General features: G+C 39.0%; 55 protein-coding genes (1 of these 55 only partly in view). 30 read left to right on the forward strand and 25 right to left on the reverse strand.

Annotated elements, in window-relative coordinates:
- Nucleotides 1-117 precede the first annotated feature (117 nt).
- On the forward strand, nucleotides 118-870 hold the full coding sequence (locus E4661_RS09070) for a LytR/AlgR family response regulator transcription factor (protein ID WP_136466517.1): 753 nt from the start codon (nucleotides 118-120) through the stop codon (nucleotides 868-870).
- 2 nt (nucleotides 871-872) lie between these two features.
- Here E4661_RS09070 and E4661_RS09075 read toward each other — a convergent pair whose 3' ends face one another.
- Nucleotides 873-1,874, reverse strand: a complete 1,002-nt coding sequence (locus tag E4661_RS09075; RefSeq protein ID WP_136466518.1) for an NAD(P)H-dependent glycerol-3-phosphate dehydrogenase — start codon at nucleotides 1,872-1,874, stop codon at nucleotides 873-875.
- Between the two features lie 123 nt (nucleotides 1,875-1,997).
- Between E4661_RS09075 and E4661_RS09080 the strand changes: the two genes are divergently transcribed.
- Nucleotides 1,998-2,912 (forward strand): nicotinic acid mononucleotide adenyltransferase, encoded by a 915-nt coding sequence (locus tag E4661_RS09080; RefSeq protein WP_136466519.1) that lies wholly within the window; start codon nucleotides 1,998-2,000, stop codon nucleotides 2,910-2,912.
- A 106-nt stretch (nucleotides 2,913-3,018) separates the two neighbouring features.
- On the opposite strand, the gene E4661_RS09085 is transcribed toward E4661_RS09080, so the two are convergent.
- Nucleotides 3,019-3,882 carry a helix-turn-helix domain-containing protein gene (locus E4661_RS09085; RefSeq protein WP_136466520.1) on the reverse strand — a complete coding sequence of 288 codons (864 nt, stop codon included), beginning with the start codon at nucleotides 3,880-3,882 and terminating at the stop codon, nucleotides 3,019-3,021.
- Between the two features lie 141 nt (nucleotides 3,883-4,023).
- Between E4661_RS09085 and E4661_RS09090 the strand changes: the two genes are divergently transcribed.
- Nucleotides 4,024-4,995: a phytanoyl-CoA dioxygenase family protein gene (locus tag E4661_RS09090; protein WP_136466521.1), complete on the forward strand. Its 972-nt coding sequence runs from the start codon at nucleotides 4,024-4,026 to the stop codon at nucleotides 4,993-4,995.
- 222 nt (nucleotides 4,996-5,217) lie between these two features.
- Nucleotides 5,218-6,798, forward strand: a complete 1,581-nt coding sequence (locus E4661_RS09095) for a SulP family inorganic anion transporter (protein ID WP_136466522.1) — start codon at nucleotides 5,218-5,220, stop codon at nucleotides 6,796-6,798.
- Nucleotides 6,799-6,809: 11 nt separating this feature from the next.
- On the opposite strand, the gene E4661_RS09100 is transcribed toward E4661_RS09095, so the two are convergent.
- The 5 genes from E4661_RS09100 to E4661_RS09120 form a co-directional block, all read right to left on the reverse strand.
- On the reverse strand, nucleotides 6,810-7,400 hold the full coding sequence (locus tag E4661_RS09100) for a DinB family protein (protein WP_136466523.1): 591 nt from the start codon (nucleotides 7,398-7,400) through the stop codon (nucleotides 6,810-6,812).
- 6 nt (nucleotides 7,401-7,406) lie between these two features.
- On the reverse strand, nucleotides 7,407-7,763 hold the full coding sequence (locus E4661_RS09105) for a YciI family protein (protein WP_136466524.1): 357 nt from the start codon (nucleotides 7,761-7,763) through the stop codon (nucleotides 7,407-7,409).
- A gap of 191 nt (nucleotides 7,764-7,954) precedes the next feature.
- On the reverse strand, nucleotides 7,955-8,434 hold the full coding sequence (locus E4661_RS09110; protein WP_136466525.1) for a c-type cytochrome: 480 nt from the start codon (nucleotides 8,432-8,434) through the stop codon (nucleotides 7,955-7,957).
- A gap of 136 nt (nucleotides 8,435-8,570) precedes the next feature.
- Nucleotides 8,571-9,530, reverse strand: a complete 960-nt coding sequence (locus tag E4661_RS09115; RefSeq protein ID WP_136466526.1) for a YheT family hydrolase — start codon at nucleotides 9,528-9,530, stop codon at nucleotides 8,571-8,573.
- A gap of 239 nt (nucleotides 9,531-9,769) precedes the next feature.
- Nucleotides 9,770-10,747: an NAD(P)H-dependent flavin oxidoreductase gene (locus tag E4661_RS09120; protein ID WP_136466527.1), complete on the reverse strand. Its 978-nt coding sequence runs from the start codon at nucleotides 10,745-10,747 to the stop codon at nucleotides 9,770-9,772.
- A 115-nt stretch (nucleotides 10,748-10,862) separates the two neighbouring features.
- Here E4661_RS09120 and E4661_RS09125 point away from each other — a divergent pair, with 115 nt between their 5' ends.
- Complete coding sequence (locus E4661_RS09125) at nucleotides 10,863-11,348, forward strand: acyl-CoA thioesterase (protein WP_136466528.1); 486 nt, start codon at nucleotides 10,863-10,865, stop codon at nucleotides 11,346-11,348.
- Nucleotides 11,349-11,480: 132 nt separating this feature from the next.
- Here the strand turns inward: E4661_RS09125 and E4661_RS09130 are convergent, their stop codons facing one another.
- From E4661_RS09130 to E4661_RS09160, 8 genes are all read right to left on the reverse strand, one after another.
- Nucleotides 11,481-12,032, reverse strand: coding sequence for a hypothetical protein (locus tag E4661_RS09130; RefSeq protein WP_136466529.1), 552 nt, complete (start codon nucleotides 12,030-12,032; stop codon nucleotides 11,481-11,483).
- On the reverse strand, nucleotides 12,022-12,579 hold the full coding sequence (locus E4661_RS09135; protein WP_136466530.1) for a dihydrofolate reductase family protein: 558 nt from the start codon (nucleotides 12,577-12,579) through the stop codon (nucleotides 12,022-12,024). The genes E4661_RS09130 and E4661_RS09135 overlap by 11 nt, the downstream gene beginning before the upstream one ends.
- Nucleotides 12,580-12,768: 189 nt before the next feature.
- Nucleotides 12,769-13,662, reverse strand: a complete 894-nt coding sequence (locus tag E4661_RS09140) for a DMT family transporter (protein ID WP_136466531.1) — start codon at nucleotides 13,660-13,662, stop codon at nucleotides 12,769-12,771.
- A complete protein-coding gene (locus tag E4661_RS09145) occupies nucleotides 13,659-14,012 on the reverse strand; it encodes an arsenate reductase family protein (RefSeq protein ID WP_136466532.1) in 354 nt (117 codons plus the stop codon). The genes E4661_RS09140 and E4661_RS09145 overlap by 4 nt, the downstream gene beginning before the upstream one ends.
- 26 nt (nucleotides 14,013-14,038) lie before the next feature.
- Nucleotides 14,039-14,383 carry an avidin-fold protein gene (locus E4661_RS09150; RefSeq protein ID WP_136466533.1) on the reverse strand — a complete coding sequence of 115 codons (345 nt, stop codon included), beginning with the start codon at nucleotides 14,381-14,383 and terminating at the stop codon, nucleotides 14,039-14,041.
- A gap of 86 nt (nucleotides 14,384-14,469) precedes the next feature.
- Nucleotides 14,470-15,162, reverse strand: coding sequence for an aspartate/glutamate racemase family protein (locus E4661_RS09155; protein ID WP_136466534.1), 693 nt, complete (start codon nucleotides 15,160-15,162; stop codon nucleotides 14,470-14,472).
- Nucleotides 15,163-15,169: 7 nt separating this feature from the next.
- On the reverse strand, nucleotides 15,170-15,310 hold the full coding sequence (locus tag E4661_RS19065; RefSeq protein ID WP_168796352.1) for a hypothetical protein: 141 nt from the start codon (nucleotides 15,308-15,310) through the stop codon (nucleotides 15,170-15,172).
- Between the two features lie 50 nt (nucleotides 15,311-15,360).
- Nucleotides 15,361-15,663 (reverse strand): ArsR/SmtB family transcription factor, encoded by a 303-nt coding sequence (locus E4661_RS09160; protein WP_136466535.1) that lies wholly within the window; start codon nucleotides 15,661-15,663, stop codon nucleotides 15,361-15,363.
- Between the two features lie 153 nt (nucleotides 15,664-15,816).
- Between E4661_RS09160 and E4661_RS09165 the strand changes: the two genes are divergently transcribed.
- A complete protein-coding gene (locus E4661_RS09165) occupies nucleotides 15,817-16,284 on the forward strand; it encodes a DinB family protein (RefSeq protein WP_136466536.1) in 468 nt (155 codons plus the stop codon).
- On the opposite strand, the gene E4661_RS09170 is transcribed toward E4661_RS09165, so the two are convergent.
- Nucleotides 16,281-17,024, reverse strand: a complete 744-nt coding sequence (locus E4661_RS09170; RefSeq protein ID WP_136466537.1) for a DUF3298 and DUF4163 domain-containing protein — start codon at nucleotides 17,022-17,024, stop codon at nucleotides 16,281-16,283. The genes E4661_RS09165 and E4661_RS09170 overlap by 4 nt on opposite strands.
- A gap of 87 nt (nucleotides 17,025-17,111) precedes the next feature.
- Here E4661_RS09170 and E4661_RS09175 point away from each other — a divergent pair, with 87 nt between their 5' ends.
- The 4 genes from E4661_RS09175 to E4661_RS09190 all read left to right on the forward strand — a co-directional run bounded on the left by E4661_RS09175 (nucleotide 17,112) and on the right by E4661_RS09190 (nucleotide 22,982).
- On the forward strand, nucleotides 17,112-18,266 hold the full coding sequence (locus tag E4661_RS09175) for a cystathionine gamma-synthase (RefSeq protein ID WP_136466538.1): 1,155 nt from the start codon (nucleotides 17,112-17,114) through the stop codon (nucleotides 18,264-18,266).
- A gap of 133 nt (nucleotides 18,267-18,399) precedes the next feature.
- The gene (gene gdhA, locus E4661_RS09180; protein WP_136466539.1) at nucleotides 18,400-19,743 is read left to right on the forward strand and encodes an NADP-specific glutamate dehydrogenase; all 1,344 of its coding nucleotides are present in this window, start codon (nucleotides 18,400-18,402) and stop codon (nucleotides 19,741-19,743) included.
- A gap of 103 nt (nucleotides 19,744-19,846) precedes the next feature.
- On the forward strand, nucleotides 19,847-20,566 hold the full coding sequence (gene recO, locus E4661_RS09185) for a DNA repair protein RecO (RefSeq protein WP_136466540.1): 720 nt from the start codon (nucleotides 19,847-19,849) through the stop codon (nucleotides 20,564-20,566).
- A gap of 1 nt (nucleotide 20,567) precedes the next feature.
- Nucleotides 20,568-22,982: a TonB-dependent receptor gene (locus E4661_RS09190; protein ID WP_136466791.1), complete on the forward strand. Its 2,415-nt coding sequence runs from the start codon at nucleotides 20,568-20,570 to the stop codon at nucleotides 22,980-22,982.
- Between the two features lie 57 nt (nucleotides 22,983-23,039).
- On the opposite strand, the gene E4661_RS09195 is transcribed toward E4661_RS09190, so the two are convergent.
- Nucleotides 23,040-23,369, reverse strand: a complete 330-nt coding sequence (locus tag E4661_RS09195; protein WP_136466541.1) for a YtxH domain-containing protein — start codon at nucleotides 23,367-23,369, stop codon at nucleotides 23,040-23,042.
- A gap of 182 nt (nucleotides 23,370-23,551) precedes the next feature.
- Between E4661_RS09195 and ileS the strand changes: the two genes are divergently transcribed.
- The 4 genes from ileS (at nucleotide 23,552) to E4661_RS09215 (ending at nucleotide 28,663) form a co-directional block, all read left to right on the forward strand.
- A complete protein-coding gene (gene ileS / locus E4661_RS09200; RefSeq protein ID WP_136466542.1) occupies nucleotides 23,552-26,953 on the forward strand; it encodes an isoleucine--tRNA ligase in 3,402 nt (1,133 codons plus the stop codon).
- A 3-nt stretch (nucleotides 26,954-26,956) separates the two neighbouring features.
- A complete protein-coding gene (locus E4661_RS09205) occupies nucleotides 26,957-27,340 on the forward strand; it encodes a TraR/DksA family transcriptional regulator (RefSeq protein ID WP_136466544.1) in 384 nt (127 codons plus the stop codon).
- 104 nt (nucleotides 27,341-27,444) lie between these two features.
- Nucleotides 27,445-27,990: a DUF4097 family beta strand repeat-containing protein gene (locus E4661_RS09210; RefSeq protein WP_240751444.1), complete on the forward strand. Its 546-nt coding sequence runs from the start codon at nucleotides 27,445-27,447 to the stop codon at nucleotides 27,988-27,990.
- Nucleotides 27,991-28,024: 34 nt separating this feature from the next.
- Nucleotides 28,025-28,663, forward strand: a complete 639-nt coding sequence (locus E4661_RS09215; RefSeq protein WP_136466548.1) for a lipoprotein signal peptidase — start codon at nucleotides 28,025-28,027, stop codon at nucleotides 28,661-28,663.
- Here E4661_RS09215 and E4661_RS09220 read toward each other — a convergent pair.
- Nucleotides 28,660-29,220 (reverse strand): 5-formyltetrahydrofolate cyclo-ligase, encoded by a 561-nt coding sequence (locus tag E4661_RS09220; RefSeq protein ID WP_136466550.1) that lies wholly within the window; start codon nucleotides 29,218-29,220, stop codon nucleotides 28,660-28,662. The two genes, E4661_RS09215 and E4661_RS09220, sit on opposite strands and share 4 nt — an antisense overlap.
- Nucleotides 29,221-29,604: 384 nt before the next feature.
- Here E4661_RS09220 and uvrC point away from each other — a divergent pair, with 384 nt between their 5' ends.
- The 8 genes from uvrC to E4661_RS09260 all read left to right on the forward strand — a co-directional run bounded on the left by uvrC (nucleotide 29,605) and on the right by E4661_RS09260 (nucleotide 42,176).
- Entirely contained in the window at nucleotides 29,605-31,395 is a 1,791-nt protein-coding gene (gene uvrC, locus E4661_RS09225) for an excinuclease ABC subunit UvrC (RefSeq protein ID WP_136466793.1), read from the forward strand.
- 3 nt (nucleotides 31,396-31,398) lie between these two features.
- Nucleotides 31,399-33,669 (forward strand): patatin-like phospholipase family protein, encoded by a 2,271-nt coding sequence (locus tag E4661_RS09230; protein WP_136466552.1) that lies wholly within the window; start codon nucleotides 31,399-31,401, stop codon nucleotides 33,667-33,669.
- 374 nt (nucleotides 33,670-34,043) lie between these two features.
- Complete coding sequence (locus E4661_RS09235; RefSeq protein WP_136466554.1) at nucleotides 34,044-34,820, forward strand: DUF3108 domain-containing protein; 777 nt, start codon at nucleotides 34,044-34,046, stop codon at nucleotides 34,818-34,820.
- Nucleotides 34,821-34,828: 8 nt separating this feature from the next.
- Nucleotides 34,829-35,794 carry a tryptophan 2,3-dioxygenase family protein gene (locus tag E4661_RS09240; RefSeq protein ID WP_136466556.1) on the forward strand — a complete coding sequence of 322 codons (966 nt, stop codon included), beginning with the start codon at nucleotides 34,829-34,831 and terminating at the stop codon, nucleotides 35,792-35,794.
- 1 nt (nucleotide 35,795) lies between these two features.
- Complete coding sequence (locus E4661_RS09245) at nucleotides 35,796-37,079, forward strand: peptidoglycan DD-metalloendopeptidase family protein (protein WP_136466558.1); 1,284 nt, start codon at nucleotides 35,796-35,798, stop codon at nucleotides 37,077-37,079.
- 1 nt (nucleotide 37,080) lies between these two features.
- Complete coding sequence (gene pgi, locus E4661_RS09250; protein ID WP_136466560.1) at nucleotides 37,081-38,718, forward strand: glucose-6-phosphate isomerase; 1,638 nt, start codon at nucleotides 37,081-37,083, stop codon at nucleotides 38,716-38,718.
- Between the two features lie 166 nt (nucleotides 38,719-38,884).
- On the forward strand, nucleotides 38,885-41,647 hold the full coding sequence (locus E4661_RS09255) for a TonB-dependent receptor (protein WP_136466563.1): 2,763 nt from the start codon (nucleotides 38,885-38,887) through the stop codon (nucleotides 41,645-41,647).
- Between the two features lie 91 nt (nucleotides 41,648-41,738).
- Nucleotides 41,739-42,176, forward strand: a complete 438-nt coding sequence (locus E4661_RS09260; RefSeq protein WP_136466565.1) for a hypothetical protein — start codon at nucleotides 41,739-41,741, stop codon at nucleotides 42,174-42,176.
- Nucleotides 42,177-42,303: 127 nt separating this feature from the next.
- Here E4661_RS09260 and E4661_RS09265 read toward each other — a convergent pair whose 3' ends face one another.
- Entirely contained in the window at nucleotides 42,304-42,708 is a 405-nt protein-coding gene (locus tag E4661_RS09265; RefSeq protein ID WP_136466567.1) for a JAB domain-containing protein, read from the reverse strand.
- A gap of 101 nt (nucleotides 42,709-42,809) precedes the next feature.
- Nucleotides 42,810-43,847 carry an endonuclease/exonuclease/phosphatase family protein gene (locus E4661_RS09270; protein WP_136466569.1) on the reverse strand — a complete coding sequence of 346 codons (1,038 nt, stop codon included), beginning with the start codon at nucleotides 43,845-43,847 and terminating at the stop codon, nucleotides 42,810-42,812.
- A gap of 108 nt (nucleotides 43,848-43,955) precedes the next feature.
- Here E4661_RS09270 and E4661_RS09275 point away from each other — a divergent pair, with 108 nt between their 5' ends.
- The gene (locus E4661_RS09275; protein WP_136466571.1) at nucleotides 43,956-46,691 is read left to right on the forward strand and encodes a TonB-dependent receptor; all 2,736 of its coding nucleotides are present in this window, start codon (nucleotides 43,956-43,958) and stop codon (nucleotides 46,689-46,691) included.
- Between the two features lie 28 nt (nucleotides 46,692-46,719).
- A complete protein-coding gene (locus E4661_RS09280) occupies nucleotides 46,720-48,081 on the forward strand; it encodes a DUF5689 domain-containing protein (RefSeq protein WP_136466573.1) in 1,362 nt (453 codons plus the stop codon).
- Between the two features lie 15 nt (nucleotides 48,082-48,096).
- Here E4661_RS09280 and E4661_RS09285 read toward each other — a convergent pair whose 3' ends face one another.
- Complete coding sequence (locus tag E4661_RS09285) at nucleotides 48,097-48,321, reverse strand: hypothetical protein (protein WP_136466575.1); 225 nt, start codon at nucleotides 48,319-48,321, stop codon at nucleotides 48,097-48,099.
- 219 nt (nucleotides 48,322-48,540) lie between these two features.
- Here E4661_RS09285 and E4661_RS09290 point away from each other — a divergent pair, with 219 nt between their 5' ends.
- Nucleotides 48,541-49,026 carry a hypothetical protein gene (locus E4661_RS09290; protein ID WP_136466577.1) on the forward strand — a complete coding sequence of 162 codons (486 nt, stop codon included), beginning with the start codon at nucleotides 48,541-48,543 and terminating at the stop codon, nucleotides 49,024-49,026.
- A gap of 68 nt (nucleotides 49,027-49,094) precedes the next feature.
- Here the strand turns inward: E4661_RS09290 and E4661_RS09295 are convergent, their stop codons facing one another.
- On the reverse strand, nucleotides 49,095-49,625 hold the full coding sequence (locus E4661_RS09295; RefSeq protein WP_136466579.1) for a lipid-binding SYLF domain-containing protein: 531 nt from the start codon (nucleotides 49,623-49,625) through the stop codon (nucleotides 49,095-49,097).
- Nucleotides 49,626-49,712: 87 nt separating this feature from the next.
- Nucleotides 49,713-50,321 (reverse strand): DinB family protein, encoded by a 609-nt coding sequence (locus E4661_RS09300; protein WP_136466581.1) that lies wholly within the window; start codon nucleotides 50,319-50,321, stop codon nucleotides 49,713-49,715.
- Between the two features lie 307 nt (nucleotides 50,322-50,628).
- Here E4661_RS09300 and katG point away from each other — a divergent pair, with 307 nt between their 5' ends.
- The 4 genes from katG (at nucleotide 50,629) to E4661_RS09320 (ending at nucleotide 54,869) form a co-directional block, all read left to right on the forward strand.
- Entirely contained in the window at nucleotides 50,629-52,848 is a 2,220-nt protein-coding gene (gene katG, locus E4661_RS09305; protein ID WP_136466584.1) for a catalase/peroxidase HPI, read from the forward strand.
- Between the two features lie 83 nt (nucleotides 52,849-52,931).
- Complete coding sequence (locus E4661_RS09310) at nucleotides 52,932-53,411, forward strand: ankyrin repeat domain-containing protein (RefSeq protein WP_136466586.1); 480 nt, start codon at nucleotides 52,932-52,934, stop codon at nucleotides 53,409-53,411.
- 5 nt (nucleotides 53,412-53,416) lie between these two features.
- Nucleotides 53,417-54,040, forward strand: coding sequence for an NUDIX hydrolase (locus tag E4661_RS09315; RefSeq protein WP_136466588.1), 624 nt, complete (start codon nucleotides 53,417-53,419; stop codon nucleotides 54,038-54,040).
- 49 nt (nucleotides 54,041-54,089) lie between these two features.
- Entirely contained in the window at nucleotides 54,090-54,869 is a 780-nt protein-coding gene (locus tag E4661_RS09320; RefSeq protein WP_136466590.1) for an amidohydrolase, read from the forward strand.
- Here E4661_RS09320 and E4661_RS09325 read toward each other — a convergent pair.
- Together E4661_RS09325 and E4661_RS09330 are read right to left on the reverse strand one after the other, a co-directional pair.
- Entirely contained in the window at nucleotides 54,850-56,472 is a 1,623-nt protein-coding gene (locus E4661_RS09325) for an Ig-like domain-containing domain (protein WP_136466592.1), read from the reverse strand. The two genes, E4661_RS09320 and E4661_RS09325, sit on opposite strands and share 20 nt — an antisense overlap.
- 64 nt (nucleotides 56,473-56,536) lie before the next feature.
- On the reverse strand, nucleotides 56,537-57,232 hold the full coding sequence (locus E4661_RS09330) for a ComF family protein (RefSeq protein WP_240751445.1): 696 nt from the start codon (nucleotides 57,230-57,232) through the stop codon (nucleotides 56,537-56,539).
- Nucleotides 57,233-57,278: 46 nt separating this feature from the next.
- Between E4661_RS09330 and E4661_RS09335 the strand changes: the two genes are divergently transcribed.
- Nucleotides 57,279-57,671: the start of a hypothetical protein gene (locus E4661_RS09335; protein WP_136466596.1), read on the forward strand. It continues 504 nt past the right edge of the window; 393 of the gene's 897 nt are visible here — the first part of the coding sequence; its start codon is at nucleotides 57,279-57,281; its stop codon lies beyond the right edge, outside the window.

Below are 57,671 nucleotides of genomic sequence, written 5' to 3' on the forward strand. Positions count from 1 at the left end.
ATGATTTAAGTTTTCCTTAAAATTAGATTGCCTATTTTTAGATGAAGGACAATTTATACGAAGGCAGCCTATTTTTATGTCAATGCAAGCCTTGCCATGATTTGAAATTTGATTTACGTGAAATCAACCAACAATTTTTATCTATTTAACTCCAGAGTAGCGACCCATGCCATTTTCTGGATGCTATATTATGTGCTTTTTGGATTGATATGGGTAGGTGAAGAAGGATATTTGGCTTCGTTTTATTTGGAGTTTATTTTATTGCCCATTCGCATATTGGCGGTTTATTTTACCATTTACTTTCTTCTGCCCCGTTTTTTGTTGAAACGAAAGTTCAAGGAGTTTTTTGCGGGATATGCCATCGCATTGCTTATAGGTGGAATATTGCAGCGAATTTTTATCCATCTATTTTATGAGGAATTATTGTTGAATGATTCAAGTTCGGGACTGTTTAGTATAATGATGTTGGTAAGGGCCATTGTTTTAATAAATACTACCGTTCTATTGGTGTTGGGCGCAAAATTGTTTCAACTGTGGGCCATTGAGCATGATAAAAACGAGAGCTTGGAAACCGAGATTTTGGAGATTCGCTCAAATAGAAAGACCCATCGTGTACCTTTTGAAAGCATACTTTTTGTTGAAGGCCTTGGAAATTATGTGACCTATCACTTGGCCGACAAATCAAAGATTACCAGTTATGGCAGCATAAAATCCGCGTTGCAGGTGCTGCCTGATAATTTTCGAAGGGTTCATAAATCATACATCGTCAACAAATCGCATATAAAATCATACGATGCCATGACCATAGACATTCAGGACAATTCCATTCCTCGAGGGAAAAGCATAAGCGATGAGGTGCTATTGAACTGACTTTAATCCAGTTTTTCAGTTAGCTTTTTAAACACCTTTTTAGGATTTTTCTCTTGGTAGAGAATCTGATAGACCGCATTAATAATGGGGATTTTGGACTTTTTTTCCAACTTTTCCATAAGCAAATGGGCACTTTTAGTGGCGTAGTAACCTTCGGCGACCATATTCATTTCCATCATAGCACTTTTTACCGTATAGCCTCTGCCAATCATATTTCCGAACATACGATTGCGGCTAAATGTGGAATAGCCTGTAACCAATAAATCTCCCAAATAAGCGGAGTTGTTTATGTTGCGTTTCATTTTATACACTTTGCCAATAAAACGCTTCATCTCTCGAATGGCATTGCTCATCAAGACACTTTGGAAATTGTCCCCGTATCGAAGCCCATGGGCAATTCCTGCAGCTATGGCATAAATGTTTTTGAGCATGGCTGCGTATTCGGTGCCAATAATATCATCGGAAATCTTTGTGCGGATATAATGACTCTTAAGGTTGTTAGCTACCATTTCGGCCTTGGCAGCATCGGCACAGGCTATGGTGAGGTAGGACAACCGCTCCAGGGCAACCTCTTCGGCATGGCATGGTCCGGTAATGACACCAATGTTTTCAAAAGGGATTTGGTAAATGTCATGAAAATGTTCTCCGACAATCAATCCACTCTCTGGAACAATTCCTTTAATGGCCGAGAAAATAATTTTGCCTTCTAGCGAACTGGTCAGTTTTTCGAGTTCCCCTTCCAAAAAAGCGGAAGGAATGGCAAAAATGAGCACATCCGAATTTTCAACCACTTCGTTGATTTCATTATTCAGTTGGAGTTTTGAAACATCAAACTCCGCAGAACTAATATAATTAGGGTTATGTCCTTCGTTTTTTAGGTGCTCAATTACATATACACTCCGCATATACCACGCTACATTATCTAAATTTTCGGAGAGCATTTTTACTATGGCAGTTCCCCAACTACCTCCTCCCAAAACACCAAATCGAGGTTTTTCAGTCATCAACAAAAATTATGGCGTAAAGCTAAACAATCTAATTTTTAATATGTAAAACATTGATTATTAATACATTATGACTTTGGCACAATGCTTGGTCCTAACCTATTGAATCAAAAGCCCAGAACTATGAGAATTGGAAAACTACTATTTGGAACATTATTTATAGGATTATTGGTGAGCTCATGCTATACCGAAGTAGTTATTGAGGACGATTTTATTGAAGAATCCCCTATCAATACCGCTCTGGCACTTGAGTCGTTTGACCTTTGGTATGTTGATATAAATGCTACAAAGGGAAATGGAGAGGTGCCTTTTTTGCAACGTGCTTTTACCATATCATTTGATAGAGGAACTGTCTACGCCAACAACAATATGGTAGGAATTGGAAAAACCGGGGGTGGATTAGGGATTGATGTTGGAGTTTATGATACCCTCACAGGAGCTGTGGAAATCGACCATGATGTGGACGGCCTTTGGTTACTGGAAGTATATGCCATCAATGGTAGTACTATAGAATTGCTTGATACCCGTTCCAATACTTCCTATGTGCTTCGCGGATATCAAAAAAGCAACTTTGATTACGACATGGTCTTTTATGACAATATCCATTATTTCTTGCAGGAATATGAGGTCTGGGAAAAAACATATACCAGTGAGGTAGGGGCAGTGAATGAGTTTGATAATGAAAACTACCTTCAGTTTTTCTCTGATGAAAGCTTTAGGTCATCTGTAGATGGAATAGGCACATCGCTTGCCAATTTGGTTTGGGATTACGAGGGCAATTTTGAGGTTTTTGATGTGGCTAACGATGCATCACTCAAAACTTTAACATTGGATTACGACTTTTTGGGCAATGATTATTTTGAGGTTTACGTTATTAATGATAGTACTATTGAATTGTATCATGTGGCCAGTGAAACGGTTTATGAATTCAAGGGAAGGGGATACATTCAATATTTGAAATCTGGAAAAACAACGGGCAAGAAACGTTCAAAAGTTAAAAATTCTATAAAAAACGTGTCCCGACAAAGAAAAATGTAAGTAAAAAATAGAGTAGTCGACTACTTAGACAAGTTTTTTGGTTGGTTATTTAGTTAAAAACCGCTTCAGATACCTCAATCTGCGGCGGTTTTTTTATTTGAAACAATTAGCTTTTCACTTTTTGATATTTCGAATACTGCTTTTTAAAATCTGAAGGATTTTCTCCACTTATCTTTTTGAAGGTCCTATTAAAGTAAGATAGACTTTCAAAACCGCATTCGTAACAGGTTTCCCCTACATTTTTACCTATCAATAAAAGTCTCTTGGCCTGACTGATTCTATATTGGTTCAAAAAGTTGGTAAATGTATTTCCAGTGGTTTTTTTAAAATACCTGCAAAAGGCCTCTTTCCCCAAATTGCACAGTTGTGCCACTTCTTCAACAGCAATTTTTCGTTGGTAATGCTTATCCACAAACTCATGTATATTTCTAAGTCGATCCTGTTCCTTTTTGCTATATCTATTGACAAAAGGTTGATCGTGCAACAAAAAATAATCATTGCTATGGGCCAATTCCTTTAATATTTGAATGTTTTCCATAAACAACTCAAAAGGAGAGAGCCTATATAACTTTTTTAGTCGCTCACCAATCAGCCTTTTGGTTTCCCCGGTAAAAACAATTCCGTGTTTAGACCTTTCAAAAAGTTCACGAATGTTCGCTAGCTCGGGAATATTGAGTAATAAGTTTTCCTTAAAATTGGGTTTTATGTGCAGGACTTCCTTAATGTAATCAGTTTGTACCCCATAGTCGAAATTCAGGTGTGGGATGTTGGACCCGATAAAGACCAAGTCACTCTCTTCATAGTTCGAGATATTATCCCCCACATGTCTGGTAGCACTGGCACCTTCAATGTAGACCAATTCATATTCGGGATGAAAATGCCAATAGAAAAGGTGATTCAATCGAGGAAGGTGCAAAAGCTGGAAAGGGCTCTTGGTATTGGGCGCTATGGTCTCTAACTGAATCTTCAATTTTCACTTGAATATCCAATAAAGTACAAAAAATGACATAATATATCAATATAATTCAAATTTATATCAATATGAAGGTGGAGACCACTACTTTAACGTACTAGTTTTATTCCATAGAATTTAGAATCAAAAAGTATAGTCATGGAGAAAGAAGAAAAACTTGAGATGGCCAACAAGGCACATGAAGAGCTTCCCGGCAATCCATCCACAGCGACCAGCAGTAAACTACGATTGAATGATAGGTCCAACGGTAAGCCACTTCGCGTGCTTTCGGAAGAAGACTGGAATTTCTGGATACACAATGGATACATCATTATAAAAAATGCAGTTCCTCTTGAACAGGCGCGGGCCACAGCAGATTTTCTATGGGAATTTGAAGAGAAAGACCCAGCTAATCCCGAAACTTGGTATGCCCCTCCCAGAGCAGAAATGAAAATGAAGGAGTTGACCGGAACGGGAATGGTTGAAGTCTATAACCATCAACATTTATGGAACAACAGGCAAGAGCAGAGGGTTTATGATGCCTTTGTAGACATTTGGGGGACCGAGAAGTTATGGGCAACTATAGATCGCGCCAATCTTAATTTTCCGAATCGACCAGGTTTTGAACAAAAGGGCTTCATTCACTGGGATTATGACCCTGAAACCCGACCACAAAATGTACAAGGGGTGTTGGCGTTGGCTGATCAGACCGACGAAAATATGGGTGGATTTCAATGCATTCCGTGGCTTTATCGTAATTACGACACCTGGAAATTGACCCAACCTGAAGACCGTGACAGGTTTCAACCTAATACTGATGGCTTGGAAGATAAGATTGTGAAAGTAAAAATGAATGCCGGTGATTTGCTGATTTTCAACAGCACGGAACCCCATGGCATCCGTCCCAATAAATCAAAGGATAAGGTGCGGATTGCGCAGTACATTTCAATGATGCCTGCCGAAGAAGACAATGAAGAACTTAAATCATGGCGAGTAAATTCCTGGAAGAATAGAATCGCTCCAGAGGGTTACGCTTTTCCAGGTGACCCAAGAAACTGGGAACGAGACAAGTACGAAACTGCCAAATTAAGTCCACTAGGAGAACGATTATTAGGGCTAAAGCAGTGGTGAGATTACTAAATCCTTAAAAATTAAGGGAGTTATGGCCTACTAAAGGAATATTGGTATTTTTGCCGGCTTCAAACCAAAAGAGATGAAACGAGCATTAATAAATTTTAGACATTTTTTTATTAAAGGGGATGTTTAAAATTTTTAATGTGAGAGCGTAGCGGTTGCAGACGTTCTCAATTTCATAATTAATTTATTATTAGATAATTATTGAAATTTAAACGGATGAAAAAGTACCTCAATCTTTTTGATTTTTCACAGAAAGTAAATTATCGTACTGAAATATTATCTGGACTTACCGTTGCCCTAGCTTTAGTGCCCGAGGCGATAGCTTTTGCATTGATTCCCGGATTTTCCCCATTAACGGGGTTATACGCTGCTTTTGTATTGGCTTTGGTCACTTCCATTTTGGGAGGTCGACCTGGGATGATCTCCGGAGCCACAGGAGCCGTAGCGGTTATTTTTGTTGGGTTGATTTTGGAGCTTAAACAGACCTTTCCCGGTATAGAACCAACAACGATTCTAAACTATGTTTTTGCTACGGTAATCATTGCTGGTATCATCCAAATTTTGGCAGGGGTGCTTCGATTGGGAAAATTCATCCGTTTGGTTCCCCACCCTGTTATGTTTGGGTTTGTAAACGGATTGGCCATTATTATTTTTATGGCGCAATTCCCCAATTTTTATGAAAAGGGAACGGGAGAATTACTGTCTGGTGCTTCATTGTATACCATGTTAGGCCTTACCCTTTTGACCATGGTCATTATTTGGGGATTTCCAAAAATTACCAAAGCAGTTCCTTCATCTTTATTGGCCATTGTGGTGGTATCGATAATTGTTCTTGGATTTGGAATAGATACCTTGACCGTTGCAGATACTATGCAAGAGGGGGAGAGTATCAAAGGAAGTTTCCCTCCCTTATCAATCCCAACAGTTCCGTTTACTCTGGAGACTTTTATGATAATCATCCCATATGCAGGAATAGTCGCTGGAGTTGGGTTGATTGAAAGCTTACTTACCCTTAATATTATTGATGAAATTACTGAGACAAGGGGTAGTGGAAATAAAGAATGTGTTGCCCAAGGTACAGCAAATATCCTTTCTGGATTTCTTTCGGGAATGGGTGGTTGTGCCATGATCGGGCAAAGTTTGATCAATACCTCATCAGGTGCCCGTGCAAGATTATCTGGAATAACGGCTGCAGTGATGCTGTTGGTTTTTATCATGTTCGGGAGTAACCTTATTGAGCAGTTGCCGATGGCTGCCCTAGTTGGATTAATGTTTATGGTAGCTATTGGAACTTTTGAATGGGCTAGCTTTAAAACTTTCAGAAAAATGCCCAATTCGGATGTGATTGTGATGGTTTTGGTGACCTTGATCACAGCCATCACCCATAATTTGGCTGTTGCTGTTTTGTTAGGGGTCATTATTTCTGCCTTGGCCTATTCTTGGGAAAATGCAAAACGGATTCGCGCCAGAAAACATGTAGATGAAAATGGCGTAAAACATTATGAGATATACGGGCCTTTGTTTTTTGGGTCGACCACATTGTTTGCTGAAAAATTTGATGTCCAAAATGACCCCTCCGAAGTAATCATCGATTTTAAAGAGAGCCGTGTCGCCGATATGTCCGGGATTGAAGCACTAAATAAAATTACCGAACGCTATGCAAAGGCAGGTAAAAAGGTACATTTAAGACATTTGAGCAAAGACTGTATTCGCTTGCTAAAAAACGCTCAGGATATCATCGAGGTCAATGTACTTGAAGACCCAACCTATAAGGTGGTTGTGGATAGCATTAAGTAAGTAGTTAGGGTTTATTCCCTTAATCTACCATTAAACACACTTACTTTAGGATTGATAGGATTGCCTGATGCCCGTCGCATCATGGTGATTTGGCCTGCATGGTAAATACAATCTGAGAGCATGCCGTTGATTATGTTCCAATAGGGATACGCAGTTTGCTTTTCCCCACGCTGAAAAATGACTTTGAAGCCATCAAAATCTTTAGCTTTTTTACTGTTCATTAAACCGCTGGCTTCTTTAAGGTTTTCCAATGTTCTCTTGCGAAGTTGCTCGTAAGAATAATCAGAAAGCCCATCTATGCCTGTATTGGGTGTTGCAGTGGGAGCATTTTTGATCATTTCAGACATTCCGCAGATATGTCGCATGGTTTCAATGATGGTTCTTCCATCCTTTGAGGGTTTGTACTCCAAATCTTTTGGAGTCAATCCTTCCGTCGCCCAGTAATACCGAAACCCAAGCCCATCAATCATTCTCGCAACCACATTACCGGGGCTGAAATCTTCTGGATATTCTGGAATTTGATAATACGGAAGTTCCTCGTTTTGTGCTTGCATACTGAATGTCAAAATGAAAATAAGACCAAAGAATATGTTTTTTCTCATATATAGTTATTCTAAACAACCTTTGTAAAAGGCATTAAAGTGATGGATTTCTACATTAAAAAGTTTTTGTTGCAAAGCAATGTCCTCAAACAGCATACTTTTTGCAGCTTCGAGATTGTCTGCCAATATTATGATCATTCCCGTATCGGCATAACGAGCTCCCATTACAATTTTTTTCTCCTTCCGCAACTTGGATAAAAAACCTGAATGTTCCTTAAAATATTCCTGCTCATGAGGTTGTTTTTCGGAATCCCAATGCTCGCCAATCGTGTATAATGCAATGAATTGTGATTTTTGTTTTGTGTCCTCTTGGGAGAAAACAAAACAAGGAAGTAAAAACAGCAACAAAAGAAACAATCTCATGTCTTTAAATTTAGCAACGGGGCTATAATCTCTTACAAGATAAAAATAGCGGTTGTAAATAAACCTTCCTTGTTCAGAGTTATTTTTTAACATTGTGTTAGGGATCAATGAGTAAGGAGGTGTCAATAAAAAAGTGCTGTCACCTGAACAGGTGACAGCACTGCATGAAACATGTATGCTCTTATTTCTTACTAAAGAGTACGCAAGTACTCAGCGACATCGCGAGCTTCTTCTTCGGTCAGATTTTGGTTGAGCATAATAGCATTATTGTATTCTTTGAGCAATGCTTTGGCAATAGGATCTTCTTTGAGCATTACGTCAGGGTTAAGAATCATGTTCATTACCCAGGCAGGATTACGTCTTTCATAAACACCTTTCATTGCTGGGCCAATCATTTTTTGATCCACCATATGGCAAGCCACACAAATAGAATTGAATGTGGATTCTCCGCGTGCCGCCATTTCAGAATCTATATCATCAGGAAAGGTCAATTCTTTAATTGGACCAACCCCTGTATTGTCCAAATCAACAGGAACCCCTTCTTTTGCCTGAACTTTTTTCTCTTCTTTTTTGGTTCTGTTTACTTCAAAACCATCCTTTTTTTCTTCCTTTTTTCCACCGCAGCTTGCCACAAAGGCGCCAAGGGCGATTAATAAAATCAGTCTTTTCATTTCAATAAATTATCAGTGGTATGGGCAACTAATATAAAGAAATATTGTTTGTAAAAGGACTTATACAGACTTCGAACCGTGCATTTGTGCAGCGAAAACCTTTGCGTTTAACAATTCTGAACAAATGTTTTAGAATTTACCTTCCTGTGAAAAAGGTAAGTGCTCTTTGTTCTGTATAGGTAGTATTATGTTTACCCCAAAATCCGACATGTCCACCATACTTGGGAATTTCCAAAAACAAACGCTTGTTTTTTTCCGCTTCCGCCTTTGGATAGCAATCTTGACCTAGGAAAGAATCATTTTCAGCATTGACAATCAAACTTGGAATGGAAATGTTTGGTAAGAATTGAAGGGAACTGCATTTGGCATAATAGTCTAGGGCATCCCTAAAATTATGGGCCTTACTGGTGTAGATGTCATCAAAATCCTTGAGGGTTTTAATGGCTTTGATATCGGTATCGGAAATCGAATCGGGAAAAAGAAGTTGTTTTTGCCTCAACTTTGTGATTAAATGTCTTTTGAACCGATCAGCATAAAGGATGTTCTCGAAAGAAAGCAATTGGTCACACGAATCTTTTAAACTACAAGGAACCGAAATAGCTACCGCACCTTTGATTTCTTTTGGAATATCATTTCCTTCACCCAAATATTTCAGTAGTAGATTTCCGCCTAAGCTAAATCCTTTAACAAAAACCTCCGAATATTTTTTGGTGGATAAAATATGATTAATAATCTCTTCTAAGTCTTCCGTGACACCAGAGTGGTAAGAGCGATATAAAGTGTTTGGTTCCCCGCTACAACCTCGGTAATTTACCGCACATGCGTCAAAACCATTTTGATTGAACAATTTTGCGCTTCCGGTAATGTATGGTCTTTGCGCATCACCTTCCAAACCGTGTAAAAGCACAACCAATTTTTTAGTTGGGGTGTCAGATTTGCTCCAATCCAAATCCAAGAAATCGCCATCGGAAAGTGTCAAGCGTTCCTTTGCTTGGACCAGACCGTTTACCGTTCTGAACAAACCGCAATAAATTGTGGATAGATGCCCACCTTTAAAAAAAAGTGGCGGCGAATAATTTGAAGGAATCAATGGCATTGGAAAAAGAACAGAACCGCTTATGGTTCATTTTTGATGAAAATTTGTCAATTCGAGTGGTTTTTCGGTGCATCTGTCTGAAAAATTGTATCGAGAATCAGAATTTTCATGGCGCAAACCTTGTTCTCGATACTTTTTCCTTTTGATTTCGACCGCCCCTTCGACAAGTTCAGGGTGACAGCTCAATCTGACAGTTTTTGCTACAATAAAATTCTAAATATACCACGGTTAAAACCAGATTATCCTTTCGGAAAGACTTCCAATAGTTTGCTTTGTTCTTCAATGGCTTCCTTAAATTCAGACTTTAGGGTGTTGACCAATTCGGAAATGGGCATTACATTTTCGATAGTGGTCACCCCTTGTCCGGCCGACCAAATAGTTTTCCATGCTTTGACTTCGGTATCCAGTTCCTTTCCAAAATCTACCTTGTGCTCCTTTTTTAAATCTTCTTCGGTAATTCCGGCCGCTTGCAGGCTTGCGGCTAAGAAATTGGCATGGACGCCAGAAATTGCTGCTGTGTAAACAATATCGTTTGCTCCAGCTTCAATAATCATTTTGCGGTATTCTTCGGGGGCCTTACTTTCCTCAGTATTTATAAAACGTGTTCCCATATAAGCCATGTCAGCTCCCATTTGCATGGCAGCGGCAATATCTCTTCCGGTACTGATACAGCCAGATAGCAAAATGGTCTTATTAAAAATTTTTTTCACTTCGGCAATCAAGCTCATTGGGTTTAGATTTCCTCCGTGTCCTCCTGCGCCTGCCGACACTAAGATAAGTCCGTCAACTCCAGCTTCGGCCGCTTTTTCAGCATGCCTTTTTTTGATGATGTCATGAAAAACCAATCCTCCATAACTATGTATCGCGTCAACTACCATGCTGACAGCCCCCAGAGAAGTTATGACCAACGGAACTTTGTGTTTCATGCAAAGCTTCACATCGGCCTCCAATCTTGGGTTGGTAGGGTGAACAATAAGGTTAACACCAAAAGGAGCAGGTTTTTTTCCGGTCTCTTTTTCAAACTGTTCCAATTCCGTTTTTATTTGGATAAGCCATTCCTCAAAACCTTCACTGGTTCGCTGGTTGAGTGCCGGAAAGGTGCCGACAATTCCATTTTTGCAACATTCGATAACCAATTTGGGTCCGGAAATAAGAAACATTGGAGCAGCAACTGCGGGCAATGCAAGGTCTTTGATGAATTCGGCTTTTTCGCTCATGGAGTTGATGTTAAAGTATCTCTAAAAATAAAATTATTTATAACACTTGATAGGAATCAATTTTCAAAACTATGTAATTTTACAACTATTATGCATGCATAACAAATATTAGAATATGTTTTTTAAGGAATTTGAGATTCGCTGGAGCGATTTAGACTCCAACAGGCATTTGGCCAATTCAGCCTATATCAATTTTGCAAGCCATACCCGAATGGCGTTTTTGGGGGAACTTGGGTTTAATCACAAAACCATGGCCGAATATAATATTGGTCCTGTGGTGTTTTATGAGCACATATATTATTTTAAAGAGGTGTTTCCAGGAAAACCTGTAAAGGTTTCATTAGGATTTAAAGGGATGAGCGAGGATGGAATGTTTTTTGAATTTCAGCATGATTTTTACGACAGCGAGGGCAAAAACTTTGCCCGCTGCGAAATGATGGGGGCATGGATCGATTTGAAGAATCGAAAATTGATTCCCTTGCCTCAAATATTCATTGATGCCTTCAATAAAATGGAAAGGACGGATGATTTTACGGTCTTGACCAAAGCGGATACCCGAAAGCATGTACAATTTCCACAGGATTTGTATTTAACGGGTTGATTTTTTTTGTCAAAAAAACATAAAGTTAACTTCTCTTATTGGTGCAAGATGGTCATCTTGAATTTTATAAGGAATAACCCTATAGCTTAGTTTGCTCATTGATTTTATTGTGCATTACAAAGCGTTTTGTTTTCATTTACATCTACTATCCTCCATATAATCAGCATCTATTATCGGTGTTGCGTAAGGTAATTCCAATTTCTCAGGAGGACGTAATCTTTCAAATTCTTTTCTATATTCATCTTTCAGATCAAAAAGATCGTAATAGTTGTTTTTTTCAAACTCGTGGTAGTAACAGGAGTCCTTATCGCCTATAACTGTATGTATAATGATTTTGGGTTCTATATCATTTCGTTTTATGTGAGATATTAAATATGCAAGTATTCTAGCTCTTTCAGAAAATTTTACATGTTGAATATGGTAGCTTGTCCTTCCCAAAAAAGAGGAATACTTAACTAGGGATTTATAGTACATGCCCTTACGGACTTTAATTATATCTAAATTTTCTTGGTTAATAATAATTGTACCATCATCGCTTTTTGACCAAATAAATGAGCCAAACCTATCTAAGTTTTCAGATGTGGATTGGTACAATAAATCATCTTTTGTAAGGATCATCTTTTGTGCTTCACAGTACATAGCTGAAAGTAAGAGTAGTAAAAAATATGTCTTTTTATTTCTCATGAAAATCTGTAATTTCTTTTCTCAAATTGTAGCTCAAAATCTGTAACCCTTGGTCATAAGATTCACTGTGTTCCAAATGCCATTTTACAGAAGTCTTGGAATTACCAAAGAGCGGAGTTCCATTTCCAAGAACTATGGGGTTAAGCTTAAGTTTTAGTTCATCGATAAGGCCATGATTTAAAAGCCAACCGGCAAATGCCCCTCCTCCACATAGATAAATGTCGGATGAAGAATGTAATTTGATTTCTTTGACATTGTCTAGTGAGGGCCTTACGATATGGACTGATGATGCCAAATCGGCGATTTCCAGAGAGTCGGAAAAAATAAAATGCTCCATATTCGGATAGGCAGGTTGGCCTGGAACCAATCCAAATTGATATCCGAACTCATAGGTTTTGCGACCCATGATCACAGTTTTGAAATTCAAAAGGTCTTGCTGATATTTTTCTACACCGTTGCCCGAGTGTATAAATCGGCTTACATCTTCGTTTGGACCTGCGATATAACCGTCAAGGGAAGCGGCGACATAGTAAATGATTTTTTGCATGGGTTTTAGATTGATTTAATTGAAAGCGCAAAGTAGAACTTGAGTTTGACTTTGCGGGCTTAAATTGATGAATGGGCCATATGAGTTAATGAAACACTGTTTACAATTAACGTAGGACATTTAGCAGATAGATTTCCAATCACCATCTTTAGCCCTAGTTCTCATAAAGATGAAAAAAAATGGCATATTTTAGGAAACCGGTTTCGGTTTTTTACTGGCCAGATATACGCCCAATAAAACCAAAGTGGTTGCCAAAACCTTTACCAAAGTAAGATGATCTTTACCTGAAGAAAGAGCAAACAAAATACCTATCAGGGGTTGCAAATACATAAAAACCCCTAAAGTTGATGCTTTTAGTTGTGTCAGGGCAAACACATTGAATAAATAGGTAAAAAAGGTAGTTCCGATAACTACAAAAGCGATTGCCCCATAGGCCCATAGTGGCATATTGTACCAGTCGATTTCTGAAAATTCGGGATAGGTTACGGGAAAGGCAATGACCAATCCGATGGTAAATAGCCATTTCATCAATGTAAAAGGATGATATTTTTCAACCAACTTTTTTACAAGAATTAGATAGGACCCATATACAGTGGCATTAAGTACGAAAAGCATGTTGCCCAGTGGAATGTTTGGGGCATCTTGCCGTATTTCCGCGCCAAACAATATCAACCCCAGAACACCAACAAAGCCCATGAAAACCCCAAGTCCTTTATTCCATGTAATGCGCTCCTTTATAAAAAATGCGGACAGTACCACCACGATTATCGGAGTAATGGTGACCAGTACAGCGCTGTTTATGGGAGTTGACAGTTCCAAACCTTTAAAAAAGGCCAACATGTTTATGGCCATTCCCAGTAGTGAGCAGAGGAAAATTCGACCCCAATCTTTTTTTTCGATTTTTTCTTTTGGGCCGAAAATCGAAATTACCCAAAACAATAATGTGGCACCTCCCAAACGCAGCATAATAACGCCAAAGGCCCCCACATAATGGGGCATTATGCCCTTGGCAATCGTGTGGTTTATGGCATAAATGGTAGTCGCGCCCAGCGCTGCAAGTATGGCAAGGGTACGTTTGCTCATGCGTGAAGTGCCTCTTTTGCCGCCTCAACAATTTTTTTTGAGTTTCCTACGAAAATTTGACCATCAATTATTGCTACAGGCCTTTTGAGAAAAGTATAATGCTCGAGAATCAAGTTTTTGTAATCGTCCTCAGATAATTGTTGTTCATGCAGGCCGCGTTGTCTAAAGAGCATGGCTCTTCTACTGAACAAAGCCTCGTAGCTTCCAGCCAAATTTTTCATCTCTTCGAGTTGTTCCGGGGTAATGGATTCTGTCTTTATTTCTTGTAATTCAACCCCATTCAAGGGTTCCAATTCCTTCAAAATACGGATGCAGGTAGAGCAACTACCTAGGTGATATATTTTTTTCATTTACTATTGAATTTATTTCAGTGATTTTATTCGACTTCAACATACTCTGAAGTCCCTTTTTTTGTTGAATCATTTAACCATTGCCAGTCAAGGAGCAAACGGATTTTGTTGTTTTCATCCATTCGGATATGGGCCTCGGCCTTTCCAGCTTTAAGCTCTCCATCTTCAGTTAGGCATTGATAAAGCATTTCGAGTTTGTCTTCATCGAGTTTGGCGATAATTTTTCCATATCGAATTGTTCCACCTTCGTAATCCGCTGTGACGAGATTTCCTTCTTGTCGATATCTAAAAATGGTGTCTGAACTTACCTTTCCATTTTCGGAATTTTCAAGTAGCGAAAAGGTTTTGTTATTAAAATCAAAGCGTGGCATGAGCGAAATAATTATAGTCAAGATTTAGCAATGCAAAGAAACTTAATTTTAACAAGCAACGAACAAACATAGAAATTGAATTTACTTTACGATAGGGCAAAATCCACAGCTTTTTGCGCATGTATTTTTGCAGTATCAAAAGTTGGAATGTCCACTTCTTCGGCAGGAATCAAAATAGGTAATTCGGTACAACCCAAAATGGCACCTTCAGCCCCTTGCTCTTTCAATTTTTTGATGATTTTAATGCAAGTTTCTTTGGCCTCTGACGTGAACACACCTTGAACCAGTTGATTGTAGATAATATCTTGTAGAACATCCATGTCCTCATCATTGGGAACCAAAATCTCCAGCCCGAACTGATCTTCCAGTATTTTCGTGTAGAAATCTTTTTCCATGGTGAATTTGGTGCCTAATAGTGCCACTTTTTTCAATCCTTTTTGTTGAATGGCCTCTCCCGTGGCATTGACTATATGTAGAAAAGGAATGTCCACAGCATTGGTTATGGCGTCGCTGACCAAATGAATGGTATTGGTACAAAGTACCACCATATCTGCACCAGCTCTTTCCAGGTTTTTGGAGTGGGAAGCCATAGACTTTCCAATTTTGTCCCAGTCCCCTGAAAAGGAATAACGTTCAATTTCTTCAAAATCCACCGAAGAAAGAACACTTTTAGCAGAATGAGAGCCACCCAACTTTTGCCGAACCATTTCATTAATATGCTGATAATATATTTTTGAGGATTCCCAGCTCATTCCTCCTATTAAACCTATGGTTTTCATATCCTTATTATTTAATTTTTGATAATTCTTCCGCTCCTTCGATTGTAAAATTGGTCAACCATTTTGTTACGCGTTGTAAAAAAATAGTGTTGACTCTTCGAGGTGTCTCGACTTCTTCAATACAGATACAGTTGATACAATTTTCCATAATAATTCAAATTTATATTTCGCTAAATATCGATATGTTTGTTCAAAAAATTACAAATCCTGTTTTAAGCTTTCAACATAAGCTTTTATCACTTCTTCGTTCCTTCTATAATACGTCCATTTCCCATGCCGCGTAGGAATCACCAAATTGGCATTTTGCATGGAGTTCAAATAGGTTGAAATCGTAGATTGGGATAATCCGGTCTTATCTTGTATGTATCCTACACAAACACCGTCATCAAAATGGTCAATATCTTGGTGTGGCGGAAAATTTGCCTCCGGTTCTTTTAACCACTGTAAGATTTTGACCCGGGTCTGGTTTGATAATACTTTACTGATTTCAATGATATCCATGGCACAAATATATAAATATTTATATATCTAAAAAAATAGATATGATAGTTTAACAAATGCATTTTTAAATTGCCGAAAATTTATCAAGGATTTTATATCCATATTGAAAGTTTGATTCTAGTTTTGTTTTTCAATAAGATTACATTTTTTTTCATGGAAGAACTATTCGATATTACACTGCAAACAAGAAAAACATTACACGGACATTTATTGAACACACCAAAAGAGGATTTGTTCAAAATACCAAAAGGATTCAATAATAATATCTGGTGGAACATAGCTCATGTTGTTGTCACAGAGCAATTACTAGTGTACAAATTGAGTGGTGAATCCGTGAATATGCCCGAAGAAATAATTGAAAAATACAGAAAAGGGACTTTTCCAGAGGGTATTCCCAGTGATGAGGAGATAGATTTAATATCCAGCTTAATGTTCTCCCTGCCCGAACAAACTGCTAACGATTACGAAAAAGGAATTTTCAAGGATTTTAAACCCTACATGACTTCTGCAAAAATTGAACTGAAATCTGTTGAAGATGCAATTGTCTATAATACCTACCACGAAGGAATCCATTTAGGTTCGGTCTTGGCGTTAAAACGAGCTTTGAGCGCAGAGAGTTAAAGTTTTACCTTCCGTTTTAGATATTTGTTGATCTCGGCATAAGGTAAAACCAAAGTAATCGGCCCATCTGCATAGGAAGCTATCTCATATTGATTATAAATCAATACAATGCCCTTTTCTGAATACCCTACATTTTCCGGCAGATGAAAAATGTCACCTTCAAACATAAACCCAGTGGCGTTGATGTTGTCATCTTGTGGAATGTCCTCTTGAATCCGGAATTTGGTTTCGGTAAACCTTAGAAAACCTTCCAAGTCATCAAAAAGTTCCCAAGTGTCGAGCTCGGAACCTTTTCGCTTATCAAAATTTAAATAAGAAGTGGAACTGTAGCCATGTGCCCCACCAGTGAAGGAATATGCCCTGAATTCCAGCGTGAGCATATCCCTATCTTCATAAGAGATCTTGCTCTCTACGTTGGCCTCCCAACCCACAGTCTCATCAGGAAATCTAGATTTTAATTCCTTAAAACTATTGGTGAATGAATCAATAGCATTTTCCATTGTATTGATTTCCTGTTCTTCATCAAACGAGAGAAGTGATATAACCTCTTCTTCGAGCGAACTGTTAATCTGATTGGATACGATGGTTTCATCCAAAGCATGTAAAATATTTATTTCAATTTTTGGGCACTCGTCACAGGCCTTGTTGGACACATGAAGAGGCTCAAAAGTAAGTTTATCAGCATTTTCGCAACCAAGGAGGAGCACAAATACAGGGAGTAGGCAGAATGCTTTTTTCATAAGCTGAGTGTTTAGGGTCTTCAAAAATAAGACATGATTGATTACTCCAAAAGATAACGATACATTTGTATGTAGATTAAGAAAGAGATGAGCAAAAAAGATTTAAAATTCAATAGTAAGACGATTCACGGCGGACAACACCCAGACAAGGCGTATGGTGCTGTAATGCCTCCCATTTATCAAACCTCTACCTATGCCCAAACTACACCTGGCGGGCATAAAGGTTTCGAATATTCGCGTAGCGCCAACCCAACCAGAACGGCATTGGAAAATGCCTTGGCAAGCATCGAAAATGGTACTTACGGTTTGGCCTTTGCCAGTGGACTTTCGGCAATGGATGCGGTAATCAAATTATTGAATCCAGGTGATGAAGTAATCTCCACTAATGATCTTTATGGAGGAAGTTATCGGTTGTTCAAACAGGTTTTTGAGAAATATGGAATCGTCTTTCACTTTGTTGGAATGCAAAGCACAGAGGCCATAGAAAAACTGGTTAATGACAAAACTAAGCTCATTTGGGTAGAGACACCTACAAACCCAATGATGAATGTGATTGACATAAAAGCCGTATCCAGTTTGGCCAAGAAACATCAGTTGTTGTTGGCTGTTGATAATACTTTTGCCACTCCTTATTTACAACGCCCATTGGATCTAGGTGCCGACATCGTAATGCATTCAGCTACCAAATATTTGGGCGGACATAGTGATGTTGTTGTTGGAGCGCTTGTGGTCAAGGACAAAGAGATAGCGGATAAATTATACTTTATTCAAAACGCCAGTGGAGCTGTTTGTGGCCCCATGGATAGCTTTTTGACCTTACGAGGAATCAAGACACTTCATGTGCGTATGCAACGGCATTGCGAGAATGGAGAGGCCATTGCCAAATATTTGAATAATCACCCAAAGATTGAAAAAGTATATTGGCCAGGATTTGAAGATCATCCGAATCATGATGTGGCCAAAAACCAAATGGATGGTTTTGGAGGAATGATATCCTTTGTTCCCAAAGGGAGCAGTTATGATGACGCCATCAAAATTGTTGAAAAGCTTGAAGTTTTTACACTTGCAGAATCTTTAGGTGGAGTGGAGAGCTTGGCAGGTCACCCAGCTAGTATGACGCACGCAAGTATTCCCAAAGAAGAACGCGAAAAAAGTGGAGTGGTCGATTCCCTTATTCGACTTAGTGTAGGAATTGAAGATGTTGATGATTTGATTGCCGACCTTGAGCAGGCCATCGGATAATTGTTTTTTGAAAAATTTTTAAAAAACAAGGGTTGAAATTATGTAAATAATATAATTTTGCCGTCTAATTCATAATTCAACAAAATTGGCCCCTATTGGAAAACGAAGGGGTGTTAAACCACTAATCCGTTTTATGGAAGCAAAAATCAAAGTATTTATGGATGAGATCATTGCCAGAAATGGCCATGAACCAGAGTTCATCCAAGCGGTACAGGAAGTAGCAGAAACCGTTATTCCGTACATTGTAAAAAATGATATCTATCACGGGAAAAACATTCTTTTGAGAATGGTGGAGCCAGAACGATTGCTATCATTTCGCGTAGCATGGGTAGATGACTCAGGAGAGATTCATGTGAACCGAGGATATCGTATACAAATGAATTCCGCTATCGGACCCTATAAAGGAGGTCTTCGTTTTCACCCAACAGTGAATGCCAGTGTATTGAAATTTTTGGCATTTGAACAAGTATTCAAAAATAGTTTGACAACCTTACCCATGGGTGGCGGAAAAGGTGGTTCCGATTTTGACCCCAAAGGAAAGTCAGATGATGAGGTAATGCGCTTTTGCCATGCCTTTATGACGGAATTGTGCCGACATATTGGTCCAAACACTGATGTTCCCGCAGGAGATATAGGCGTAGGTTCTCGTGAAATTGGCTTCCTTTTCGGGATGTACAAAAAGATTAGAAACGAGTTTACCGGGGTGTTGACAGGAAAAGGTCGTTCCTGGGGAGGCTCATTGATTCGACCAGAAGCAACTGGCTATGGAACCGTTTATTTTGCGGATAGCATGCTAAAGACCAATAATGATTCTTTTGAAGGTAAGAATGTGGTGATTTCCGGTTCTGGAAACGTGGCCCAATATGCTGCTGAAAAAGTCATGCATTTGGGAGGAAAAGTATTGACGCTTTCCGATTCAGGAGGGTATATTTATGACAAGGACGGTATCGATGAAGAGAAACTGGCATTTGTCATGGACCTCAAGAACAACAAAAGAGGAAGAGTTTCCGAATATGTGGACAAATACCCTTCTGCTGAATATCATAAGGGAAAAACACCTTGGGAAGTTGCCTGCGATGTTGCCTTACCATGTGCCACACAGAATGAGCTTAATGGTGATAATGCCGCTACATTGATTAAGAACGGCTGTATAGCTGTGGCTGAAGGCGCAAATATGCCTTCAACTCCTGAGGCTATCCATGCGTTCCATGATGCTAAAATATTGTTCGCACCTGGTAAAGCATCCAATGCAGGTGGTGTTGCCACTTCAGGATTGGAAATGTCCCAGAACTCGCTCCGCATTAGTTGGACAAGAGAGGAAGTTGATGAAAGATTAAAGGGTATTATGGAAGATATCCATGATTCCTGTATCGAATATGGAAAAGAAGAAGATGGTTATTGCAACTATGTTAAAGGAGCGAATATCGCTGGCTTTGTAAAGGTTGCCGATGCCATGTTGGCACAGGGAGTTATTTAAACCTTGTCCAAATATTCAAGTTATAAAGTGGACGATTGAATTACAATCGTCCACTTTTTTTATCTTCAGCGATAAGAGGTCCAAGAATTATAAACTTTAGAAAATGCAGGTTACCACTAAGGCGATTATATTTTCATCTTTAAAATATGGAGACACAAGCCTTATTGTAAAAGCGTTTACGGAATCGGATGGATTAAAATCATACTTGCTCAAGGGAGTGCTTTCTTCTAAAAAAGGAAAACTAAAAGCCGCTTATTTTTTGCCTTTGATGCAATTAGAAATTGTTGCTGTGCATAAAAACAAAGGAACCTTGGAAAGCATTAGGGAAGCAAAAGTGACGGTTCCTTATAAAACAGTCCATACAGACATCGTAAAGAACAGTATAGTGCTTTTTTTGGCAGAGATGTTGGGGAATAGCATTCAAGAAGGGGAACAGGACGAAGCTTTGTTCAATTATCTGGAGTATGCTTTGTGTTGCCTGGATGAGTTTGAGTCAAACCCAAACTTCCACACCCTCTTTTTGCTCAATTTGACTAAGTATTTGGGCTTCTATCCAGATGCATCCTTTCAAGACGAACCTTATTTTGACTTGTTGGAAGGAAGTTTTTGCAAGAAACCGTCGTTAAACCCATTGATTCAAGGCGAAAATTTAGAGTGTTTTAAGAAGCTTTTGGGCATAAATTTTGATGCATTTCCAACAGTACGAATGAACAAGCTCCAAAGACAAGAACTCCTAAAGAATGTTATTCTGTATTTTGAACTACATTTGCACGGATTCAGAAAACCCAAGTCCTTGGCGGTTTTAAACGCAGTTTTTGAGTAGTATGCGAACCATTGGTTTTGTCTTCTTTTTTTTGTTGACATATGTAACGACACAGGCACAGGAAATCATAGTGTTGGATGCCGATACAGGTACGCCAATTGCGAATATGGCCATTTACAATAAGGACAAATCCAGAACTGCCGTCACTGATATTGAAGGGAAAAGCGAATTGGATATTTTTTCCAGAAATGAACGAATTACCCTCCATCACATCAGTTATGAAATATATAGTACAACAAAAGCCCAGATAGGACGAAAAGGTAACCGTGTATATCTTGATCTTAAGCCCGAAGAACTGCAAGAGGTGGTAATGTCGGTTTCCAAATGGGAGCAGCAGAAAAAAGATATTCCTCAAAAAATCGAGTCCATAGACGCTAGGGCGATTACATTTTCTACCCCTCAAACTTCTGCAGATGTATTACAGAACAGCGGAAAAGTGTTTATGCAAAAAAGTCAGTTGGGAGGAGGAAGCCCAATGATCAGAGGCTTTGCAACAAACAGATTATTGCTCTCTGTAGATGGAGTTCGAATGAACAATGCCATTTTCAGGGGAGGAAACATTCAAAATGTAATTTCCATAGATCCTTTTACCATAAAAAATACAGAAGTGATTTTTGGCCCAGGGTCAGTTATTTATGGGAGTGATGCCATAGGAGGTGTGATGAATTTTTTCACCCAAAAACCACGTTTTTCTTTTACGGACAGCCTTACCTTTTCGGGAAATGTAAATTATCGGTTTGCTTCTGCCAATAAAGAAAACACTACTCATATTGATTTTAATCTTGGTCAACAGAAATGGGCGTCTTATACGAGCTTCAGTTACAACGACTTTGATGATTTGATTATGGGGGAAAACGGCCCCGATTCGTATTTGCGAAACAATTACGTTATTAGGGAAAATGGGACAGATGTTTTGGTGGAAAACGAAGATTTGAGAAAACAAGTAATCTCTGGGTATGATCAAATCAATTTTCTTCAGAAGTTTACGTATCGGCCCAATACCACTTGGAACTATGATTTAGGGCTGTATTATTCCGAGACTTCAGATTATTCAAGATACGACAGATTGATTCGTCCAAATAGCTCAGGCGATGGACTTCGTTCGGCCGAATGGTTTTACGGCCCCCAAAAATGGTTCATGGGGAATTTTCAGGTAATCAAGCAGGGGAAGAATAAATTCTATGACGGTGTAAAACTAACCACGGCCTACCAACATTTTGAAGAAAGCCGAAACGATAGAAGGTTTCAAGACCCAAACCGTTTCACAACTATTGAAAAAGTTGATGCTCTTTCGATAAATCTTGATTTTGAGAACAAAAAAATAGGTGATTTACGACTTTACTATGGAGCAGAGTACATTTTTAACAAGGTAAATTCTGAGGGCCTTCAAACCAATATAGAAACCAATACCGTGACCGAAGCAGCTTCGCGATATCCGGATGGAGCCACTTGGCAAACCTTTGCGGGATATATTAATGGAGAGTATAAGTTAAAGCCGAATTTTACGCTATTATCGGGTGCTCGATATAGTCAGGTTTGGGTCGATGCCAAGTTCGATAAAACCTTTTATCCCTTCCCTTTTGACGAAGCCGACCTTATTACCGGAGCCTTTACAGGAAGCATGGGATTTAGTTGGTTCCCAAAGGCCAATTTGCAGATAACATTAAATGGTTCTACCGGATTTCGTGCGCCTAATATTGATGATATCGGGAAAATTTTTGATTCCGAACCAGGCTCGGTGGTAGTGCCAAACCCAGATTTGGAACCAGAATACGCATATAATGCCGAGATTGGAATACGAAAAAATTTTAATGATAAAGTAGTTTTAAAAGGAACAACCTTCTATACCTATTTGGTGGATGCTTTGGTACGAAGGGATTTCACCTTCAATGGTGAAAAGGAAATTTTGTACAATGGAGAACTGAGCAATGTACAGGCCATTCAAAATGCTGCAAAAGCTTATGTGTACGGTTTTGAATTTGGATTGGAAGCTTTTTTGACTGAAAACTTGTCGGTGACTTCAAACCTGACCATTACCGAAGGAACCGAAGAGGATGGAAATGGAAATGATTCTCCCGCTAGGCACGCAGCGCCCACTTTTGGCGATTTTCATATAATCTGGCAAAACCAAAAACTGAAAACAGATTTGTTTCTAAACTACAATGGGGAGATTAGCTATAAGAATTTGGCCCTTTCAGAACGGAGCAAAGACTATATTTATCACTTAGATTCTAATGGCAATCCATTTTCCCCGTCATGGTATACTTTGAACTTTAGGTCACAGTTCCAGATATCCAATGCCTTTAAGGCAAACGTAAACCTAGAAAATATTACCAACCAGCGGTACCGAACGTATTCATCTGGTATATCTGCTCCAGGAACAAATCTTATTTTGGGGTTAGGGTATAGTTTTTAAATAAAAAAGGCCTGGAACGCTCCAAGCCTTTTTAATTCTGTTAACGGAATCTGAAGTCTAATGGTCTAGTTCCTCAGCTGCTTTTTTAAGGTCATCGGCGGTTTCTTTAACCGCGTCCTTTGCATCTTCGCCCATTTCTTTGGCCTTATCCATGGCGTCCTCACCAGCTTTTTTGATACTGTCCAAGGCTTGTTCTCCGGCATCTTTCATTTCATCACCTGCCTCTTTTACCGCATCCATGGCATCATTCGCTGCATCTTTTAAATCTTCACTTGCCTCCTCAAGCGATTTTCCAGCTTCTTTGGCTTTGTCGGCTGTTTGTTTGCAAGAAGTCATTGTAGACATGGAAAAACCTAATGCAACAGCTATAATCAATACTCTTTTCATTATAAAATGGTTTAGTGTTAAAGAACACAAGTTACTGAATTTAACAGAAAGCATCATTTTTGTGATATCATATTTTTGTTAAGCAATTTGTATTCACGCAAATACCTTGTTTACAGGGGGATTATTCCATCTTAAATTTATAATTTTGCAAACTTGGAAATCTAGAAGAAGTAGCAGTATATATGAAGTTTGCGGAATATAAGGGATTGGACTTACCCACCATGTCAGAAGAGATTCTTGACTTCTGGAAAAACAACCAGATTTTTGAGAAAAGTGTCTCTACCCGGGAAGGCGGGGAAAGCTACGTATTTTATGAAGGACCACCTTCTGCCAATGGCATGCCTGGAATACACCATGTAATGGCGCGTACCATAAAAGATATTTTTCCTAGGTACAAGACCATGAAAGGATACCAGGTAAAGCGTAAGGCTGGATGGGATACCCATGGATTGCCTATTGAAATTGGTGTTGAAAAGGAACTGGGCATTACCAAGGAAGATATTGGTAAAAAGATTTCTGTTGAGGAGTACAACGCGGCTTGTAAAAAAGCGGTAATGCGTTATACAGATGTCTGGAATGAGATGACCGAAAAAGTAGGGTATTGGGTGGATATGGATGACCCTTACATCACCTACAAACCCAAATATATGGAGTCGGTTTGGTGGTTGCTTAAGCAGATTTATAATAAAGGGCTCCTATATAAAGGATACACCATACAGCCCTACTCACCAAAGGCGGGAACTGGGTTGAGCTCGCATGAGTTGAACCAACCAGGTACGTATCAAGATGTGACGGATACCACGGTTACGGCTCAGTTCAAAGCGAAAAAGGATTCGCTTCCAGATTTTTTAAAAAATATTGAAGGAGATATCCATTTCTTGGCCTGGACGACCACTCCATGGACCTTGCCTTCAAACACAGCATTGACGGTTGGGCCCAAGATTGAGTATGTGCTTGTAAAGACCTTCAATCAATATACGTTTGAATCTATTCAAGTAGTGCTTGCGAAGCCATTGGTGGGCAAACAATTTTCAGGCAAGTTTTTTGAAGCTGAAACCGAAGAAGATTTTAATGGTTATCAACCCGGAGATAAAAAGATTCCGTATCAAGTAATCCAAAGTTTTATTGGGAAGGATTTGGTGGGAATCCAGTACGAACAATTAATCGACTATGTTCAGCCGTATCAAAATCCAGAAAACGCTTTCCGAGTGATTTCTGGAGATTTCGTAACCACCGAAGACGGTACAGGTATTGTGCATACGGCACCTACTTTTGGTGCAGATGATGCCTTGGTGGCCAAACAGGCAAAGCCCGAAGTTCCTCCAATGTTGGTGTTGGATGAAAACAATAACCCTGTCCCTTTGGTGGATTTACAGGGAAGGTTCAGACCGGAAATGAAGGAATTTGGAGGCAAGTATGTCAAGAACGAATATTACGCAGATGATGAAATTCCCGAAAAATCTGTTGATGTTGAAATTGCCATCAAACTAAAAACGGAGAACAAAGCCTTTAAGGTTGAAAAGTATGTCCATAGCTATCCCAACTGCTGGCGTACGGACAAACCCATTTTATATTATCCTTTGGACTCTTGGTTTGTTAAGGTTACGGATATTAAGGATAGAATGTTCGAACTCAACCAGAGTATCAATTGGAAGCCAAAGGCTACTGGAGAGGGTCGTTTTGGTAACTGGTTGGCCAATGCGAATGACTGGAACCTTTCTCGCTCTCGATATTGGGGTATTCCATTACCTATATGGCGTACCGCCGATGGAAAGGAAGAAATGATTATAGGTTCTGTTGAAGAACTAAAATCAGAGATGGCCAAAGCAGTTGCAGCTGGAGTTCTTGAAAAGGATGTTTTCGAGGATTTTGTAGTTGGGGATATGAGCGAGGCCAATTATGATAAAATTGATTTGCACAAGAATATCGTGGATCAAATTACCTTGGTTTCTGCTTCAGGTCAGCCCATGAAACGCGAATCAGATCTTATCGATGTTTGGTTCGATAGTGGTTCCATGCCTTATGCCCAATGGCACTATCCTTTTGAAAATAAGGAACTGATAGATGGTGGTGTGGCTTTTCCGGCGAACTTTATTGCGGAAGGTGTGGATCAAACAAGAGGATGGTTCTATACTTTGCATGCTATTGCAACCATGGTTTTCGACACCATTTCATACAAAAACGTAGTTTCAAATGGGCTTGTTCTGGACAAAGAAGGAAAGAAAATGTCCAAACGTTTGGGGAATGCTGTAGATCCGTTTGAGGTGCTTCCCAAACATGGAGCAGATGCGACCAGATGGTATATGATTTCCAATGCCAACCCATGGGACAACCTGAAATTTGATATTGAAGGTGTAGTTGAGGTAAAGCGCAAGTTCTTTGGAACACTTTACAACACCTATTCCTTTATGGCACTATATGCCAATATCGATGAATTCAGCTATGCTGAAGCAGATATTCCTTTAAAGGAAAGACCGGAGATTGACCAATGGATTCTGTCCGAATTGCATTCATTGATTCAAAGAGTGGATGAGGCCTATGCCGATTATGAGGCTACAAAGGCTGCTCGAATGATTTCTGATTACGTTCAGGAAAATCTGAGCAATTGGTATGTGCGTTTGAGTAGAAGACGTTTCTGGAAAGGCGATTATCAGCAGGATAAAATTTCTGCCTATCAAACCTTATATACCTGTTTGGTAACCGTAGCAAAACTTTCCGCACCCATTGCACCGTTTTATATGGAGCGATTGTACAAAGATTTGGATGCAATCACCCAAAAAGAAGGTTTTGAAAGTGTGCATTTGGCCAAATTCCCAACTTTTGATGGGAAAATGGTCAATGAAAAACTGGAACGTAAAATGCAGCTGGCGCAAAAAGTATCCTCATTGGTATTGTCCATCCGCCAAAAGGAAAAAATAAAAGTGCGTCAACCCTTGCAGAAAATTATGATTCCTGTGTTGGACGATGCACAAAAAGAAGATATCGAGGCAGTTTCCAGTTTGATTAAATCCGAAGTGAATGTAAAGGAGATTGAATTATTGGATGATGCTTCTGGAATCTTGGTAAAACAAATAAAACCTAATTTTAAGGTTTTGGGTCCAAGATTTGGCAAGGATATGAAAGAAATTGCCGCAGTTGTAGGTCAGTTGGAGCAAGAGGATATACAAAAAATTGAGCAGCAAGGCGAATTAATGCTTCAATTGAAAAATAAAAGTATTATTTTACAGTTAACTGATGTAGAAATCAGTTCCCAAGACATCGAGGGTTGGTTGGTTGCCAGTTCAGGCTCCCTAACAGTAGCATTGGATGTTACCATCGATGAAAACCTAAAAAAAGAAGGTATTGCAAGGGAATTGGTGAACAGAATCCAGAACATAAGAAAAGAATCTGGATTTGAGGTAACTGACAAAATTGACATTAAAATTTTGAAGGATGGCTTGGTAGAAAATGCGGTTTCGAGCAATGAAGAATATATAAAAAATGAAACCTTGACCGCCGAACTGAACTTCGAAGAAAATTTAGATGAAGGTATTGCAATTACCTTTGATGACGTGAACACTAAATTGTTTATTCAAAAACATTAAAAAATGGCACAAGACTTAAAAGTAAGATATTCAGATAAAGACTTGGAGGAATTCAGAGCCTTAATAGAGGAAAAAATAGAAAAGGCCCAAAGCCATTTGGAGCTTCTAAAGAGTTCATATATGAACGATGGAAATAATGGAACCGATGACACTTCTCCAACCTTTAAGGCATTTGAAGAAGGCTCAGAAACTATGAGCAAGGAAGCCAATACCCAATTGGCCATCCGTCAAGAAAAATTCATTAGGGATTTGAAAAATGCCCTACTTCGAATAGAAAACAAAACCTATGGTATTTGCCGTGTTACCGGTAAACTTATCAATAAGGAAAGACTTAAGTTGGTTCCCCATGCTACTTTGAGCATTGAGGCAAAGAATATGCAGAAGTAAATCAAACGCCTCAGGGCGTTTTTTTGTTCATGAAGGCACTGTGGTTTTTTCTAGGATTTTTTGCGTTTGTACATCTGCAAGGTCAAAAACTTGTAAAAAAAGCTTTGATCAATACGAAAACGGAGTATATTCAGATAGATTCTGAATTTTGCTATCAAGTGAACCTTTTTACTTCCAAAACGCAAGAAGTTGTTGTTGAAGCCAGCATTGAAGGAGAGTATGCCAAGGATTTGATTATTGCCATAGAAGAGCAGGGAGCTACAATTTTAATCAGTGCTCGATTTCAACCTAACTTTACCAATCCCAACGATAAGTTAAGCGCCCACAAAGTTATTTCCATTGCTTTGGATGTTGAACTTCCAGAATATAAGGACGTATTTGTATATGGTGCCAATAGCAATGTCGATGTTACCGGAAAGTATAAAAAGCTGAAGGTGAAACTTTCCGATGGAAGATGCAGCCTTAATAATGTGGGGGAAACCATAGAGGTTATAACACAAAAGGGAGATATCGTACTAACAACACCCTCAGGTAATATTATGGCAAAAAGTACTTATGGCGAGGTGCTAAAGGAAGACATTCCGCTTGGGGATAATCAATTTACATTGAATACAATAGAGGGGAAAATCCATCTTAAGAAAACAAAATAATATCCATACTTTTGCGCAATCTCTTTTTGAAAGCATGAAATTACAGAAGTCGCTATTGATCATTGTTTTGATCCTGTTAATAGATCAGGTCAGTAAAATTTACGTAAAGACCCATTTTGAATTAGAAGAATCTGTAAAAGTTTTCTCATGGTTTTGGATTTACTTTATAGAAAACTCTGGTGCAGCTTGGGGTACCAAGTTGAATGACTTCTTACCTGTATCCGAGACTACAGGAAAATTGATATTGACCATTTTTAGACTTTTTGCAATTGCGGGCATTGGGTATTGGCTTTGGGATAATATCAAAAAACAATCAACGAAAACTTTGATTTTAGCTGTTTCACTAATTTTTGCCGGAGCACTAGGAAATATCATTGACTCTGTTTTTTATGGAATACTCTTTGATCATAGTGAACGCCAAGTTGCAACGTTATTTACTGAAAACCCCTATGGAAATATTTTTCATGGCAAAGTTGTGGATATGCTATACTTTCCTTTAATCGATACAACATGGCCAGATTGGACTCCTTTTGTTGGTGGCAATCGATTTAAATTTTTTGCCCCTATTTTTAATATAGCGGACACTGCAATTAGCACAGGAGTTGGAATATTGATTGTCTTCAATAAAAAGGCGTTTCCAAAACCTCTTCAAAAGGAAGAAGCCAAAAATTAAAATGCATATATCTTTTTAGGAGTTACACAGTAGTCGAGTTTTACATCGTTGACGTGTGTATCTAAAATAGTTTCTTCAGCTTCAAAAAGAGACAGACCTATTTTTACGGTCTCTTTTTTGCATTTACCTAAAAAAGCGTCATAATAACCCTTACCGTAACCAACACGATTGCCTAGCTTATCGAAAGCCAGTAATGGCAAAAAGACAACATCAATTTTTTCTTCAGGAACTTGGAGTCCATCTACTGGTTCGGGAATGTGCCATTTGTTTTTTATGAGAACAGTATTGTCCGTAAGCAGATAATTCTCCATGGTGTGCTCCCCACTTACTTTTGGAACAACTACATTTTTGTCTTTCCCTTGAAGAATCGTTATTAGGGGGAGGGTGTCGATTTCTTTGTTTTCTTCGATACTAAGGAAAACATGGAAACAAAAAAAATCCCAAATAGGGATTTGAAGTACATGATTCGCTAAATCAATACTCAAATCTGAAATGTAGGAACTTTCAAGTTCTAATCTCAGATTTTTGTATTTTTTTCTTAGTTCATGTTTCAACATTTAAATGTTGAAATTTTTTGGGGTTGCTTTGGGAAACTGCTTACTCTCTTGTTGAAACGGAGAAAAAAATCTTGAAGAAAAGCATCAAGATTAAATACATTCCCAAAACGATAATATAGTTCTCCATAGAATTGTATTTATACGGTTAAAAATAAGTAAAAGAATTGGAAATTTTACTATGAAATGCATTTTTAATCGACGAAAAGCACAAATTTGGCAGCAGTTTAACAAAAAAGGCAGTTTTTGAAACTTTTTTTAAGGAAGTATTCAAATATCAAACCATAGTTTGCATCGATCAAAGCAATGACAGCACAGGTCAATTTTAACAAAAAAACAGTATTATTAAGGTATACCTTTGTAAAAGCTTCAATTTTTGGAAAATATATGCCCAATATTCCTTCGATTAGTGTTCAAATAAGTGTATTGCCAGACAATCCTGGCGTATATCAATTTTATGATGAAAAGGGTAAAATTCTTTATGTGGGCAAGGCCAAAAATTTAAAAAAACGTGTTTCCTCTTATTTTAATAAAAAACAGGAATATGGTAAGACCAGGGTACTCATAAAAAAAATACGAAGTGTAAGGCACATAGTTGTGCCCACCGAGTCAGATGCACTTTTGTTGGAGAACAACTTGATTAAAAAATTCCAGCCACGCTACAATGTGTTATTAAGAGATGATAAGTCTTACCCATGGATTTGTATCAAAAATGAGCTTTTTCCTCGCATATTCATGACCAGAAATGTCATAAAGGACGGCTCAGAATATTTTGGCCCATATACTAGTGTGAAGACGGTAAAGACGTTGCTTGAATTAATAAAGAATGTTCATCCCCTTCGTACATGTAAACATAAACTTACCAAAGAAAAAATTGAAGCTGGAAAGTTTAAGTTTTCGTTGGAATACCATTTGGGTTTTTGTCAAGGTGCTTGTCAGGGTTTGATAAATGAGGAAGATTACAAGGAAAGAATCGATAAGGTCAAGGAGATTATCAAAGGAAATTTTAAAAGTTCACTAATCTATTTTAAACAACAGATGCAAGCTTTGGCCGATGATATGGAATTTGAAAAGGCCCAACATGTCAAAGAAAAGATTGAAATTCTTGAGAATTATCAAGCCAAATCCACTATAGTAAATCCGAAAATCAATAATGTGGATGTATTCACCATAATTTCTGACGAAACTCACGCATACGTCAATTTCTTGCAGCTCGCCCATGGTTCCATTATACGGTCGCATACTTTGGAGATGAAAAAGAAACTAAAAGAAACCGATGAGGAGTTATTGCCCTTGGCCATCACCGAAATACGACAGCGGTTCGCTTCACAATCCAAAGAAATTTATCTGCCATTTCCGGTTGCTGTGGAAGAAGGGCTTAAAATCACCTTGCCCAAATTGGGAGATAAAAAACGTATTCTGGAACTTTCTGAACGCAATGCCAGATTTTATAGGCAGGATCGTTTTAAACAGATTAAGATAACCGACCCGGACAGGCATACCAAACGCATTATGGCCCAAATGAAAGCAGATCTTAGGCTTTCGGAAGAACCCACCCATATCGAGTGTTTTGACAACTCTAATATACAAGGGAGTAACCCTGTGGCCGCTTGCGTGGTTTTTAAAAATGGAAAACCTTCAAAGAAGGATTATCGACATTTCAACATTAAAACTGTTGAGGGTCCCGATGATTTTGCCAGCATGGAAGAAGTGGTGTACAGAAGGTACAGAAGACTACTCGATGAAGATGAGTCTTTACCACAGCTTATAGTTATTGATGGAGGCAAAGGGCAACTCTCGAGTGCATTAAAAAGTTTGGATGCTTTGGAACTACGCGGGAAAATAGCCATAATTGGTATTGCGAAGCGCTTGGAGGAAATTTACTTTCCAGAAGATCCAATTCCCTTGTATTTGGACAAAAAATCGGAGAGTTTAAAGATTATCCAGCAATTACGCAACGAAGCGCATCGATTTGGAATTACCCATCACAGAAACAAAAGAAGTAAGGCGGCTATTGATTCCGAACTTGAAAATATTGAAGGTATCGGCAAAAAAACGGCAGAACAACTTTTGCAACAATTTAAATCAGTAAAACGGATTAGAGAAGCAACCATTGAGAGCCTTGCTGAATCTATAGGTATGGTCAAAGCAAAAAAAATCTATAAATCGTTCCACTAAAAAATGGGGTATAAAAAGGTAATAATTGGTAGTGTATTTATTTTGTTTGGAATGCTGTGTTGGTCCCAGACATCAAAAATCGACAACGACCTAAAGGTGGGATTGGTACTGAGTGGTGGTGGCGCCAAGGGATTGGCCCATATAGGAGTGCTTAAAATTATTGATGAAGCGGGTATAAAGATAGATTACATTGGAGGCACAAGCATGGGTGCCATTGTGGGCGCGCTATATGCTTCAGGATATTCTGGAAAAGAATTAGACTCTATTTTCAGGGTAACCGACTTTACCGAGCTCATTCAGGACAATGTCCCTCGAGGTGCTAAAACCTTTTACGAAAAAGAAGATTCCGAACGCTATGCATTAAGCTTGCCTTTTACCAATTTTAGTGTCTCCTTCCCCCAAGCGATTTCTGGAGGGCAGAATATTTATAACGAACTGGTAAGACTGCTTTTCCATGTCAAAGATGTCCAAGACTTTAAAAAACTGCCAATACCCTTTTTGTGTATTGCGACCAATGTGGAAACCGGGGAAGAAGTTTTATTAGATTCGGGCTATTTGCCAGAAGCTATTATGGCCAGCGGCACTTTTCCTTCTTTGTTTGAGCCGGGCGAGATAGAAGGAGAGATTTTGATTGATGGAGGTGTCGTCAACAACTATCCGATAAATGAAGTAAGAGCTTTGGGAGCTAACCTCATTATAGGTGTAGATGTACAGCATGGATTGTCTACGCGAGAGTCCCTTTCCTCTGCAACCGAGATACTATTGCAGATAAACAATTATAGAACGGTCAATGACATGAAGAAAAAAGTTGAAAAAACCGACATTTACGTTAGACCTGATATTGATGACTTTTCTGTGATTGATTTTGATCGTAGCAATGAGATTATGGACAGTGGTAGCGATGCGGCTTTGAAAACCAACTCAAAGCTTGAAGAGGTAGCCCAACGACAAAATCAACTTCCTAAAACAAAGAAAAATATAAAACCTCTTGACAGTTTGACTATTAATCGATTGGTCATAAAGGGGAATGACGCTTACACACGAGGCTACATTAAAGGGAAGCTACGATTTAATCTAGCAGAGAAAATCTCGTTCGACCAACTCAAGCAAGGAATAAACAACCTTTCCGCCACAGGAAATTTCAAGGCTATTCGATACGAATTGGTATCCAACGGATTGGGTACAGACCTTGTCTTGAAGTTACAAGAGAATCCCACCAAGATGTTCTTAAAAATGGCAGCGCATTACGATGACCTTTACAAAAGTTCCGCACTGATAAATTTGACCAAAAAGAATTTTTTGATGAAAGATGATGTGGCTTCGTTCGATTTTATTCTGGGAGATAATATACGATATAACATGCAGTATTATCTTGATAAAGGCTTCTATTGGAGTTTTGGTGTTAATTCAAGGTTTACCCATTTCGATGAAGACATAGATTTTGGCCTTATTCAGTCAAATTTTGAAGTGCCTAACGACCCAAACATCAGAGAAATTAGTCTCGATGTAACTGATTTGACCAATCAGATATACCTTCAAACAGTGTTACGCGAAGAATTTGCATTCACAGTTGGTGCAGAACATAAGCTTTTACGATATAGCACAAGAACCCTCAATCAGTTCAATGACGAAATTGAAAATGAACTACCCGTAGCCACTAGTGATAGGACCTTTTTTGATGATTCCAACTATTACAGTGCCTATGGAAAAATAACACTGGACACATATAATGATAAGTACTTCCCGACCAAGGGCCTATTTTTCGACAGTGATTTTCACCTATACCTATTTTCTTCCGATTTTAATGACAACTTCAAGGAATTTTCAATTGGAAAAGCTAAGCTGGGGTCGGCTTTTTCGATATTGAACAATTTAACATTTAATATTGAGGCCGAAGGAGGTTTTAAACTAGGAACGTCCGGGGTGACTTCATTCGATTTTGTTTTGGGTGGATTTGGAAATGATTTTGTGAACAATTTCATTCCATTTATGGGGTATGACTTTTTAAAGTTAGCCGGAAATAGTTTTGTTAAGGCTTATAGTAGATTGGACTATGAGTTTGCGGAAAAGAATCATTTCCTGTTTTCTGCAAATTTTGCTAATGTGGATGATGATTTGTTTAGAACCGGAGATTGGTTTTCAGAACCAAGTTTTTCCGGCTATGGAATAGGATACGGACTAGAATCTTTTTTGGGTCCAGTGCAAATATATTATTCATGGTCCCCGGAAAGTGACGAGGGTAATATTTTCTTTAGTGTCGGATATTGGTTTTAGTGTCTTTTGAAAACTGTAAAATAACCTCAGTTTTTGTAGGGGAAATATGGAATAAAGCTCACCCAAAACCCCCAACATCTCTTAATTAAATGCCAAATATTCGGTTTTTGGTAAAAAGATAGTTAAAGTACGTTAAAACTTACATACACTAAAGGTCTTGATGTATCTTTGTATCACATAAGGGGTGGTTCCCTTATAACTTTAAGTATTGGTTTTTCATAATTTAAAGTTTGGTTGGTTATTTAGGAAAAGCCCAGTTTCTGAACTGGGCTTTTTTTTATATATAATATTTTGGAACAAGATTTGTTTAAGTAAATGTAAACAGCGTAACCCATGAAGTGATTTTAGTAATTTTATACCAATTGTAAAAGATTATGAAAAAGATTGTTACCATATTTGCCCTCTTACTTGTTCTGCCCGTTATGGCACAAAATCATTACCCTGCCTATAAAGCAGGTGAATGGTTGAAATTTCGAATTCACTATGGGTTTTTAAATGCAAGTTATGCCACGCTTCAACTGACTAATGATACTATTGATAGTATTCCGGTTTACCACGTTGTAGGCCGAGGTAAGACGACAGGGTTTGCCAGTATATTTTTTAAGGTAGATGACACCTATGAAAGCTATTTCGGCAAAAAAGACGGAAAACCATACCGCTTTATCCGAAAAATAAATGAAGGGGGATACACAAAGGATATTGAAATAGATTTTCAGTATAATGAGGATAAGGCAATTCTAAAAGACAACAAAAATGGCAAACAAATGGATATTCCTGTGCACGAGGGCGTCCAGGATTTATTGTCCGCATCTTATTACCTAAGAAATGAATATGCCCTAGAAGATTTCAAGGTTGGCGAATCTATAGAAATGGATATGCTATATGATGACGATGGTGTTTATAAATTTCAACTGAAATTTTTGGGAAAAGAAGTCATTAGAACCAAGTTTGGCAAGGTAGAATGTCTTAAATTTAGACCCTTGGTTCAATCAGGAAGGGTTTTTAAGGAACAAGAAAGTCTAACACTTTGGGTTTCCAATGATTTGAACAAAATTCCGATTAGAATCAAGGCCGACTTAGCCGTTGGTTCATTAAAAGCTGATCTTGACGGTTACAACGGTTTAAAAAACCAGTTTAAAATTATAATGTAGCAGCTTCAATGAAGAATGATGAGCGAATTGAGTCCCAAATCAATAAGCTTGAAGAAAAGTACAAGAACTCCGGACAAGACCTAAGCTCTTACCTTGATGGACTCCTTTATCAACGTTATCTAACTTATTGGGACTATATCCATTTAGATACATTACTGAGCATTCAAGTTCCTCGTACGCATTTCCCTGATGAGGAAATCTTTATCATGTACCATCAAATTACTGAGCTTTACTTCAAGCTCATTTTACATGAGCAAAAACAGATAGTGGAAGATAAGTCTCAAGACCTTTCTTTTTTTATTGAAAAAGTGAATAGAATCAACAATTACTTTAAGGCGTTGATTTCATCTTTCAGTATAATGATCAAAGGAATGGAGCGTGAACAATTTTTACGATATCGAATGGCGTTGCTTCCTGCCAGTGGTTTTCAGTCGGCACAGTACAGAATGATCGAGATTTATTCCACTCCCTTGGAGAATATGGTACATCTTTCTGAACGCGGTCAATTTTCCGAAAAACATGATATTGAAGAACTTTTTGAGCATATCTATTGGAAAAAGGGAGCAACAGACCTTACTACTGGCGAAAAAACCCTGACTCTAAAACAATTTGAGTTCAGATACACCCCCAGACTCCTAAGAATTGCCAATCAAGTCAAGAATAACACCATTTATCACAAATACCTTCAATTGCCCGAATCATCTCGAAAAGATACAGCACTGATTAAATCCCTTAAGGATTTGGACCTTAACGCTAACGTTAATTGGCCATTGATGCATATGGGGTCGGCATATCGATATTTGGCAAAAGAAAATAAGCAGGTAGATGCTACAGGAGGTACCAATTGGAAGGACTTTTTACCACCAAGTTTCCAGAAAATAATATTTTTCCCAACTTTGTATACGGAAGAAGAGTTGGATTCGTGGGGAAAACAATGGGTTGATCATATTTTTAACCCTGAAAAGAAACAATAAAATGCAAAGATTTTTTGGGGCAATCTTGGCACTGTTGATATTGGTGTCTTGTAAGGAAAAGAAAGAATTGGTACAACAGTTGGAACCCAAGGGCACTGTTCAAAAACCTATCGTAAAACATTTTGGCTTCAACCTTGAAGATTATCAAGTTGTTTATGATACCATAAAAAAGGGAGAGACTTTTGGTGAGCTTATGCTCAAAAACAAGGTTGATTACCCCAAAATCATCAAAATAGCCGAAGAATACAAGGACACCTTTGATATTCGACGAATTGATAGAAAACCATATGTTTTACTAAAATCTAAAGACACTGCAGAGGCAGCCCAAGTCTTTATTTATCAAAACGACAAAATCAATTACACCGTTTTCGATTTCAGGGATAGTACGGCCAATGCCTATAAAGGGAAAAGAAACGTGAAATCGGTAGAACGTGAAGTTGCCGGTATTATTGAAAACAATCTTTCCGAAACACTTGATAATCTGGGTGTTGATTACAATGTTACCATTGACCTCTCGGAAATTTATGCATGGACAATCGACTTCTTCAGATTAGAAAAGGGAGATAAGTTCAAACTGATATATGACGAACGGTTTATAAACGATTCCGTATATGCTGGGCGAGGGCCCATAAAAGCAGCTTTGTTTGAACACAAGGGGACGCCCATTTATGCATTCCCATATGTCACCGACTCGTTGAAAAACATTCTAGATTACTACGATCAAGATGCCAATAACTTACGAAGTACTTTCTTAAGAGCTCCCATTAAATTTGGGTACCGACTTTCTTCTCGGTATAATTTAAAAAGAAGAATTGCCTATTATGGATACAAAGTGCGTCCCCATAAAGGTACCGATTATGCCGCGCCCATAGGCACCCCGATAATTGCAACCGCCGATGGAACAGTAACGGAGTCCACTCGAAGAGGAGGCAACGGAAAATATGTGAAGATTAGACACAATGGCACCTACAGCACACAATATCTTCATATGAAAAAGCAAAAAGTAAAGCGCGGAGAATTTGTAAGGCAAGGAGACGTAATCGGATGGGTTGGAATGACGGGAAATACAGGAGGCCCCCATGTCTGTTACCGTTTTTGGAAAAATGGTAGGCAGGTAGACCCTTTAAGAGAAAAATTGCCCTCTGCAGAGCCTATTGCCGATTCTCTTAAAACGGATTTTTTAGCACACATCAAACCTTTAAAAAGCCAGTTGGATTGTATAGAACTTATTATTCCCGAACCTGAGCTCCAACCAGAAGAGGATCAACTAACCCTTAACCCATAAAATGGCATTACCCAAAATTGACCCAACGATTACCAAAGCCTGGAACGAACTCTTAGACCACTACAATAAAATAAAGGACGAGCATTTAAAAGAACTATTCAACTCTAATACCGATAGAGGAGAAAAGTTTTCATTGCTGTGGAATGATTTCTTGGTGGATTTCTCTAAAAACAGAATTAACGAAGAAACACTTTCGTTGCTGGTTCAATTAGCAGAACAAGTCGGACTTCAAGAGGCTATTTCTGGGTATTTTGCTGGAGAAAATATAAATCAAACCGAGGGAAGGGCCGTTTTGCACACAGCCCTAAGAGCCAAAAAAGAAGATGAGATTTATGTAGATGGAAAAAATATTGTTCCAGAAGTCTATGAAGTTCGAGAACACATAAAGACATTTTCCCACGCCATAATATCTGGCGAGAAAAAAGGATATACAAACAAACCCTTTACCGATGTTGTCAATATTGGTATCGGGGGATCCGACTTGGGGCCGGTAATGGTTACTGAGGCGCTCAAGTTTTATAAGAACCATCTGAAAATGCACTTTGTGAGCAATGTGGATGGGGACCATGTGCACGAAGTGTTAAAAGAACTTGACCCAGAGACTACTTTGTTTGTGGTGGTTTCCAAAACCTTTACTACACAAGAGACGCTTTCAAATGCATTGACCATTAAAAAATGGTTCTTGAAACATGCTCCTGAACCTGCTATAGCACAACACTTCGCTGCAGTCTCTACAAATGCCGAAAAAATTGATGAATTTGGAATTTCACAAGAAAACGTATTCCCGATGTGGGATTGGGTAGGAGGTCGCTTTTCATTGTGGAGCGCTGTCGGACTTTCAATAGCACTGTCCTTGGGGTATGAAAAATTTGAAGAATTTCAAGAAGGCGCCAATGAAATGGATATACATTTTAAAGAGGCTGCTTTTTCGGAGAACATTCCGGTAGTATTGGCTTTGATCAGCGTATGGTATAATAATTTCTTTGGAGCAGAGACCGAAGCGATTATTCCTTACACACAATATTTGCACCGATTTTCTGCCTATTTACAGCAAGGAATCATGGAAAGCAATGGGAAAAGTGTCGATAGGGCTGGTAATAGGGCCAATTACGAAACTGGGACCATTATTTGGGGAGAACCTGGGACCAATTCCCAACACGCTTTTTTTCAGTTGATTCACCAAGGAACAAAATTGATACCAACGGATTTTATAGGATTCAAAGAATCACTTCACGGCGATATGGACCACCATAACAAACTGATGGCGAACTTTTTTGCACAGACCGAAGCTTTGATGAACGGAAAAACTTCCGAAGAGGTAAGATTGGAGCTCGAATCGCAAGGTTTGACCGAAGATGGGATTGCCACTCTGCTTCCCTTTAAAGTCTTTGAAGGGAACAAACCTACCAACACCCTTTTAATTAAAAAATTGACATCAAAAAGTCTTGGGTCTTTGATTGCGCTATACGAGCATAAGATTTTTGTTCAGGGTATTATCTGGAATATTTTTAGCTACGATCAATGGGGCGTGGAACTTGGCAAACAACTTGCCAAAAACATACTTCAAGACATCGAAAGCTCTGAAATCGGCAAACACGATAGCTCAACTTTAAACCTTTTGCAGTTTTTTAAGAAATGATTTAAGGTTTCTTAAAACTTAGATTGAGTTTAACCCATTGCTTCTCAACAACGTATAGGTTATTTTGTCATATGTGGCAGAAGTTTTCTTAACGTTAAATTAACATTGCAAAGGTTGAAAAAGGCAACATTTGCAGAGCTATTCGAATAACTTAAACATGACTGAAATGAAAAAACTGCATTTGTTGATTGCGGCACTGTTTAGTTCCGCGATCATGTTATCACAGGGAACGGTTTCTGGAACCGTAATTGATGGTGACCTTGGAGGTCCACTTCCGGGCACAAGTATTGTATTACAAGGTACCGATAGTGGTACTACTACGGATTTTGATGGAAAATTTACAATTGAGGTTTCTGAAAACTCAGGAACTTTGGTAGTCTCTTACATAGGATTCGTAACCAAGAGAGTTTCTTTCAGTTCTTACGGAGATTTAGGGTCTATTACTTTAGATCCTGATGCGCAAGAACTTGAAGGAGTTGTTGTAACTGGAATTTTGGATATTGCCAAGGATAGGGAAACCCCTGTGGCAGTTTCAACAATTACAGCGACTGAGATTCAGGAAAAAATTGGTTCACAAGAACTACCTGAAGTATTGAAGTCCACACCTTCCATTTATGCCACAAAAACTGGTGGAGGATTTGGTGACGGAAGAATCAATGTAAGAGGTTTTGATTCTCAGAACACTGCGATCATGATCAACGGAATTCCAGTGAACGATATGGAAAACGGTAGGGTTTTCTGGAGTAACTGGGCAGGACTTAGTGATGTTACTACTGCCATGCAAGTACAAAGAGGATTAGGTTCGTCCAAATTGGCGATTAGCTCTGTTGGTGGCACCATTAATGTATTAACAAAATCCACGGATAAAGAAGAAGGTGGGTCTGTTCGTTTTGGTGGGGGTAATGATGGTTACTTGAAGACTACCGCTTCATATAATACTGGTAAAAATGAAAATGGTTTTGCAGCTTCGATTTTATTGGGAAGAACTGCGGGGGACGGATATGTCCAAGGCACCAAGTTTGAAGGTTATAACTACTTCGTGGGATTAGGATATGAACCAAACGATAAAAACAACTTCCAGTTTATTTTTACTGGCGCCCCACAAGTACACGATCAAAGAACATCGAGCTTTTTTAATGTAGCAACATTGGAAGATCATTTGGAATTTGGAGACAAATATAATTTCAACCATGGTACTTTGGATGGACAAGATTTTGGATGGAGAAGAAATTTCTACCACAAGCCAATAGCTTCGTTGAATTGGGATCATAAGTTCAACAATAAAACTACCCTTTCAACTTCTGCATACCTTTCTTTTGGTAGAGGAGGAGGAACCGGTGATATAGGCCGTTTGGGTGGCAGTTTCGCAAGTTCCAGTAGGTTTAGGAGCCGAGAGACAGGTGAGGTGTTATGGAATCAGATTGTTGCATCGAACTCAGGTGCAGGAGGAACTTTCTCTGATGGGTCTACTTTTGCCAATGAGCCTGATTTTCAAACAGGAACCTTCATTGTAAACGATGCTGACCTGTATAGTGGTTTTAGTGATTTTAGAGACCCAGAAGACAGACTGGATGGTGTTCAAAGGAGAAACGGGGCAATTCGTAGAGCTTCCATAAATTCACACAACTGGTTTGGTCTTATTGCGAACCTGCACACTGACATCAATAGTGAGTGGAGCTGGGATGTTGGTATTGACGCCAGAAGTTATAAAGGTATTCATTACAGAAGGGTTGATGATCTACTTGGAGCGGATGGGTACAGAGATAATGACGACGTTAACAACCGATTCAATGTTGTGACCCAAGAAGTTGCATCTGACCTGTCTGGTGTTTGGAATGTATTTAGAAGCATCGATGCTGACGAAAAAATTGATTATTACAATGATGGAATAGTAAGATGGATAGGTACTTTTGGTCAAGTTGAATATTCAAATGGCACTGTTTCCGCTTTCTTGCAAGGTGGAGTTTCACAACAAGGATTTAAGCGTATTGATTACTTCACTTATTTGGATTCCGATCCACTACAAGAAACCGATTTTGTTAATCGTTGGGGAGGTAATATCAAAGGTGGTCTTAATTATAATATCAATGAAGAACACAATGTATTCTTTAATTCGGGATACTATTCAAAGCAACCTTTGTTTGATGCCGTTTTCTTAAACTTTGTCAATGAGATCAACCCAGATTTGACCAATGAAAAAATATTCGGTCTAGAAGCAGGTTATGGAATCAATCTTGGTGACTTTAGAGCCAAGATCAACATCTATAGAACCTCTTGGAAAGATCGATTTGAAGACTTGGATGTTGAGACATCCGAAGGAGACGAGGGAACCGCAAACATTAATGGTGTTGAACAAATCCACTCAGGATTTGAGCTCGAAGCAAATTATAGAGCCTCTGAAGTTGTTCAGTTCAGAGGAATGCTTTCCATGGGTAATTGGGAATATGGAGGTAACGCCTCCGGAGCTGCCTTGGATGAGGACAGAAACGTAATCGATCCAGAAGTTACATTGTATTTGGATAATGTAAAAGTTGGTGATGCTGCACAGTTCACCACTAATTTGGAAATGATTGTTAGACCAACCGAAAACTTAAAGTTGAGTACTAACCTTTATTCTGCATCCAGATTGTTCGCACAGATAAATGCCGAGGATTTTGATTCTCCAGACCATCAGGGATCCTTGAGGTTACCAAGTTATACCTTGTTTGATTTTGGAGCATACTATAAGTTTAACCTTGGTGGCAATAATGCAATTAGTATTGCAGGTAACATAAACAATGTTTTTAATACAGAATATATTGCCGAGTCATTGACCAACACTTTTCCTGAAACTGGAAATGCACCAACCTATAAGGGATTGGATGTTAGAAACAAAGTGTTCTTTGGTTTCGGTAGAACATGGAATATTAGTATGAGATATAACTTCTAAAGATTTATATATCTTAAGTTGTGAAAAACCTCGCCAACGGCGGGGTTTTTTTATTGCCAAAATCCTTACTTTTAAGGTTCAAACTAAACCAATGGAAATTTTACGTACACTACATTCTTACTTTGCCTATGTTGTTTTGGCCCTACTGATTTTTGCCGTTTTTAACGCCGTAACAGGCTGGCTCGGTAAAAAAGAATTTACCATGAACAAAGATTTAAGAATAAGCCTCTTTGCGTTGATTTTGACCCATATGCAGTTGTTGGTGGGACTGATTCTGTATTTTGTTTCGGCCAATGGCCTTAAGGCCATCCAAACTTTGGGTATGGGAGGGCTTAATTCGGCAGCACGCCTTTTGGCTGTTGAGCATCCTTTTACCAATATTTTGGCCGTGGCCCTGATTACCATAGGTTGGTCTCGCCATAAGAAAAAGAACGATAGCACCGCAAAATTTAAGAGCATTGCTATCTTTTATGGTATTGGGTTGCTATTGATTCTTAGCCGTATTCCTTGGGGGCAATGGTTTAACTAATCCTGTTTTGTCGTTCCTGCGACGCGTGCCGCCATAGCTTTAGCGATGGCGCAAAGCGAGAATCTCATTCCGCTTCCTTTATCAAAAACAGATAGACGGGGAAATGGTTTCTACTTTATAGTGACCATTATTCTATGGTCACGTAGTCCATCTCGTCAATGATGATATGGTCAAGTAATTTAATTTCCATAATCTCAGTGGCAAGTTGCATTCGAGCAGTAAAATCAATATCCGCTTTGCTCGGGGTAAGGTCTCCTGACGGATGGTTGTGACAAAATATTACTTTGGTACATTTTTTAGAAACAGCGTAGCTTAATACTTCAACAGGGGATAAAATCATCCTGTTTTTAGACCCGATTGAGACCAGTTCAATATATTCTATGTCGTTTTTGGTATTAAGACCAACGGTCCAAAAATATTCTTTGTTTCTATGAAGCTTATTCTGTCTCCAGAGAATCTTCTGCATTATTCGTGCAATGTCATCTGTGCCTGAAATACGTTTGTCCTCGTCTTTTGGTAATCTTACAGTCATGGCTTAAAGATAGAAAAAGCGTTCTAGTTTTAATTTTGGGCAATGTTTTATTGTCATTCCTGGATTGGTCACTGAGCTAAGTCAAAGTGAAAGCGGGAATCTCATTCTGCCTCCTTTATTAAAAAAAGATAGACAGGGAAATGGTCACTGTACCCCCCAATATAAGAGGTACCCGAATACGTGCGCAGTGGATAACCTTTGTATTTTCCTGTTAGCGTCTTTAAATATGAAGGAGCATATACTTTTGCTTTCCAAAAACTAAAACTACCATTGTTTTTTTGAACAAGATTAGGTGTCATAAAAAACTGGTCAAAAAGGTTCCATTTGTCTCGGTAAGCAAGGGTCCCAATTCCCTTTTTGTAAAGTTTTTCCATGGGGTTAAAAAGAGAGATGCTATCAGAATTGTTGATTTCCCCTTTGGTCTTCAGGATCTTTTTGAGGCTATCATCACGGGGATCATCATTCAGATCACCCATACTGATTATTTTCGCGTCTGGGTTCAGTTTTTGTATGGAATCAATTATCCGCTTGTTCAACAGAGCTGCCCTTATCCGATTTGGTTTGCTCTTGGTGGGTCCACCTCTGCGCGAGGGCCAGTGATTCACCAAAAAATAAAACGCTTCGTTATCCAACATACCTCCTACTACAAGCTGATCACGAGTGTAGTTTCTTTCTCCTTCGTCATCAAATAATAGCAATCGATGACTTGCAAAAGATGTGGGCAAAAAAACGGATTTCTTAAAAAGGAGCGCTACATCTATACCGCGTTCATCGGGAGAGTCAAAATGGACAATTCCATATGCTTTCTTTTGTAGATTGGGATGCTGAACCAAATCTTGGACAACCTGCTTGTTTTCCACCTCGCATAATCCGATAATATCGGGAGAAACTTTGATGGTTTCTTCACCAATTTTAGAAAGCACTTTTGAAATGCTTTCAATTTTCCTTTGATAGCGGTCTGTAGTCCAGTTATAGTTGCCTTGTGGAGTACGTTCATCATCAAAAATCAAGGTGTCGTTAATAGTATCGAAAAGGTTTTCCACATTATAAAAAGCCACTGTTCGAATCTTGTATGTTTTTGATGCCTGAGAGTACAATGATAAAGTACAAAGGACAAAAAAGTAGGTTAAAAGTTTCATTTGGGTTTTGAATTTTAATCGAAAATAAGTAAGATTGTCTACAATACTTACAAAGGTAAGAAGATAATAACCCCAAATACTTATTGATTAACCTACTAATGCAAGCATATGCGAACAGTTTTGTTCATTGCTATGTGGTGTTGCGCTTATATGCAATACGGTCAGCAGAACACTTTGATATCTGGAACCATAAAGGATGCGGTCACAAAGAGACCGATTCAAAATGTAACACTTCAAATTGATGGTTCTTCCAAAGAATTTTTATCGGATACTAATGGTGGTTTTTCTATTTGGATTGATGTAGAAGGAGAGCAAATTCTTAATGCGGTCAGTTCGGATTATGTATTGAAGCGTATCCCATTTTTTTTGACTGGCGAAACAATCGAACTAGGTATAATTTTTCTAGAAAAAGATGTTGTTGTCGAAAGAAGTGACAACCTGATAACTTTGACCGAGAATGATATCTCCAACGATGATGAAACTATTTCGGGTTCTTCAGGATTGCTTCAGGCCACAAGGGATATTTTTTTGAGCAGGGCGGCCTTCGATTTTGGACAGGCCTTTTTTAGGGTAAGGGGCTATGATTCCCACAATGGAGTCGTCATGCTCAATGGTATACCTATGAACAAATTTTTTAATGGTCGTCCGCAATGGAATAATTGGGGAGGGCTTAATGATGTAACCCGGAACCAAGAATTTACCCATGCACTAACCCTCAATCCATACATCTTTGGTGGTGTTTTGGGAAATACCAATGTGGATATGAGACCTTCGGGACTAAGGCCCGGGATTCGTATTTCTACTTCTGCTTCAAACAGGACATATGCTTGGCGTACCATGGGGACTTATAACTCTGGTATCCTTAAAAATGGATTGGCCTACACCGTTTCTTCTTCAAAAAGATGGTCAAATTCTGGGTATGTAGAAGGGACATTGTATGATACGTATTCTTTTTTTGGAGCGTTGGAATATCAACTGAATTCAAAGAATAGCCTTGTACTGACTTCTATTTTGGCCAAAAACCGAAGGGGTAGTTCAGCAGCAATTACAGAAGAAGTTTTTGAATTAAGAGGAAGTACGTACAATCCATATTGGGGACAGCAAAACGGAAAAGTTAGGACCACAAGGGAGCGACAGGTCTTTGAACCAATTTTTATGCTAAACCATAATTCCAAGTTTAAAAAATGGAACTGGAACACGGGCATTGCTTATCAATTTGGGACAAATTCAAGAAGCAGATTGGGGTATTACAATGCCCCTAGTCCCGATCCAACTTATTATAGGTATTTGCCCAGTTTTTATCTTAACAGTCCCATAGGGGCAGATTTCGTAAATGCTTCGTTGGCCAAAGAAGGGTTCTTGGAGAATCCGCAGGTAAATTGGAATGCTTTATATACTGCCAATACCAATAATAATGGAAAAGCAAGCTACCTATTCTATGATGACGTAGTCAAAGACAATCAGATAACGGTATCGAGTAATTTCAACTACACCATTAATAAACGTTTGAAAGTTGGAGGAGGGCTTCGTTATCAGTCATTGTCCTCAGAAAACTACGCGGAAATACAAGACCTTTTGGGTGCCGAATTCCATGAAGATGTTGATACATTTTCAAACACACAAAATGACTTGAACGGAAGCCTCATCAAAACAAAGGAAGAGGCATTCAATTACCATTATAATATTTTTGCCTCTGAGTGGGAAGGTTTCGGGCAGGTAAGTATTGATTTTGATAAAATCCGTGGATTTGTTTCGGCGGCAGTGGGTGGTTTTAATGCCCAACGGGATGGAGTTTTTCAAAATGAACGCTTTAGTGATAACTCACTTGGAAAAAGCGAAAAAGTTACTTTTTCCAACACAAAACTAAAAGGCGGCGCAACATACGTTCTTACGGGGAGGCATTGGTTTACCGCTAATGGAGCATTGATTCAAAGGCCGCCAACCTTGCAGCAAATTTTCATCAACCCAAGAGAGAACAATCAGATAGTTAGTGATATTTTAAGCGAAACCATTACTAGTGTAGATCTTAATTATTATGTCCGTTTACCAGATTTGACTGGGAGAGTAAGCGCTTTCTATACTCGTTTTATGGATACTACCGACATCAATTTTTATTATGTGGATTCGGGATTGGGTTCAGACTTTGTCCAAGAAGTAGTTTCAGGATTGGACAAACTCCATAAAGGCATCGAATTTGGGCTACAATATGAAGCTTCTTCAAGTGTGAAGCTTTCGTTCGCCGGCAACTTTGGCGAGTACGTTTATGCCAGTGACCCTTTCGTCCAAATAAATTTTGACACTTCATTGGCTGACGATAACCCTATAAGTTTAGAAGGGAACAGTGATTTGGGGATTGCAAAGCTGAAGGGGTTAAAATTGCCCCAAGGCCCCCAATGGGCATATGGAGTTGGGGTTGAATACCGAAGCCCTAAATATTGGTGGTTGGGAGCGACCGCAAATCATTTATCCAAAAGTTATATCGATGTGTCAGCAATTCGGCACACGGATAGTTTTCTTCTAAACCCAGAAACAGGTCAACGCTTTCCAAACGCAACCGATGAAAATGTTGCTACCATTCTTGAACAAAAACCTTTGGACGAGTTTTACTTGTTCAATTTGGTTGGAGGGAAGTCTTGGCTGGTCAATAAAAAATATATAAGCGCATTTATAAGTGTGAACAATTTGTTCAATGAAATCTACAGAAGCGGAGGTTATGAGCAAGGTAGAAATGGTAATTATGGACAGCTTTATCAAGATAATTTAAGTGGTTCACCTTCTTTCGGTCCAAAATATTGGTACGGATACGGGCGCACATATTTTTTAAATCTGGCGGTGAGCTTTTAGCAAAAATTCCAATAATAAATTAGAAAAGATGAACATATATAATATGATTATGAGTTTTTGCATGCTTATGTTGCTAGTGTCCTGTGTTAAAGGACCTGATTTTGATGCTCCGCGACAAGACTGTAACGACAATTTAATTGCTAATATTAGTTTTCAGGAATTAGAAGCTCTTTTTGAAGAAGAAACCATTCAAATTCAAGAGGATTTGGTAATTGAAGGTTATGTGATTTCATCGGACAAATCCAGAAACCTTTATGGTGTTCTTGTTGTTCAAGATAAACCCATGAATCCAAGTTTTGGTATCCACTTCGAAATCGATTTAAGAGAGTCCCATTTAAGGTATAAGATAGGGGATAAAGTATTTGTTAAACTAAAAGGATTGTACTTGGGCAAAAGCGATGAAACACTTAAGCTGGGAGGTTCCTTTACCTCGTTTGGCAATGTTTCGGTAGGAAGACTTCCAGCCCATAAGGTGGGGCAACATATTTTTTCGGCTTGTGATAATAAAGAAGTGCTTCAAGCTACGGAAACTTCCATATCCGAATTGGACAATGTTGGCTTAAACACCTTGATAAGACTTGTTGATATTGAAGTTGTGGATGCAGAACTTGGTGAAACATTTGCCATAGGAAAAGAGGAGACGGAGCGAATACTAAAAGACTGTAGTGAAAATGAGATTATATTGTTAAATAGTGGTTTTTCAGACTTTCAAGATGAGCGTTTGCCAGATGGTAACGGTTCTGTAACGGGTATTTTGCAGAGGGGTGGAGGACAATACCAAATAATTATTCGTGACATGGATGATATTAATTTTTCGAATGAGCGCTGTCCAGAAATCATCACCGAATTTACTTCCGACCAAATCCTTATTTCAGAATTGGCAGACCCCGATAACAATTCAGGAGCCCGATTTATCGAATTGTACAATGTCGGTCAAGTTCCTTTGGATTTGAATAAATGGACATTAAGGCGCTACACCAATGAGAAGACCGAGATAAGCTCCTCAATAGATCTTTCTGGTTTTATCCTAGAATCAAAAAGTACTTTGGTGATATCGCCGAACGCTATTGAATTTGAGTTGGTATATGGCTTTACACCTGATATGGGAGTGTCTACCAACAGTCCTGCAGATTCCAACGGGGACGACAATCTAGAACTGGTAGACCCTTTTGGAGTCATCATTGATGTATTTGGTGTTGTTGGCGAAGATGGCTCTGGAACCAACCATGAGTTTGAAGACGGAAGGGCGATACGAAAATCAGAAGTTGCTGAAGCCAATCCCACTTACACTTTTTCTGAATGGATAATTTTTAACGATACAGGGGAATCTGGAACCACAAAACAACCCCAAAACGCACCTGAAGGTTTTACCCCGGGAAACTTGGATTAACCTTAAACACTTTTTTTAAGCTGTTTCCCTCCTTTTATTTGCAGAATGGGTAATTAAACTACCGAGAAGATAGACAATACTGACAAGAGGCATCATCAACATTGCAATGGTCCATAAAAATTTGGAGATTCCCTGCTCTTTTTTAAAAACAAAATAAATAGCCGTAGCTGTAACAATCAAATAGAGGATAACCACTGCTATAAGATGATAAGGGCCATAAAATGTACGTAGGAATATCATATTCAAAATTTAAATTAACAAGTAAAGGCCTCAGGAAGTTGAAGTATTTGCCTCCAACGCAATCAAAGTTATCAAATTTGTGATAGGTGTCAAATAGGTTTTATTGAATATATATCGTTATGTTTCCTGGTTTTGAAAAACGGACATCAGTATAGTGTTAAAACATCCATTTTTTAATTGGGGACGTAAATTATAACAAGTAACAAAATAACCATAACTATGAAACAAGTAGTATTGACATTAGTTTTTGGCCTAGCATTGGTGTTTCAGTGCCAGGCACAGCAAATTTCTAAACACGCATTGGGGCTCCGCCTTGGTGATGACGATGGGTTTGATTCCCTTGGTGGTGAGATTAGTTACCAGTTAGGGCTTACCGAAAATAACAGATTGGAATTTGCCCTCGGAATCAGAAGTGGCGATGCTTATGACGCCTTTAAGGCGGTGGGTCTTTATCAATGGGTGATGCCTTTAGATCGATCTTTCCATTGGTACGTTGGCGCCGGTGCAGGAGTTGGAAGTGTTGATGTGGATGGAGCAGGGTCCAGCACCTTTGCCCTATTGGCTGGGGATATTGGAATTGAATACAATTTCGAGATACCATTGCTGATATCGTTGGATGTTAGACCCGAAATAGGCTTCGGGGATGAGGGGTATGGCAGCGATTTTGATTTTGACTTGGGACTTGGTATTCGTTATCAATTCTAACCAGATTCCAGATAAAAAAGAAAATCCCAAGTAGTTCACTTGGGATTTTTTTATTCGGCGGGCTTATTTTAAAACGGTTTGTAACTAAACTTCTGTCCACCAACAGAAGCATCGGCCATTAAGCCAGCTTTGGGTAGGGCAAAAACAGCAACACCATCTTTATATTTTGCGTTAAAGGCAATTCCAGATTTTAGGGCTACTGCAGAAGTCTCGGCAGCAAAGGCAAATTTCCCTTCCTTAAAACGTTGCAAGTCTACATCGGTTTCAAAGAAAATGACCTCGATTATGGCCTGTCCACCGGCTTGCAGTCCAATATTTAGTTTCTTAAGGCCGGCCATTCCAACCATTTCACCACCTTCGTAGACCACGCCATTTCCAGAAGCACCACCGATTATGAATCCGCCTTTGCCCACATTGGGAAAAATGACATAGCCAGCGGAGTTGTTAAAAAAGCGTTCAAGTCCAGAATCGGCTTTTAAAAGGGTCTTTTTTGCCTTTTTGGCATCGTTTATAATCTTTCTGTCCTTTTTATTTTGAGCTAAAGTAGCAGTGGCGACCAGCACTAAGCAAACCAAGATTAAGGGTCTAACAATTTTCATATTTCTGTCTTTATAAAGTATAAGTTAAAGGTAAAAAATAAACCCCTTCCGAAACGGAAAGGGTTTGCTAATAAGTGTTAATGCTGCCTATTTTCCTTTTGGAAAAAGTTTGTGCGCCATTACTTCTTTCATTTGGTCTGTATGCCTTTTGGTATGTCCCGACATAAAGAGTACAATTTGTAGGCCGTCTATAGTGCCAAAAGGAAGTTCTCCATAATGGTTTCTCAAATCGTCCTCGGTATTTTCAACATAAGAAATGTGCTGGTTTCTTTTTGTCAAAAATTCATTTAAGGTAGCCTCGTACGAACCAAATTTATCCGTGGGCTCAAAAGGCTCTCGAGTTTTTACTCGCTTTTCCCTACTTTCGATAATTCCCAAAAGTTCTTCGTCCGATAATTTTACATCAGTCCGTTTAGAAGGATCTGCCGCTGTCTGCAACGCCGCTTGCAACATTCCAAAAATCATGTTTTCCGAAATAGCTACGTGTTCAACGCACTGTGCGATTGACCAAGTGTCTTCTTCTGGGATGAAGTTTAATTGTTCCTCGGTAAGTCCATGAAGCAATTTAGACATTTCGTCACGGGTCTTGATCAAGTGGTCCACGGCCAGTTTGCGGTCTTCATCTGATAGTTTTAAAGTATCAGTGCTGAAACTGAAAAGTAACAATGTAACTAGGGGTAAAATCAGTTTTTTCATTTGTGAATACGTTAAATTTAATTTTATGATTTCAATGCTTTTATACATAGACGTTTAACACGAATCAAAATGGACATCGCAAAAAATGAATGCGAGTCTTTTATCAAAGTTAATGTAAATCAACACCATTTATAGGGGTGAATGCGCCAAAATAAAACCGTATTTCGACAAGTTGCTTGATTATACAAATAATGTATAGAAAACATTTATGATTTAATAATGTTTTAATATTAATTATCTATTATTCAGGCAAAAGATTGCCTAATTTTAATGAGGTTTAAGTAACATTCTAAAACACTATACAATCATGAGTAAAAAACCCACAACACCGACCAATGGCGAAAGCAAATGCCCTTTTTTGACAGGGGCGTTAAAGCATGGCGCAGGTGGGGGCACATCAAACAGCGATTGGTGGCCCAATCAGTTAAAACTTAACATTCTTCGTCAGCACTCTTCATTATCCAACCCTATGGATGAAGCGTTTAATTATGCGGAGGAATTCAAATCACTCGATTTGAAAGCTGTTAAAAAGGACTTATATGATTTAATGACGGACTCCCAAGATTGGTGGCCGGCAGATTATGGACATTATGGCCCATTTTTTATTCGTATGGCCTGGCATAGCGCAGGAACATATCGTATTGCAGATGGTAGAGGAGGCGCAGGGTCTGGTACCCAAAGATTTGCACCTTTGAACAGTTGGCCCGATAATGCGAACTTGGATAAGGCTCGCTTGCTTTTGTGGCCTATTAAACAGAAGTATGGCAAAAAATTATCCTGGGCCGACTTATTGATTTTGGCCGGAAACTGTGCCTTGGAATCAATGGGCTTTAAAACCTTTGGTTTTGCAGGTGGTCGAGAAGATGTTTGGCACCCAGAAGAAGATATTTATTGGGGAGCTGAAACTGAGTGGCTGGGAGATAAACGGTATGAAGGAGATAGAGAGCTCGAGAACCCACTTGGGGCAGTTCAGATGGGGCTGATTTATGTAAATCCGGAAGGGCCTAATGGCAACCCTGACCCTATAGCCGCAGCGCATGATATCCGAGAAACCTTTGGTAGAATGGCGATGAACGATGAAGAAACTGTGGCCCTTATTGCTGGAGGACATACGTTTGGAAAAACACATGGAGCTGCAGATCCTGGAAAGTATGTAGAGCGCGAACCTGCTGCTGCTGGCATTATTGAACAAAGTCAAGGATGGAAGAACAATTTTGGAGCCGGTAATGCCGGTGATACCATTACAAGTGGACTTGAAGGAGCTTGGACCACCACCCCGACAAAATGGAGCAACAACTTTTTCTGGAATCTGTTCGGTTATGAGTGGGAGTTGAGCAAGAGTCCTGCTGGAGCGCACCAATGGATACCAAAACATGGCGCAGGGGCTAATAGTGTTCCAGATGCCCATGACCCAGAGAAAAGGCATACACCTATAATGTTAACCACAGACCTTTCTTTAAAGTTGGACCCAGAGTATGAAAAGATCTCGCGTAGGTTTCATGAAAACCCTGATGATTTTGCAGATGCGTTTGCAAGAGCATGGTTCAAATTAACGCATCGAGACATGGGACCTACTTCGAGGTATTTGGGATCAGAAGTTCCGAAAGAGGAATTAATTTGGCAAGATCCGATTCCAACAGTTGATTACGAGTCAATCAATGATGAAGATATTGCCCAATTAAAGGCAAATATTAAGACTTCAGGACTTTCTGTTTCCGAATTGGTGAGCACTGCTTGGGCGTCAGCTTCAACATTCCGTGGCTCTGATAAAAGAGGTGGGGCCAACGGGGCTCGCATAAGACTTGCGCCACAAAAAGATTGGGAAGCCAATCAACCCGAACAACTCTCAAAGGTTTTGGATACTTTGGGCAGAATTCAAAAAGAATTCAACAGCACTCAATCTGGTAAGGAGGTTTCTATAGCTGATTTGATTGTACTTGGGGGAAGTGTAGGAGTAGAAGAAGCGGCCAAAAACGCAGGTCATAATATTGAAGTTCCATTTACTCCAGGTAGAGGGGACGCTTCTCAGGAACAAACCGATGTGGAGTCCTTTGCAGTATTGGAACCAAAAGCGGATGGTTTCCGAAATTATATGAAATCCAAGTACGCCGTCTCCGCAGAAGAGATGTTGATTGACCAAGCGCAGTTGCTTACTTTGACGGCACCTGAAATGACCGTGCTTCTAGGGGGCTTACGGGTATTGGATATCAATCATGGACAATCCCAACACGGTGTATTTACCGAACGTGCCGGGTCTTTGACCAATGATTTCTTTGTAAATCTACTGGATTTAAACACCAAGTGGGAAGCCACCTCAGAAGAAGATAACGTGTTTGCTGGTAGAACCCGTGCTTCTGGAGAAGTTAAATGGGCAGGAACAAGAGTTGATTTGATTTTTGGATCCAACACTGAACTTAGGGCTATAGCCGAAGTTTATGGAAGTAATGATGCAAACGATCGATTTGTACACGATTTTGTATCGGCTTGGACCAAAGTGATGAATCTTGATCGCTTCGATTTAGCCTAAAAAAGAAAAAGAAAATTAACTGTGAAACAACTGTCACTTCCTTCAAAGGTTGTGGCAGTTTTTTTATAACTTTCGCTAAGATTATGAGTATTAAAGAAGACTTCTTCAACGAAATAAGAAATGGTAATCTGACCAAAGTAACTCAGCTTTTGGAATCCGACTCGACCTTGTTGGAGACCACAGATGACAGGGGTTCAACACCTTTGATTTTATCCACATATTACAACCAATTGGATATAGCGAACTTTCTATTGGAAAAAGGTGCAAAGATTGATGCCGAGGATGGTTCAGGAAACACAGCATTGATGGGAGTATGCTTTAAGGGGTATCTTGACCTTGCAAGGCTATTGGTCGAAGCTGGGGCAAACGTTAACCATGTCAATGCCATGGGAGCCACTTGCTTGATATATGCAGCTACCTTCAATAAATTGAAGATTGCGGAGTTATTAATGGAGTATAAAGCCGATGTTTCCGTTAAGGATGCAAGAGGCAATACGGCACTCGACAATGCTAAAATGCAGGGGACAAAACCCATGATAGAACTTTTACAAAAGAGCGATTGATTTATATGGATTCAAAGGAACAACTCAACCTAATCAAGCGAATTAAAGCAATTTCAGAAACGGGATTGGTGTATTCAAAAGATGGCTATGATCGGGAAAGATACGAGGAGCTGCAACAAATTAGTTTGGAATTGATGTCAAGTATCGGAAATACACCTCTTGGAGAACTCCAAGATTTTTTTGTTCCACAACAGGATTATCCAACCCCTAAGGTAGATGTAAGAGCGTTTGTGCTCAATGAAAAGGAAGAGGTTTTAATGGCTAAAGAAAGTATAGATGGCAAATGGACCATTCCTGGAGGCTGGGCGGATATTGGAAGTACTCCATCCGAGATTGCCGTTAAAGAAGTTGCGGAGGAAACCGGTTTAAAGGTTAAAGTGGTTAAACTCTTGGCAATCTATGATAAGCAAGTACATCCACACCCTCCTGAACCTTACTACATTTATAAACTAATGTTTTTGTGTAGGATTGTTGGGGGAGAACTCAAAGCAGGTTTTGATATGTTGGATGTTGGATTTTTTACATTGAACAATCTTCCAGAACTTTCGGAAGAGCGGATTTTGGAAAGTCAGTTGAACCATTTGTATCGATTGACAAAATCTTCTGCATCAGATGTCTATTTTGATTAAGATTATTAAATCAAACTTAGTCGAGAAGTCTATGGTTTAAATATTTGAAATGAACTCAGAACTAAAACTCGCCCTTATTCAATCCCATTTAGTTTGGGAAAATCCAGAAGCAAATAGGAAATTGTTCAGTGAAAAAATCGATTCAGTTTCTCATGATGTGGATTTGATTGTGCTGCCGGAAATGTTTTCTACAGGATTCACTATGACCCCTAAAAATGTCAACTCGAATGAAGGGGATAAAACTATGGAGTGGATGCAGAAGAAATCAAAGGAGAAAAATGCCGCAATTGTGGGCAGCATTGTTTTCTTTGAAGATGGAAAATATTACAATAGACTTCATTTTGTGGAACCTGATGGCGGACTTAATGTTTATGACAAGAAGCATACTTTTACACTGGCCGGAGAGGATAAAGTCTATGAAGCAGGAGAGAAAAAGGTTTTGATTGAGTATAAAGGATTCAAACTTTGCCCTTTGATCTGCTACGACCTCCGTTTTCCAGTCTGGGCGCGTAATGTTGAAAATTATGATGTATTGATTTATGTGGCCAACTGGCCTAAACAAAGAATTCACGCTTGGGATACGTTGCTTAGGGCAAGGGCCATCGAAAATATGGCCTATTGCATAGGAGTAAATAGAATTGGCACGGATGGATTGGGGTATGAATACTCAGGCCACTCTGCAGCTTATGACGTTCTGGGAAATCAAATAGCGTTTTCCGAAAAGGAAGAAATTCTCTACGTTATGTTGGAAAAAGAACACATTGCTTCAACCAGGGAAAAGCTCAGATTTCTAGATGACCGGGATGAATTTAATCTGGTAACAAAATAAAATCGGTTACCTGTTCCCAATTGGCCCTTAGCTCTATTACATCTGGAAAATGCTTTACTGTTTCAGGTTGAATCTTTTTTAGATAACTTCCCGTGTCCCAAATTCCATTGCCATTGTCGTCGAAAATTACCCGCAATCTATATTCGCCAACATCAAGATTATTAAACTCAAAGGGTTGGGGTTGCATTGCTTGTATTTCACGCTGAACTTCACCTTTTTCATTGGTAAGTTGTAGTATCATCGGAAAACGGATAGCCCCACTTACGTTGACACTGAGGTTTCCATAATCAGCATAGCTTCCAGTTGAAAATCGATAATTCAAAGAGTCATTTTGTATACCAAAAAAATCGGTGATGGCTCCAGGCATCAGTTCAAAAGAATAGCTTTGATTGGGTTCAATGGTAAAATCAAAATCAACTTTGTTTTCCAAGGAATCCAATGCCAATGAATAAGGTGCGTTAATGGAATCGCTTACAAAAAGGGCTATCTTGGAAGTATCCAATTCAGTTATAGGGGTATTCGCTAAAATGCTGAAAGTATCTTCAAAACCAAAAGATCTACTGATGCTCGAACGAAGTAGAAGGGAATCCAAGGGTAATTTTCTGGTTTTAACCGTAAAAGTGTCGATTTGCTCCAGTTTTGTATTTGTAATCGTAAAAATTATGGAATCGATATCGGTCGGTGTCAGCCAATAATTCAAAGTATCCATTTCCCTATCCTTTAAAATTAGGGTTTTGACCGAATCGGGCAGTGACGTTAAAGCATCAATTTTGATATCTTCATGATTACCTTGGTAACCGAAGATGATTCGGTTTTTGGCCACATAGCTGGGCACCGAAATACTATAATCTGGGAACTCCTGAAATAGATTTAGTAAATAAATGGAATCCGTGGGCAGGGTTATGGTGTCTTGTAAAAATCCGATTTTATCCTGTCTTTGGTTAAAAAGGTTGTTTTTGTTCACATCCTTTATGGCCACTAAAGCATACTCCCCGGCCTTTAAATTCTTTAGCTCAAAAAATGGAACGCTATCCAAAGTGTTTGTGATGTAGTTTGGCGGTTGTTTGTAGATGGTGGAATCGGTGTAAGCGGTATCCAATTCATAGAGCATAACACTTATAAATTGGTCGGCTTTTCTATTAAAGGCATCCTTCACGGCTCCCGATAAAGTTAAGGAGTCAATATAGTCCCCCGTTGAGAAAACGTAGCTTAAAAAGCTGTTGGGATTGCCTTCATTGTTATCGGTGATACTTTGTCCGAAATTAAACGTATACGTAGTGTTTTCCTTTAGAGTGTCTTTTATGACAACCTGAATATATTTACTTGCTCCACCTAGAGGTGTTACCTCGGGAGGATATTTTAAGGGAGGTGAAATAATCAATTGATTCTGGACATCCTTAAGTTTGATGAACTCATCAAAATACAAACGAATTTCCTTGGCGTCGAAATTGATAGAGAAATTCTCCGGTTCTGTCCGTATAAGTTGCGGTGGCGTTTCATCTTTTGGCCCTCCAGTTGGGTTTCCCCTTTTAGCGCATTGCCATAGGGCCAGACCCATAAGGATTACAAAGGAAAAACTCAATAGTTTCTTTAAATACCGCATGGAAAATTTGTGTTGGACAAAGAAACAACTAATTTGAAAATTGAAAACAAGGATTTATAGAATTTTAACCATTGGGCACTACCGCCATGCTCAATACGGAAACGGATACATTTTCGAGCCCCTTCAACACTCGGGCGCAAGACTCAATGGTTGCTCCAGTGGTAATTACATCATCCACCAAAAGAATATGTCCGTACTTCTTTTTTGGAATTGAGCCTAATTGAAACACTTCTTTGGTACTTTCCCAGCGTAAAATACGCCCTTTTTTTGTTTGTGTTTTGGTGTTGGAAACTTTCAACAAAATATTATCACTGTAATCAGCTTTAATTGTATTTGCTATTTTTTTTGCAAAAAGTGCCACTTGGTTGTAACCTCTTTTTTTTGCCTTTTTAGGATGCAGGGGAACAGGGACTACAACATCCACGGTTTTTAAAAATTCATCTTGGTTCAGATGGGCCGAGCACCAATCCCCCAAAAAACCCCCAATCTGCTCTTGGTTTTTATATTTTAATTGGTGCAAAAGCTGTTTTACAATACCATTTTTTGAAAAATACAGGAAAGAAACTGCCTTTTCTATAGGAATCCTCCCATAAAATATACGATCAACGGAATTTTCTTCTTTGAAGCTGTGATCGGTGAGTGGCATCTCATGTCGACAAACGGTACATAGTACGCTTTCTCCTCTGGATAATTGGGCATTACATCCAAAACATACCCTTGGCAATAGGATGTTGTTAATCTCGTTTAGTATCTTAGCCAACTTATCGATCAAATCTTATACGCATTACAGAAGCCTAATTAACCCCATGGATGCCCAAGATAACAATTTCAACTACAAGATTATCTTTGCAGCGCTTATAGCTGTGATTGTGGGGATTTTAATAGCTTTTTATTACAGCTATGCCCAATCCAAGAACCAAATGTCCTTTTTGGAGCAAGAAAAATCTCTTTTGGTCAAAGATTTGACCCTCATGAAAGCAGAGGTTGATCGTTTGTCGGGTTTGAATGAGGTGAATGAAATTGAATTACAGACTTCCCGTTTTAAGGTACAGCAACTTTTAGATTCCGTAGGGCGGCTGAATTTTAGCCTGACTAAACTCAAAGAGACCCGGAAGACGCTTCGAATGCTTGAGATTCGATTTGACAGCCTGAAGCTCAAAAACAATTTTCTTCGATACAATAATAGTCTGCTCGCCAAC

This window comes from Flagellimonas onchidii, from assembly GCF_004804315.1.
Lineage (GTDB): Bacteria > Bacteroidota > Bacteroidia > Flavobacteriales > Flavobacteriaceae > Flagellimonas > Flagellimonas onchidii.

Bases quoted from the DNA above. Each gene is read 5' to 3' on its own strand.
- E4661_RS09075 (WP_136466518.1), bottom strand. From the start codon at position 1,874: ATGACTGAAAAACCTCGATTTGGTGTTTTGGGAGGAGGTAGTTGGGGA.
- E4661_RS09080 (WP_136466519.1), top strand. From the start codon at position 1,998: ATGAGAATTGGAAAACTACTATTTGGAACATTATTTATAGGATTATTG.
- E4661_RS09090 (WP_136466521.1), top strand. From the start codon at position 4,024: ATGGAGAAAGAAGAAAAACTTGAGATGGCCAACAAGGCACATGAAGAG.
- E4661_RS09095 (WP_136466522.1), top strand. From the start codon at position 5,218: ATGAAAAAGTACCTCAATCTTTTTGATTTTTCACAGAAAGTAAATTAT.
- E4661_RS09100 (WP_136466523.1), bottom strand. From the start codon at position 7,400: ATGAGAAAAAACATATTCTTTGGTCTTATTTTCATTTTGACATTCAGT.
- E4661_RS09105 (WP_136466524.1), bottom strand. From the start codon at position 7,763: ATGAGATTGTTTCTTTTGTTGCTGTTTTTACTTCCTTGTTTTGTTTTC.
- E4661_RS09110 (WP_136466525.1), bottom strand. From the start codon at position 8,434: ATGAAAAGACTGATTTTATTAATCGCCCTTGGCGCCTTTGTGGCAAGC.
- E4661_RS09115 (WP_136466526.1), bottom strand. From the start codon at position 9,530: ATGCCATTGATTCCTTCAAATTATTCGCCGCCACTTTTTTTTAAAGGT.
- E4661_RS09120 (WP_136466527.1), bottom strand. From the start codon at position 10,747: ATGAGCGAAAAAGCCGAATTCATCAAAGACCTTGCATTGCCCGCAGTT.
- E4661_RS09125 (WP_136466528.1), top strand. From the start codon at position 10,863: ATGTTTTTTAAGGAATTTGAGATTCGCTGGAGCGATTTAGACTCCAAC.
- E4661_RS09130 (WP_136466529.1), bottom strand. From the start codon at position 12,032: ATGAGAAATAAAAAGACATATTTTTTACTACTCTTACTTTCAGCTATG.
- E4661_RS09135 (WP_136466530.1), bottom strand. From the start codon at position 12,579: ATGCAAAAAATCATTTACTATGTCGCCGCTTCCCTTGACGGTTATATC.
- E4661_RS09140 (WP_136466531.1), bottom strand. From the start codon at position 13,662: ATGAGCAAACGTACCCTTGCCATACTTGCAGCGCTGGGCGCGACTACC.
- E4661_RS09145 (WP_136466532.1), bottom strand. From the start codon at position 14,012: ATGAAAAAAATATATCACCTAGGTAGTTGCTCTACCTGCATCCGTATT.
- E4661_RS09150 (WP_136466533.1), bottom strand. From the start codon at position 14,383: ATGCCACGCTTTGATTTTAATAACAAAACCTTTTCGCTACTTGAAAAT.
- E4661_RS09155 (WP_136466534.1), bottom strand. From the start codon at position 15,162: ATGAAAACCATAGGTTTAATAGGAGGAATGAGCTGGGAATCCTCAAAA.
- E4661_RS19065 (WP_168796352.1), bottom strand. From the start codon at position 15,310: ATGGAAAATTGTATCAACTGTATCTGTATTGAAGAAGTCGAGACACCT.
- E4661_RS09160 (WP_136466535.1), bottom strand. From the start codon at position 15,663: ATGGATATCATTGAAATCAGTAAAGTATTATCAAACCAGACCCGGGTC.
- E4661_RS09165 (WP_136466536.1), top strand. From the start codon at position 15,817: ATGGAAGAACTATTCGATATTACACTGCAAACAAGAAAAACATTACAC.
- E4661_RS09170 (WP_136466537.1), bottom strand. From the start codon at position 17,024: ATGAAAAAAGCATTCTGCCTACTCCCTGTATTTGTGCTCCTCCTTGGT.
- E4661_RS09175 (WP_136466538.1), top strand. From the start codon at position 17,112: ATGAGCAAAAAAGATTTAAAATTCAATAGTAAGACGATTCACGGCGGA.
- gdhA (WP_136466539.1), top strand. From the start codon at position 18,400: ATGGAAGCAAAAATCAAAGTATTTATGGATGAGATCATTGCCAGAAAT.
- recO (WP_136466540.1), top strand. From the start codon at position 19,847: ATGCAGGTTACCACTAAGGCGATTATATTTTCATCTTTAAAATATGGA.
- E4661_RS09190 (WP_136466791.1), top strand. From the start codon at position 20,568: ATGCGAACCATTGGTTTTGTCTTCTTTTTTTTGTTGACATATGTAACG.
- E4661_RS09195 (WP_136466541.1), bottom strand. From the start codon at position 23,369: ATGAAAAGAGTATTGATTATAGCTGTTGCATTAGGTTTTTCCATGTCT.
- ileS (WP_136466542.1), top strand. From the start codon at position 23,552: ATGAAGTTTGCGGAATATAAGGGATTGGACTTACCCACCATGTCAGAA.
- E4661_RS09205 (WP_136466544.1), top strand. From the start codon at position 26,957: ATGGCACAAGACTTAAAAGTAAGATATTCAGATAAAGACTTGGAGGAA.
- E4661_RS09215 (WP_136466548.1), top strand. From the start codon at position 28,025: ATGAAATTACAGAAGTCGCTATTGATCATTGTTTTGATCCTGTTAATA.
- E4661_RS09220 (WP_136466550.1), bottom strand. From the start codon at position 29,220: ATGTTGAAACATGAACTAAGAAAAAAATACAAAAATCTGAGATTAGAA.
- uvrC (WP_136466793.1), top strand. From the start codon at position 29,605: ATGCCCAATATTCCTTCGATTAGTGTTCAAATAAGTGTATTGCCAGAC.
- E4661_RS09230 (WP_136466552.1), top strand. From the start codon at position 31,399: ATGGGGTATAAAAAGGTAATAATTGGTAGTGTATTTATTTTGTTTGGA.
- E4661_RS09235 (WP_136466554.1), top strand. From the start codon at position 34,044: ATGAAAAAGATTGTTACCATATTTGCCCTCTTACTTGTTCTGCCCGTT.
- E4661_RS09240 (WP_136466556.1), top strand. From the start codon at position 34,829: ATGAAGAATGATGAGCGAATTGAGTCCCAAATCAATAAGCTTGAAGAA.
- E4661_RS09245 (WP_136466558.1), top strand. From the start codon at position 35,796: ATGCAAAGATTTTTTGGGGCAATCTTGGCACTGTTGATATTGGTGTCT.
- pgi (WP_136466560.1), top strand. From the start codon at position 37,081: ATGGCATTACCCAAAATTGACCCAACGATTACCAAAGCCTGGAACGAA.
- E4661_RS09255 (WP_136466563.1), top strand. From the start codon at position 38,885: ATGAAAAAACTGCATTTGTTGATTGCGGCACTGTTTAGTTCCGCGATC.
- E4661_RS09260 (WP_136466565.1), top strand. From the start codon at position 41,739: ATGGAAATTTTACGTACACTACATTCTTACTTTGCCTATGTTGTTTTG.
- E4661_RS09265 (WP_136466567.1), bottom strand. From the start codon at position 42,708: ATGACTGTAAGATTACCAAAAGACGAGGACAAACGTATTTCAGGCACA.
- E4661_RS09270 (WP_136466569.1), bottom strand. From the start codon at position 43,847: ATGAAACTTTTAACCTACTTTTTTGTCCTTTGTACTTTATCATTGTAC.
- E4661_RS09275 (WP_136466571.1), top strand. From the start codon at position 43,956: ATGCGAACAGTTTTGTTCATTGCTATGTGGTGTTGCGCTTATATGCAA.
- E4661_RS09280 (WP_136466573.1), top strand. From the start codon at position 46,720: ATGAACATATATAATATGATTATGAGTTTTTGCATGCTTATGTTGCTA.
- E4661_RS09285 (WP_136466575.1), bottom strand. From the start codon at position 48,321: ATGATATTCCTACGTACATTTTATGGCCCTTATCATCTTATAGCAGTG.
- E4661_RS09290 (WP_136466577.1), top strand. From the start codon at position 48,541: ATGAAACAAGTAGTATTGACATTAGTTTTTGGCCTAGCATTGGTGTTT.
- E4661_RS09295 (WP_136466579.1), bottom strand. From the start codon at position 49,625: ATGAAAATTGTTAGACCCTTAATCTTGGTTTGCTTAGTGCTGGTCGCC.
- E4661_RS09300 (WP_136466581.1), bottom strand. From the start codon at position 50,321: ATGAAAAAACTGATTTTACCCCTAGTTACATTGTTACTTTTCAGTTTC.
- katG (WP_136466584.1), top strand. From the start codon at position 50,629: ATGAGTAAAAAACCCACAACACCGACCAATGGCGAAAGCAAATGCCCT.
- E4661_RS09310 (WP_136466586.1), top strand. From the start codon at position 52,932: ATGAGTATTAAAGAAGACTTCTTCAACGAAATAAGAAATGGTAATCTG.
- E4661_RS09315 (WP_136466588.1), top strand. From the start codon at position 53,417: ATGGATTCAAAGGAACAACTCAACCTAATCAAGCGAATTAAAGCAATT.
- E4661_RS09320 (WP_136466590.1), top strand. From the start codon at position 54,090: ATGAACTCAGAACTAAAACTCGCCCTTATTCAATCCCATTTAGTTTGG.
- E4661_RS09325 (WP_136466592.1), bottom strand. From the start codon at position 56,472: ATGCGGTATTTAAAGAAACTATTGAGTTTTTCCTTTGTAATCCTTATG.